Source organism: Agrobacterium sp. InxBP2, assembly GCF_026191755.1.
Taxonomy (GTDB): Bacteria; Pseudomonadota; Alphaproteobacteria; order Rhizobiales; family Rhizobiaceae; genus Agrobacterium; species Agrobacterium pusense.
In genome coordinates, this window is sequence record NZ_JAINDY010000030.1 from 1 (window position 1) to 57,671 (window position 57,671).

The 57,671-nt window shown below is 59.0% G+C and carries 51 protein-coding genes, 1 tRNA gene, 1 other RNA gene and 1 riboswitch (1 of these 54 running past the window's edge); of the genes, 26 read left to right on the forward strand and 27 right to left on the reverse strand.

Annotated features, from left to right (window positions below; genetic code table 11):
- Positions 1–48: 48 nt before the first annotated feature.
- Positions 49–125 (forward strand) — tRNA-Met (locus tag K7A42_RS15235).
- Positions 126–526: 401 nt separating this feature from the next.
- Complete coding sequence (gene recQ / locus K7A42_RS15240; RefSeq protein ID WP_282455620.1) at positions 527–2,335, forward strand: DNA helicase RecQ; 1,809 nt, start codon at positions 527–529, stop codon at positions 2,333–2,335.
- Between the two features lie 50 nt (positions 2,336–2,385).
- Here recQ and K7A42_RS15245 read toward each other — a convergent pair whose 3' ends face one another.
- Positions 2,386–3,618, reverse strand: a complete 1,233-nt coding sequence (locus tag K7A42_RS15245; RefSeq protein WP_004439004.1) for an ROK family transcriptional regulator — start codon at positions 3,616–3,618, stop codon at positions 2,386–2,388.
- A 264-nt stretch (positions 3,619–3,882) separates the two neighbouring features.
- Here K7A42_RS15245 and K7A42_RS15250 point away from each other — a divergent pair, with 264 nt between their 5' ends.
- The 8 genes from K7A42_RS15250 (at position 3,883) to nrdF (ending at position 12,070) form a co-directional block, all read left to right on the forward strand.
- Positions 3,883–4,905 carry a sugar ABC transporter substrate-binding protein gene (locus tag K7A42_RS15250; RefSeq protein WP_004439006.1) on the forward strand — a complete coding sequence of 341 codons (1,023 nt, stop codon included), beginning with the start codon at positions 3,883–3,885 and terminating at the stop codon, positions 4,903–4,905.
- Positions 4,906–5,129: 224 nt separating this feature from the next.
- Positions 5,130–6,212: an ABC transporter permease gene (locus K7A42_RS15255; protein ID WP_004439008.1), complete on the forward strand. Its 1,083-nt coding sequence runs from the start codon at positions 5,130–5,132 to the stop codon at positions 6,210–6,212.
- Complete coding sequence (locus tag K7A42_RS15260; protein WP_004439010.1) at positions 6,212–6,994, forward strand: ATP-binding cassette domain-containing protein; 783 nt, start codon at positions 6,212–6,214, stop codon at positions 6,992–6,994. The genes K7A42_RS15255 and K7A42_RS15260 overlap by 1 nt, the downstream gene beginning before the upstream one ends.
- Positions 6,991–7,620 (forward strand): nucleoside triphosphate hydrolase, encoded by a 630-nt coding sequence (locus K7A42_RS15265; RefSeq protein WP_022555336.1) that lies wholly within the window; start codon positions 6,991–6,993, stop codon positions 7,618–7,620. The genes K7A42_RS15260 and K7A42_RS15265 overlap by 4 nt, the downstream gene beginning before the upstream one ends.
- A gap of 132 nt (positions 7,621–7,752) precedes the next feature.
- A riboswitch (cobalamin riboswitch) is annotated at positions 7,753–7,977 on the forward strand.
- A gap of 296 nt (positions 7,978–8,273) precedes the next feature.
- Positions 8,274–8,495 (forward strand): glutaredoxin-like protein NrdH, encoded by a 222-nt coding sequence (nrdH, locus tag K7A42_RS15270; protein ID WP_107339850.1) that lies wholly within the window; start codon positions 8,274–8,276, stop codon positions 8,493–8,495.
- 11 nt (positions 8,496–8,506) lie between these two features.
- Complete coding sequence (gene nrdI, locus K7A42_RS15275; protein ID WP_004439016.1) at positions 8,507–8,905, forward strand: class Ib ribonucleoside-diphosphate reductase assembly flavoprotein NrdI; 399 nt, start codon at positions 8,507–8,509, stop codon at positions 8,903–8,905.
- Complete coding sequence (nrdE, locus tag K7A42_RS15280) at positions 8,893–11,079, forward strand: class 1b ribonucleoside-diphosphate reductase subunit alpha (protein WP_153776450.1); 2,187 nt, start codon at positions 8,893–8,895, stop codon at positions 11,077–11,079. The genes nrdI and nrdE overlap by 13 nt, the downstream gene beginning before the upstream one ends.
- Before the next feature lie 16 nt (positions 11,080–11,095).
- A complete protein-coding gene (nrdF, locus tag K7A42_RS15285) occupies positions 11,096–12,070 on the forward strand; it encodes a class 1b ribonucleoside-diphosphate reductase subunit beta (protein ID WP_282455506.1) in 975 nt (324 codons plus the stop codon).
- 25 nt (positions 12,071–12,095) lie between these two features.
- Here nrdF and K7A42_RS15290 read toward each other — a convergent pair whose 3' ends face one another.
- Entirely contained in the window at positions 12,096–13,208 is a 1,113-nt protein-coding gene (locus tag K7A42_RS15290) for an alpha/beta hydrolase (RefSeq protein WP_022555341.1), read from the reverse strand.
- Positions 13,209–13,360: 152 nt separating this feature from the next.
- Here K7A42_RS15290 and recF point away from each other — a divergent pair, with 152 nt between their 5' ends.
- Genes recF through K7A42_RS15305 form a run of 3 tightly spaced genes read left to right on the forward strand, consistent with a single transcriptional unit; the run spans position 13,361 to position 15,751 of the window.
- Complete coding sequence (recF, locus tag K7A42_RS15295) at positions 13,361–14,488, forward strand: DNA replication/repair protein RecF (RefSeq protein ID WP_282455507.1); 1,128 nt, start codon at positions 13,361–13,363, stop codon at positions 14,486–14,488.
- A 22-nt stretch (positions 14,489–14,510) separates the two neighbouring features.
- Entirely contained in the window at positions 14,511–15,260 is a 750-nt protein-coding gene (locus tag K7A42_RS15300) for a molybdopterin-synthase adenylyltransferase MoeB (protein ID WP_282455508.1), read from the forward strand.
- A gap of 14 nt (positions 15,261–15,274) precedes the next feature.
- Positions 15,275–15,751, forward strand: a complete 477-nt coding sequence (locus tag K7A42_RS15305; protein ID WP_282455509.1) for a GNAT family N-acetyltransferase — start codon at positions 15,275–15,277, stop codon at positions 15,749–15,751.
- 60 nt (positions 15,752–15,811) lie between these two features.
- Here K7A42_RS15305 and K7A42_RS15310 read toward each other — a convergent pair whose 3' ends face one another.
- Positions 15,812–16,816, reverse strand: a complete 1,005-nt coding sequence (locus K7A42_RS15310) for a 2-hydroxyacid dehydrogenase (RefSeq protein ID WP_004439034.1) — start codon at positions 16,814–16,816, stop codon at positions 15,812–15,814.
- Between the two features lie 180 nt (positions 16,817–16,996).
- On the opposite strand from K7A42_RS15310, the gene K7A42_RS15315 reads away from it, so the two are divergent.
- A complete protein-coding gene (locus tag K7A42_RS15315) occupies positions 16,997–17,530 on the forward strand; it encodes an SH3 domain-containing protein (protein WP_034496360.1) in 534 nt (177 codons plus the stop codon).
- Here the strand turns inward: K7A42_RS15315 and K7A42_RS15320 are convergent.
- Positions 17,523–18,515 carry an adenosine kinase gene (locus K7A42_RS15320; RefSeq protein WP_004439040.1) on the reverse strand — a complete coding sequence of 331 codons (993 nt, stop codon included), beginning with the start codon at positions 18,513–18,515 and terminating at the stop codon, positions 17,523–17,525. The two genes, K7A42_RS15315 and K7A42_RS15320, sit on opposite strands and share 8 nt — an antisense overlap.
- A gap of 464 nt (positions 18,516–18,979) precedes the next feature.
- Here K7A42_RS15320 and K7A42_RS15325 point away from each other — a divergent pair, with 464 nt between their 5' ends.
- Complete coding sequence (locus tag K7A42_RS15325) at positions 18,980–19,924, forward strand: AEC family transporter (RefSeq protein WP_004439041.1); 945 nt, start codon at positions 18,980–18,982, stop codon at positions 19,922–19,924.
- Between the two features lie 5 nt (positions 19,925–19,929).
- On the opposite strand, the gene K7A42_RS15330 is transcribed toward K7A42_RS15325, so the two are convergent.
- The 9 genes from K7A42_RS15330 to rimP form a co-directional block, all read right to left on the reverse strand.
- On the reverse strand, positions 19,930–20,946 hold the full coding sequence (locus K7A42_RS15330; RefSeq protein ID WP_282455510.1) for a class I SAM-dependent methyltransferase: 1,017 nt from the start codon (positions 20,944–20,946) through the stop codon (positions 19,930–19,932).
- A 75-nt stretch (positions 20,947–21,021) separates the two neighbouring features.
- Positions 21,022–23,169 carry a polyribonucleotide nucleotidyltransferase gene (pnp, locus tag K7A42_RS15335; RefSeq protein ID WP_006699832.1) on the reverse strand — a complete coding sequence of 716 codons (2,148 nt, stop codon included), beginning with the start codon at positions 23,167–23,169 and terminating at the stop codon, positions 21,022–21,024.
- A gap of 279 nt (positions 23,170–23,448) precedes the next feature.
- Positions 23,449–23,718: a 30S ribosomal protein S15 gene (gene rpsO, locus K7A42_RS15340; protein WP_004439050.1), complete on the reverse strand. Its 270-nt coding sequence runs from the start codon at positions 23,716–23,718 to the stop codon at positions 23,449–23,451.
- Positions 23,719–23,899: 181 nt separating this feature from the next.
- On the reverse strand, positions 23,900–24,847 hold the full coding sequence (gene truB / locus K7A42_RS15345; RefSeq protein WP_004439053.1) for a tRNA pseudouridine(55) synthase TruB: 948 nt from the start codon (positions 24,845–24,847) through the stop codon (positions 23,900–23,902).
- Positions 24,848–24,850: 3 nt separating this feature from the next.
- On the reverse strand, positions 24,851–25,267 hold the full coding sequence (rbfA, locus tag K7A42_RS15350) for a 30S ribosome-binding factor RbfA (RefSeq protein ID WP_004439055.1): 417 nt from the start codon (positions 25,265–25,267) through the stop codon (positions 24,851–24,853).
- 134 nt (positions 25,268–25,401) lie between these two features.
- Positions 25,402–28,137: a translation initiation factor IF-2 gene (infB, locus tag K7A42_RS15355; protein ID WP_004439058.1), complete on the reverse strand. Its 2,736-nt coding sequence runs from the start codon at positions 28,135–28,137 to the stop codon at positions 25,402–25,404.
- A 102-nt stretch (positions 28,138–28,239) separates the two neighbouring features.
- Positions 28,240–28,941 (reverse strand): RNA-binding protein, encoded by a 702-nt coding sequence (locus K7A42_RS15360; protein ID WP_035206477.1) that lies wholly within the window; start codon positions 28,939–28,941, stop codon positions 28,240–28,242.
- Positions 28,938–30,554, reverse strand: a complete 1,617-nt coding sequence (gene nusA / locus K7A42_RS15365; protein WP_003524306.1) for a transcription termination factor NusA — start codon at positions 30,552–30,554, stop codon at positions 28,938–28,940. Before nusA ends, K7A42_RS15360 begins: the two co-directional genes overlap by 4 nt.
- A gap of 63 nt (positions 30,555–30,617) precedes the next feature.
- Complete coding sequence (rimP, locus tag K7A42_RS15370; protein ID WP_004439068.1) at positions 30,618–31,214, reverse strand: ribosome maturation factor RimP; 597 nt, start codon at positions 31,212–31,214, stop codon at positions 30,618–30,620.
- A 287-nt stretch (positions 31,215–31,501) separates the two neighbouring features.
- Here rimP and K7A42_RS15375 point away from each other — a divergent pair, with 287 nt between their 5' ends.
- Entirely contained in the window at positions 31,502–33,130 is a 1,629-nt protein-coding gene (locus K7A42_RS15375) for an MFS transporter (RefSeq protein WP_004439071.1), read from the forward strand.
- 162 nt (positions 33,131–33,292) lie between these two features.
- Here K7A42_RS15375 and K7A42_RS15380 read toward each other — a convergent pair whose 3' ends face one another.
- A complete protein-coding gene (locus K7A42_RS15380; RefSeq protein WP_282455511.1) occupies positions 33,293–34,558 on the reverse strand; it encodes a lytic murein transglycosylase in 1,266 nt (421 codons plus the stop codon).
- Positions 34,559–34,596: 38 nt separating this feature from the next.
- Positions 34,597–35,202 (reverse strand): recombination mediator RecR, encoded by a 606-nt coding sequence (gene recR, locus K7A42_RS15385; RefSeq protein ID WP_003507177.1) that lies wholly within the window; start codon positions 35,200–35,202, stop codon positions 34,597–34,599.
- Between the two features lie 37 nt (positions 35,203–35,239).
- On the opposite strand from recR, the gene K7A42_RS15390 reads away from it, so the two are divergent.
- Positions 35,240–35,875 (forward strand): MOSC domain-containing protein, encoded by a 636-nt coding sequence (locus K7A42_RS15390; protein ID WP_072493778.1) that lies wholly within the window; start codon positions 35,240–35,242, stop codon positions 35,873–35,875.
- Positions 35,876–35,939: 64 nt separating this feature from the next.
- Here the strand turns inward: K7A42_RS15390 and K7A42_RS15395 are convergent, their stop codons facing one another.
- The 3 genes from K7A42_RS15395 to ffs all read right to left on the reverse strand — a co-directional run bounded on the left by K7A42_RS15395 (position 35,940) and on the right by ffs (position 38,337).
- Positions 35,940–36,263: a YbaB/EbfC family nucleoid-associated protein gene (locus tag K7A42_RS15395; protein WP_004439084.1), complete on the reverse strand. Its 324-nt coding sequence runs from the start codon at positions 36,261–36,263 to the stop codon at positions 35,940–35,942.
- 24 nt (positions 36,264–36,287) lie between these two features.
- Positions 36,288–38,162 carry a DNA polymerase III subunit gamma/tau gene (locus tag K7A42_RS15400; RefSeq protein ID WP_282455512.1) on the reverse strand — a complete coding sequence of 625 codons (1,875 nt, stop codon included), beginning with the start codon at positions 38,160–38,162 and terminating at the stop codon, positions 36,288–36,290.
- Between the two features lie 78 nt (positions 38,163–38,240).
- An RNA gene (gene ffs / locus K7A42_RS15405) (signal recognition particle sRNA small type) lies at positions 38,241–38,337 on the reverse strand.
- A 65-nt stretch (positions 38,338–38,402) separates the two neighbouring features.
- Between ffs and K7A42_RS15410 the strand changes: the two genes are divergently transcribed.
- Positions 38,403–38,831: an HIT domain-containing protein gene (locus K7A42_RS15410; protein ID WP_006699828.1), complete on the forward strand. Its 429-nt coding sequence runs from the start codon at positions 38,403–38,405 to the stop codon at positions 38,829–38,831.
- The gene (nudC, locus tag K7A42_RS15415; protein ID WP_077986523.1) at positions 38,831–39,793 is read left to right on the forward strand and encodes an NAD(+) diphosphatase; all 963 of its coding nucleotides are present in this window, start codon (positions 38,831–38,833) and stop codon (positions 39,791–39,793) included. Before K7A42_RS15410 ends, nudC begins: the two co-directional genes overlap by 1 nt.
- 15 nt (positions 39,794–39,808) lie before the next feature.
- Here nudC and K7A42_RS15420 read toward each other — a convergent pair whose 3' ends face one another.
- Positions 39,809–40,672, reverse strand: a complete 864-nt coding sequence (locus K7A42_RS15420) for a prephenate dehydratase (RefSeq protein WP_004439096.1) — start codon at positions 40,670–40,672, stop codon at positions 39,809–39,811.
- A gap of 11 nt (positions 40,673–40,683) precedes the next feature.
- Positions 40,684–41,439 carry a 3-deoxy-manno-octulosonate cytidylyltransferase gene (locus K7A42_RS15425; RefSeq protein WP_004439098.1) on the reverse strand — a complete coding sequence of 252 codons (756 nt, stop codon included), beginning with the start codon at positions 41,437–41,439 and terminating at the stop codon, positions 40,684–40,686.
- Between the two features lie 149 nt (positions 41,440–41,588).
- Between K7A42_RS15425 and K7A42_RS15430 the strand changes: the two genes are divergently transcribed.
- The gene (locus K7A42_RS15430) at positions 41,589–42,164 is read left to right on the forward strand and encodes a c-type cytochrome (protein ID WP_004439101.1); all 576 of its coding nucleotides are present in this window, start codon (positions 41,589–41,591) and stop codon (positions 42,162–42,164) included.
- A gap of 79 nt (positions 42,165–42,243) precedes the next feature.
- On the opposite strand, the gene K7A42_RS15435 is transcribed toward K7A42_RS15430, so the two are convergent.
- The 3 genes from K7A42_RS15435 to K7A42_RS15445 all read right to left on the reverse strand — a co-directional run bounded on the left by K7A42_RS15435 (position 42,244) and on the right by K7A42_RS15445 (position 46,173).
- Positions 42,244–42,972 (reverse strand): sugar transferase, encoded by a 729-nt coding sequence (locus K7A42_RS15435; RefSeq protein ID WP_244405434.1) that lies wholly within the window; start codon positions 42,970–42,972, stop codon positions 42,244–42,246.
- 289 nt (positions 42,973–43,261) lie between these two features.
- Entirely contained in the window at positions 43,262–45,571 is a 2,310-nt protein-coding gene (locus tag K7A42_RS15440) for a transglycosylase domain-containing protein (protein ID WP_112766020.1), read from the reverse strand.
- Between the two features lie 143 nt (positions 45,572–45,714).
- Positions 45,715–46,173 (reverse strand): YbaK/EbsC family protein, encoded by a 459-nt coding sequence (locus K7A42_RS15445; RefSeq protein WP_004439110.1) that lies wholly within the window; start codon positions 46,171–46,173, stop codon positions 45,715–45,717.
- 470 nt (positions 46,174–46,643) lie between these two features.
- Here K7A42_RS15445 and K7A42_RS15450 point away from each other — a divergent pair, with 470 nt between their 5' ends.
- Complete coding sequence (locus tag K7A42_RS15450; protein WP_003492998.1) at positions 46,644–46,853, forward strand: cold-shock protein; 210 nt, start codon at positions 46,644–46,646, stop codon at positions 46,851–46,853.
- Positions 46,854–47,239: 386 nt separating this feature from the next.
- On the opposite strand, the gene K7A42_RS15455 is transcribed toward K7A42_RS15450, so the two are convergent.
- The 4 genes from K7A42_RS15455 to K7A42_RS15470 form a co-directional block, all read right to left on the reverse strand.
- Positions 47,240–48,631, reverse strand: a complete 1,392-nt coding sequence (locus K7A42_RS15455) for a dipeptidase (protein WP_004439120.1) — start codon at positions 48,629–48,631, stop codon at positions 47,240–47,242.
- Between the two features lie 164 nt (positions 48,632–48,795).
- A complete protein-coding gene (locus tag K7A42_RS15460) occupies positions 48,796–49,230 on the reverse strand; it encodes a MarR family winged helix-turn-helix transcriptional regulator (RefSeq protein WP_004439123.1) in 435 nt (144 codons plus the stop codon).
- 318 nt (positions 49,231–49,548) lie between these two features.
- Positions 49,549–49,917: a hypothetical protein gene (locus K7A42_RS15465; RefSeq protein WP_282455513.1), complete on the reverse strand. Its 369-nt coding sequence runs from the start codon at positions 49,915–49,917 to the stop codon at positions 49,549–49,551.
- A 42-nt stretch (positions 49,918–49,959) separates the two neighbouring features.
- On the reverse strand, positions 49,960–50,343 hold the full coding sequence (locus K7A42_RS15470) for a hypothetical protein (protein ID WP_112556094.1): 384 nt from the start codon (positions 50,341–50,343) through the stop codon (positions 49,960–49,962).
- A gap of 90 nt (positions 50,344–50,433) precedes the next feature.
- On the opposite strand from K7A42_RS15470, the gene polA reads away from it, so the two are divergent.
- The 5 genes from polA to K7A42_RS15495 all read left to right on the forward strand — a co-directional run.
- Positions 50,434–53,430 (forward strand): DNA polymerase I, encoded by a 2,997-nt coding sequence (gene polA / locus K7A42_RS15475; protein ID WP_282455621.1) that lies wholly within the window; start codon positions 50,434–50,436, stop codon positions 53,428–53,430.
- Positions 53,431–53,505: 75 nt separating this feature from the next.
- A complete protein-coding gene (locus tag K7A42_RS15480) occupies positions 53,506–54,225 on the forward strand; it encodes a DUF1868 domain-containing protein (RefSeq protein ID WP_282455514.1) in 720 nt (239 codons plus the stop codon).
- Between the two features lie 192 nt (positions 54,226–54,417).
- The gene (gene rpmF, locus K7A42_RS15485; RefSeq protein ID WP_003507205.1) at positions 54,418–54,603 is read left to right on the forward strand and encodes a 50S ribosomal protein L32; all 186 of its coding nucleotides are present in this window, start codon (positions 54,418–54,420) and stop codon (positions 54,601–54,603) included.
- Between the two features lie 160 nt (positions 54,604–54,763).
- Positions 54,764–56,590, forward strand: coding sequence for a sensor histidine kinase (locus tag K7A42_RS15490; RefSeq protein ID WP_081093458.1), 1,827 nt, complete (start codon positions 54,764–54,766; stop codon positions 56,588–56,590).
- Positions 56,587–57,671 carry the 5' portion of a sigma-54-dependent transcriptional regulator gene (locus K7A42_RS15495; protein WP_004439142.1) on the forward strand. It continues 262 nt past the right edge of the window, so 1,085 of the gene's 1,347 nt are visible here — the first part of the coding sequence; the start codon lies at positions 56,587–56,589; its stop codon lies beyond the right edge, outside the window. The genes K7A42_RS15490 and K7A42_RS15495 overlap by 4 nt, the downstream gene beginning before the upstream one ends.

The window sequence follows — 57,671 nt, forward strand, 5'->3', positions numbered from 1 at the left end:
TAAAGCAACGACGTAACCGCGACATTCGGCCTTGCCGAATGCGCTGGACGCGGGGTGGAGCAGCCCGGTAGCTCGTCAGGCTCATAACCTGAAGGCCGCAGGTTCAAATCCTGCCCCCGCAACCAAAATTACGAAGAAAGCCAACACGAAAGCCCTCTCCCAAAAGAGGGCTTTCTTGCGTTTTGGGCATAGCTCTACGACAGCACAAATCCGCCCCCGAGCACGCGCGCAAGTGGATGCACCCAAACACAGTCGAACACTCCGAAAACAACCCGGCTTCACAAAGTCTCGGATGCACCCTGGCCCGAAGCCGTGCAATCTGAAGCCATACAGGAAGCCGCTCGTTCCAAGCGTCCCTCCGGGGAGGACCCGACCGGATGGCTTGTGATGTTGGCGTGCCTCAAGCGGTTTCTGTACGCCAACGCCTGACGCAGCTTCTGTCTCTGTGGCCAATTCCACATTCGGGATTGCCATGGAACCGAAACTGGCGATGATGCGCCATCCTCCAGACACAGAAGAAGAAGCCGTGAACGACGATCCGTTGCAAATCCTCAAGGCCGTTTACGGCTATGACAGCTTCCGTGGGCGACAGGCGGAAATCATTCGGCATGTCACGTCCGGAAACAACGCCTTCGTGCTGATGCCGACGGGTGGCGGAAAGTCACTGTGTTACCAGATTCCGGCGCTCGCCCGCAAAGGCATGGGGCTGATCGTCTCGCCGCTGATCGCGTTGATGGTCGATCAGGTGGCGGCGCTTCGGCAGGCCGGCGTGCGGGCCGAGGCACTCAACTCCGACCTTTCGCCAGAAGAGCGGCGTGCGCTCTGGCAGGCCATGCGCTCCGGAAATGTCGATATTCTCTATGCTGCGCCGGAAACCCTTCTCAAACCGGAGGTTCTGGAGGCACTTCAATCCATTGATCTGTCGCTGATCGCTGTCGACGAGGCTCACTGCCTTTCGCAATGGGGGCACGACTTCCGTCCGCCCTATCGCCAACTCGATCTGCTTATCGAGCGTTTTCCGAATACGCCGCGCATGGCGCTGACGGCAACAGCCGACGAACCTACCCGCGCCGAGATCCTCGGCCATCTGGATATCAAAGAGGACGATGCCTTCATCGCGGGTTTCGATCGTCCCAATATCCGCTACGCGATCATGGAAAAGGATAATCCCCGCGCTCAACTCAGACGTTTTCTGAAAGACCGGGAAGACCAAAGCGGCATCGTTTACTGCCTGTCGAAACGCAAGGTCGAGGAAACGGCCGCCTGGCTGCGCGAAGAAGGACGTGACGCACTGCCTTATCATGCAGGCATGGACAAAGCCGCGCGGGAGGAGAACCAGACCCGTTTCCAGCACGGCGAAGCCGTCATCATCGTCGCGACGGTTGCCTTCGGCATGGGCATCGACAAACCGGACGTACGTTTTGTCGTCCATATTGATCTGCCCGGCAGCATTGAAGCCTATTATCAGGAGACCGGCCGCGCAGGCCGTGATGGTCTCCCGTCCGACGTGCTCATGCTCTACGGTTATGAAGACATTGCGTTGCGTAATCGTTTCATCGAGGAATCGGACGCCGCGGATCAGCGCAAACATATGGAGCGGCAGAAGCTCGACGCGCTGCTCGGTCTTGCGGAGACGGCAAGCTGCCGCAGGCAGATATTGCTTTCCTATTTCGGCGACAGATGCGAGCCATGCGGTAATTGCGATACATGCGCGGAGCCGCCGGATCTGTTCGACGGCGCCATAGCCGCCCAAAAACTGCTTTCCTGTATTTACCGCACCGGAGAAAGATTCGGACAAGCCTATGTCATCCGCGTCCTGCTGGGCCTCGAAGACGAAAGGATTTCCCGATTCGGGCATGATCGCATAACCACTTATGGCATCGGTAAGGAGCACGACAATCGCACCTGGCGCGCCATTCTTCGCCAGCTGGTCGCGTTGCGACTGATTGATGTCGATTTGTCCGGACATGGCGGATTGTCCATTTCCGCCGACGGGAGGCAGTTCCTGCGTGAAAAACCGTCGCTGATGCTGAGAATACCATCTGCGCCCCGTGCAGCCCGGCAGCAGGCGCCGCGAAACGCCGCATCTGCCGCCCTGCCAGACGCTGACCGCGGCCTCTTCGAGGTTCTGCGCGCAAAACGCATGGAAATTGCCCGCGCACAGAACGTTCCGCCTTATGTGATTTTTCACGATAAGACGCTCATCGAGCTTGCCGCCGCAAAACCTGTCTCCGTGAAGGATATGGCGCAGATTCCAGGCGTGGGGGATACCAAACTGGAACGTTACGGTCCGGCCTTTCTTGAGGCGATCATGCAGCATGCCGCCAGCGACTGACCGGCCGACACCCAGAGGAAATCCCGTCGGAATAAGTCACATAAGCCGGGTCAACCGGTCGTGTCTTTAAATAGAACGTTCTGATCGATGAGGTAACGGGAAAACAAGGGCAGGCTGGCGCCACCGATTGCACGCGCCTGGCTGCCGACGGCGCCTTCGACGATCTCCGGCAGCGTGACGCCCTGAAGATCGTGGCGTTTGAGCGCCTCCCGGGTGGCGGCAACGATCCTTGTCCTGACCCAGTCCGGAAAGCCGCCATCAATGATGACGCTGGAAAAATCGATGATGGATGCTGCGGCGATGACAGCCTGGGCTAGGGCTGCCGCAGTTTTTCCGATCCAGCTTTCCAGCGGCTCGCCAAAATCGATCCATTCGTCGGGCGAGAACCAGAGGGGGCGCGGATCGATGCCCCTTTCGCGCAGCATGTTCTCAAGAACGAAGATGGATGCGATTTTGAGGAGCTGAACGGTATTACCATCCTCCCCCTGGACGGGCAGTGGGCCGATTGCGCCTGCGGTACCGGTCTTTCCGGAAAACAGCGCTGAATTCAGGACCACGCCGCCGCCTATGAAGGAGCCGATAAAGACGTAGAGAAAATCGGTATAGTTCTGGCCGGCGCCAAATACCAGTTCAGCACCGCAGGCGCTGGTTGCGTCATTCTGCAGGAACACCGGGTAGCTGACGTTTTCGGCAATGCCCGCCCGAATATCGACATCCCGCCACCGTTCCATCTCAATCTGCGGCGCCCCGACCTCCTGCGCCCAGTTCCAGAGTTCGAACGGGGCGGCGATACCCACACCGGCTATTTTCTGCCGTTCTGCGGGGGAAAGCTTCGATTCCAGTTCGGCCATACCCTCGATCACGAAGGGCAATATCCATTCCGGCAGCGGATAGGGGTAGGTCCTGCGAAGCTTGAGCCTGATGTGGCCGACAAAATCCATCAACACCAGATCGACGCTGCGCCGGCCGATCTTGACACCGAAGGAGAACACGGCGTCGGGATTGAGGCGCATTGGGGTCGATGGTTGGCCGACCCTGCCGCGCAGCCTTTCGCCGCGGATGAGAAGTCCGTCCTTTTCGAGTGAGCGCATGATAACCGAAACGGTCTGCGCGGAGAGACCACAAAGTCTGGCAATTTCGGCTTTTGACAACCCGCCATGGCGGCGAACGAGGGAGAGCACAAGCCGCTCGTTATAAGCGCGCACACCGATCTGGTTGGCGCCACCGCTCATATCCATGGTAGTGGGCGGCGCTTGCTGCGCCGTCTCGACAGATTGTCTCATAATGTCATCCTCCCGCCTTCCATATCTGCCGCGGCCGATACAGCTGGCTTTATGGCAATCTTGCTATCGCAACGTAAACGTCATTGGCGATATTCCTCCATGCCGGGCCTCAGAATGCCACACAGAATTAATAATTCAATCGGATTTATTTATTGACAGCCGTTTCCTTTGGTGGTTCCATCGGAGCTAACGATCATTGTTCTCGGAGGAGACGAGATCGTCGGGTAGCCGAATAGGTGCTCAAATATCCATTGGGAGGATCTCATGAAGACCACTGTTTCCGCTCTTCTGGGCGCGCTTGCGCTTGGCGTTTCTTTCGCTTCCGCCGCTTCCGCCGCCGACACATCTGTTTGCCTCATCACCAAGACCGACACCAATCCATTCTTCGTCAAGATGAAGGAAGGCGCGACTGCCAAGGCCAAGGAGCTTGGTGTGACGCTGAAATCCTACGCAGGCAAGATCGACGGCGATTCCGAAAGCCAGGTCGCAGCGATCGAGACCTGCATCGCCGATGGCGCCAAAGGTATTCTGATCACAGCATCGGATACCAAAGGCATCGTTCCGGCCGTGCAGAAGGCACGTGATGCGGGGCTTCTGGTCATTGCCCTCGACACGCCTCTGGAGCCTGTCGATGCCGCTGATTCCACCTTTGCCACCGACAATCTTCTGGCTGGCGAGCTGATCGGTAAGTGGGCCGCCGGCACGCTGGGCGACAAGGCCAAGGACGCAAAAATCGCCTTCCTCAACCTCACTCCTTCCCAGCCGACTGTGGATGTGCTGCGCAACCAGGGCTTCATGAAGGGCTTTGGCATTGATGTGAAGGACATCAACAAGATCGGTGACGAGAACGACCCGCGTATCGTCGGCCACGATGTCACCAATGGTAACGAGGAAGGCGGCCGTGCGGCGATGGAGAATTTGCTGCAGAAGGACCCGACCATCAATGTCGTCCACACCATCAACGAACCTGCGGCTGCCGGCGCTTATGAGGCGCTGAAGGCCGTCGGCCGTGAAAAGGACGTGCTGATCGTTTCCGTCGATGGTGGTTGCCCGGGCGTCAAGAACGTCGCGGAGGGCGTTATCGGCGCGACCTCGCAGCAATATCCGCTGCTGATGGCGGCGCTTGGCGTCGAAGCCGTCAAGAAGTTTGCGGACACGGGTGAAAAGCCGAAGCCGACAGCAGGCAAGAACTTTGTCGACACCGGCGTGACGCTGGTAACCGACAAGCCGGTCAAGGGCCTCGACTCGATCGATACGAAGGAAGGTCTCAACAAATGCTGGGGCTGATGCATCACCGTTGAAACCCGCGGGGGCATTCGTGCCCCCGCCCTTGGGCCAGAATGAATATCAGGCACGATCCGGGGGATCGGACAAAGGAACAAACGAGCGCGTTGCGCGCCCTTCGGGGATGACAAAGGCCGCTTCAACACTTTGAAATCTACGCATCACTCTCTTTGGAGATAGACCTCGGTGTCAGGGCGGATGCGATGGAGCGATCGGGAGGAAAATCCATGAGCGATCAGCCGGTGCGGGCTCAGCCGCATAATGAATTTGAAAAAGTGCTCTCCGGAAGTTCGACGCAGGTCGCCGCTTTCGATACGCACGACAAGAGCGCGCTGGAAAAATTCCAGCACTTTCTCCATTCCAGCCCGGCGGCAGTGCCGCTTATCGTTCTGGTGCTGTCGCTGATTATTTTCGGCCTGCTCCTTGGAGGCAAGTTTTTCTCGGCCTTCTCGCTGACCCTCATCCTGCAGCAGGTCGCGATCGTCGGCATAGTCGGCGCGGCACAGTCGCTGGTCATCCTGACGGCGGGCATCGACCTTTCGGTCGGCGCGATCATGGTTCTGTCCTCGGTCGTCATGGGGCAGTTCACTTTCCGTTACGGTCTGCCAGCGGAGCTCTCCATTCTCTGTGGTCTCGCCGTTGGCGCATTTTGCGGCTTCATAAACGGCGTTCTGGTTTCGCGCATGCGCCTGCCGCCTTTTATCGTCACGCTTGGCATGTGGCAGATCGTGCTCGCGACCAACTTCCTCTATTCCGCAAATGAGACGATCCGGGCTCAGGACATTGCCCAGCAGGCACCGATCCTGCAATTTTTCGGCGCCAATCTTCGTATAGGCAATGCGGTGTTCACTTACGGCGTCATCGCCATGGTTCTGCTTGTTGCTCTGCTCTGGTATGTCCTGAACCGCACCGCCTGGGGCCGCCATCTTTATGCCGTGGGTGACGATCCGGATGCCGCAGAGCTCGCCGGTGTCAACGTCAAACGTATGCTGACCACTGTTTACACCCTGTCAGGCCTCATCTGCGCCTTTGCCGGTTGGGCTCTCATCGGCCGCATCGGGTCGGTTTCACCGACTGCTGGCCAATTCGCCAACATCGAATCCATCACGGCGGTGGTTATCGGCGGTCTGTCACTGTTCGGTGGACGCGGCTCCATCATGGGCATGATCTTCGGCGCCCTGATCGTCGGCGTCTTTTCGCTCGGCCTCAGGCTTATCGGGACAGACCCGCAATGGACCTATCTGTTGATCGGCGTCCTCATCATCTTGGCTGTCGCAATCGACCAGTGGATCAGAAAGGTAGCAGGCTGATGACAAAAGAACCCATTCTCACAGCACGCAATCTCGTTAAGCGCTATGGCCGTGTGACCGCCCTGGATCACGCCGATTTCGATCTCTACCCGGGCGAAATCCTGGCCGTGATCGGCGACAACGGCGCCGGAAAATCCTCTCTCATCAAGGCGATTTCAGGCGCGGTTACGCCCGATGAGGGGGAAATCCGGCTGGAGGGCCAGCCTGTGCAGTTCCGTTCGCCGATTGAGGCGCGCAAGGCGGGTATTGAGACCGTCTATCAAAACCTGGCCTTGTCTCCTGCACTTTCCATAGCCGACAATATGTTTCTTGGCCGGGAAATCCGTAAGCCCGGCATACAGGGCAGCCTCTTCCGCGCGCTGGATCGTCCGGCAATGGAAAAATTCGCCCGCGAAAAACTGTCGGAACTCGGCCTGATGACGATCCAGAACATCAATCAGGCGGTGGAAACCCTCTCGGGCGGTCAGCGCCAGGGCGTCGCGGTGGCACGTGCAGCCGCCTTCGGTTCCAAGGTCGTGATCCTCGACGAACCGACTGCCGCGCTTGGGGTAAAGGAAAGCCGCCGTGTCCTGGAACTTATTCTCGACGTGCGTTCCCGCGGCCTGCCGATCGTTCTGATCTCGCATAACATGCCGCATGTTTTCGAGGTTGCCGACCGCATCCATATCCATCGGCTTGGCAAGCGCCTGTGCGTCATCAACCCGAAGGACTATTCCATGTCGGATGCCGTCGCCTTCATGACCGGTGCCAAGGAAGCACCGAAGGAAACGCTCGCCGCATGACGCTGAAGCTTGAGACGATCGTCGAAGAGGTTCTTCAGCGGGCAGAAGGCCACTCCCGTTTCATCGTCGCGATTGCCGGTCCCCCTGGGGCCGGCAAATCCACGTTGGCGGATGCTCTTTGCGACGCCTTGCGCGCACGGGGCGAAACGGCCGCCATTCTGCCCATGGACGGCTTCCATATGGACAATGGCATCCTCGAAGAGCGAGGACTGCTGCCAAGGAAGGGTGCGCCGGAAACATTCGATGTGCGTGGCTTCCTCGATATCGTCTCCGCCGTTCGCAAGGGTGGGCAGGAGGTGCTTGTCCCGGTGTTTGATCGCTCCCGTGAAATCGCCATTGCGTCTGCCCGTGCGATTGCTCCGGAAACACGCTTCATCCTCGCCGAGGGCAATTATCTGTTGCTGAACGAAGCGCCCTGGACAAACCTTTCCGGGAGCTTTGATCTCACTATCTTCGTGGGTCCGTCCGTCGCGGTGCTGGAAGAGAGGCTGCGAAACAGATGGCTGGGTTATGGTCTCGATGCAGCTCAGATCCACGCCAAGCTTTTCGCAAACGATCTTCCCAACGGGAAAAGGGTGATCGAAAACGCCCGTCCCGCCGATATCCACATCGATATCTGGGAATAGATTAACATCTTCATCTCCCACGCGGTGTGTCCGGCCCGCCGTTAAGTCATTGTTGACCATGTGTTGAATCTTTTTGATCCACAGGGCGGGGCTTTTGTGTGTCTATTTATTGACGAGAAAATTTCCTCATATACTATATGTGGTGTTCGAGGTTCTTCCGATTCGCAAGGATTGGGAGCTAAGACGGGAATTCGGTGCGTGACGCCATCGTGGTGAAGCAAGGCCGAAACTGCCCCCGCAACTGTAAGCGGCGAGCATCGTTCCGATTTGAGTCACTGGAGCTGAGCGCTCCGGGAAGGCCGGAATAGATGTTGTGACCCGCAAGTCAGGAGACCTGCCTTGAGCGCAAACGTCCACGGGCGGGGTGTCCGGAGGAAGGTGTAGACGCAGATGATTTGCGTGCGCCCTTTTCTGCCCCCCTCCAGAACAAGCTTCGGGGTGAAGTCATGCAAGTGCATATTTTTGAGTTGCTACGCTCGTCTGCGTAGGGAGTGATTTTCTGCGGCTTTCAGCAGTTCCAGGAGAACCAGTCGGAGTTCCCGAGAAAACTCCGAGAGAGCACGCCCCACCTGAATGACAAAACCACCGCCGCCCGATTGCGATTGCAATCGGCAACGCATTGCCGCGTCCAAAATAGCTTCGAAAGGGAAATTATGACCATCACCGTTTACAGCAAACCCGCCTGCGTCCAGTGCACCGCCACCTATCGCGCGCTTGACCGTATGGGCGTTCCCTATGAGATCGTCGATATTTCCGAAGATGCTGACGCTCTCGATCATGTCCGTGGTCTCGGTTACATGCAGGTTCCGGTGGTGGTTGCCGGCGAACGCCATTGGGCGGGGTTCCGGCCGGACATGATCGGCTCGATCGGCTGAGGCGGCAGGCGATGGGTCTGATCGTCTATTATTCCAGTCGTTCCGAAAACACCCATCGTTTCCTTCTGAAACTGGGGCGGCGGTTGCTTCGCCTGCCGCTCGGCGCTGAGGATGACGTGCCTCAGGTGTCGGAACCCTATGTGCTCGTCACGCCCACCTATGGCGGCGGCGGCACCAAGGGTGCCGTGCCGAAGCCGGTCATCCGGTTTTTAAACGAGCCCTCCAACCGCAATCTCATTCGCGGCGTCATCGCGGCGGGAAACACTAATTTTGGCGCAGCTTTCGCATCCGCCGGAGATATCGTCTCGCGCAAATGCGCAGTGCCGTTTCTCTATCGCTTCGAGCTTCTCGGCACTGAGGAGGATGTCGCCAACGTCAAACATGGATTGGAACGATTTTGGACACGCTGACCGCTAACGCGCTGCGCAAGGACACCAAACAGCCAACAGCCGCAAGCCAGACGCCGCTCGATGCAGGCCTGGACTACCACGCGCTGAACGCGATGTTGAACCTTTATGACGAGAACGGAAAAATCCAGCTCGACAAGGATCGTCTTGCTGCCCGTCAATATTTCCTCCAGCACGTCAACCAGAACACGGTGTTTTTCCATAACCTCAGGGAAAAGCTCGATTATCTGGTAGCGGAGGGCTACTACGAACAGGAGGTGCTGGACCAGTACTCCTTCAATTTCGTTCGTGACCTCTATGACGAGGCCTATGCCCGGAAGTTTCGCTTTCCGACCTTCCTCGGTGCGTTCAAATATTACACCTCCTACACGCTGAAGACCTTCGACGGAAAACGTTATCTGGAGCGTTACGAGGATCGCGTCTGCATGGTGGCGCTTTCCCTTGCGCGCGGTGATGAGCAGCTGGCACGCAATCTGGTCGACGAGATCATTTCCGGCCGCTTCCAGCCGGCGACCCCGACGTTCCTGAACGCGGGCAAGAAGAGCCGCGGCGAGCTGGTCTCCTGTTTCCTGCTGCGCGTGGAAGACAATATGGAAAGCATCGGCCGCTCCATCAATTCGGCGCTGCAGCTCTCCAAGCGCGGTGGCGGCGTTGCCCTTTCACTGACCAATATTCGCGAGGCTGGCGCGCCGATCAAACAGATCGAAAACCAGTCCTCCGGTGTCATACCCGTGATGAAGCTGCTGGAAGATTCGTTTTCCTATGCCAACCAGCTCGGCGCCCGCCAGGGTGCGGGTGCTGTCTATCTGCATGCCCACCATCCCGACATCATGCGTTTCCTCGATACCAAGCGTGAAAACGCCGACGAAAAAATCCGCATCAAGACCCTGTCGCTCGGCGTCGTCATCCCCGACATCACCTTCGAGCTCGCCCGTAACAACGAGGATATGTATCTGTTCTCTCCCTATGATGTGGAGCGGGTCTACGGCGTGCCCTTCACCGAAATCTCGGTGACGGAAAAATACCACGAGATGGTCGCCGACAGCCGCATCCGCAAGAAGAAGATCAAGGCGCGCGAATTCTTCCAGGTGATCGCCGAAATCCAGTTCGAGAGCGGTTATCCCTACATCATGTTTGAGGATACGGTGAACCGCGCCAATCCGATTGCCGGTCGCATCAGCATGAGCAATCTCTGCTCGGAAATCCTGCAGGTCAGCGAAGCGAGCGCGTTCAACGCCGATCTCTCCTATAGTCACATGGGCAAGGATATTTCCTGCAATCTCGGTTCATTGAATATCGCCGCGGCAATGGATTCGGCCGATTTCGGGAAGACCATTGAAACCTCCATCAGGGCACTGACGGCGGTGTCGGACATGAGCCACATCTCCTCCGTTCCGTCTGTTGAAAAGGGAAATGACGAAAGCCATGCCATCGGGCTCGGTCAGATGAACCTGCACGGTTATCTGGCGCGCGAGCGCATCTTTTATGGCTCGGAGGAAGGCATAGATTTCACCAACATCTATTTCTACACCGTGACGTATCACGCTATCCGCGCCAGCAACCGGCTGGCGGTGGAAAGAGGCCAGAGCTTCAAGGGCTTTGAAAACTCCAAATATGCCTCGGGCGAATATTTCGCCAAATATACCGACCGGGAATGGTTGCCCGCGACGGAAAAGGTCCGCGACTTGTTCGAAAAGGCCGGTATCGCCATTCCGACCCAGGAAGACTGGAAGATCTTGAAGCAGGAGGTCATGGCATCAGGCCTCTATAACCAGAACCTTCAGGCCGTGCCGCCGACAGGCTCGATCTCCTATATCAACCACTCCACATCCTCCATACATCCAATCGTTTCGAAGATCGAAATCCGTAAAGAGGGCAAGATCGGCCGAGTTTATTACCCGGCTTCTTATCTCTCGAACGACAATCTCGAATATTATCAGGATGCCTACGAGATCGGTCCTGAAAAGATCATCGACACCTATGCGGCGGCCACCCAGCATGTCGATCAGGGCCTGTCTCTGACGCTGTTCTTCCGTGATACGGCCACGACCCGCGACATCAACCGGGCACAGATTTATGCCTGGAAGAAGGGCATCAAGACCATCTACTACATCCGTTTGCGCCAGATGGCGCTGGAAGGCACGCAGGTTCAGGGCTGCGTTTCCTGCACGCTCTGATTTGAGGGAAAAGTCCATGAACATCGCCGTAAAACCCGTGTCCCGCATCCGCGCGGTCAACTGGAACCGCATCGAGGACGACAAGGACCTGGAAGTCTGGAACCGCCTGACCTCGAATTTCTGGCTGCCGGAAAAGGTGCCGCTTTCCAACGACATCCCCTCCTGGGGAACACTGAGGCCCGAGGAGCAGAAACTGACGATCCGTGTCTTCACCGGCCTGACATTGCTGGACACAATCCAGAACGGCGTCGGCGCGGTGCGCCTGATGGCAGATTCGGCAACACCGCATGAGGAGGCGGTTCTCTCCAACATTACATTCATGGAAGCGGTGCACGCCCGTTCCTATTCGTCGATCTTCTCGACGCTGTGCCTCACGCCTGACGTCGATGATGCCTATCGCTGGTCGGAGGAAAACGAGTTCCTGCAGCGCAAATCCGCGCTGATCATGCGGGAATATGACAGCGGCGATCCGCTGAAGAAAAAGATCGCCAGCGTGTTTCTGGAGAGCTTCCTGTTCTATTCCGGCTTCTATCTGCCGATGTTCTGGTCAAGCCGCGCCAAGCTTACCAACACGGCGGACCTGATCCGCCTCATCATCCGCGACGAGGCCGTGCACGGCTATTATATCGGCTACAAGTTCCAAAGGGCGGTAGACCGCCTTAATGAAAACGAAAGGCAGGAGATCAAGGATTTCGCCTTCGACCTGCTTCTTGAGCTTTACGATAACGAGGCAAAATATACCGAGGACCTCTATGACGGCGTCGGCCTGACCGAGGACGTCAAGCAGTTCCTGCACTACAACGCCAATAAGGCCCTGATGAATCTGGGTTACGAGGCACTGTTTCCCGCCGAGGCTTGCCGGGTCAATCCGGCGATCCTTTCAGCGCTCTCGCCCAATGCAGATGAGAACCACGACTTCTTCTCCGGCTCCGGCTCGTCCTACGTCATCGGCAAGGCGGTCGCGACCGAGGACGAAGACTGGGACTTTTGAAACCTTTGGGCAACCCGCAGTATTTTCACTGCGGGTTCACCACTTGGCTGGCAAGCCGGAAGGGGCTCGATACGGTCGCGCCGATGGCATCGAACACGAAAGCGCCCGCACGGCCGATGCCGTTTTGTCCATTGCCGTTGCGGCTTGCCTCCAGCTGCGGCACGAGTGACGCCAAAGCAGCATAGCGGTCGTGGTTGAGCGGGTCAGACGCCTTCAGCTTGGAAATATCCACGAACTGAACGCCCTCCTTGAGGGCGGCGTCCTGCACCTTCGGATCCGTGACGTCAAGTGCGCCGATCCGCGTGACGTCTGCGCCCAGTATGGAGGAGGCTTTCAGGGCGCGGTCGTCCTTGGAAACCAGAACGGTGAGCGGCGGGTTGAGCCGGCCAACCACCTCGATCTGTTTGCGGAAGACATCGGCATCGATGTCGGGCGCGGCAAGAACCACCTGCAGCTTGGCAATAACGTCGCTTCGCCCCTCGAAACGCAATTGGCGTAGCGCTTCCATGACCAGCCAGCCGCCCATGCTATGGCCGAAAACGACAATGTTCTTGCGTGGAGAACGGCGTGTGAGGTCTGTCAGCAGATTGGCGAGTGCGTCACGGGAGTAGGTCGCCGATTCCTTGTCGGCAACGTAGCCGGCGACATTCGCCTGCGAGGGCCAGGAAAATACCAGCGGCACACCATCCAGATTGGCATCGGCTGCCATCTGCGCTGCCCGGAAAAGCGCTTCCTGATAGCTGTAATTATAGCCATGCACGAAAAGCGCAATCTGCTTGCCGGAGCGGGTGATATCTCCGAGGTCATCGTTGAAACGAGCCTTGCTCAACATCTGCGCCTGCGTGACGACAAAATCCTTCTTCGCGTCGGGTTTGCCGGTCGACCACTCAATTTTTCCGCTCTTGTGGGTGGGTGGTATCGAAATGTCGAAGCGGGCATAATTCGGTTCGGCCGCTCTGAGCGCACTGAAGCCCTTTTTGGCCTCCTCGCTTTTTTCGCGCGTGCTTGCCACATAGGCGGTCACGATTTTGGCATCCTTCGCCCTGGTGTCGACCGCTTGCAGCACGTCCGCTCCCGGCCGTCCGGCGCAGGAGGAAAGAAGACCGAGCATGATGAAAAGAGGCAGAAGGAGACGCATGGAAGAGTTACCGGTGATAACGAACCGGCTATAAATAGCCGCCCGCTAAAAAAGTTGCCACTACTGAATAATTCGCATGGTTTCGGCGCTAGGCAATAAACATGGACAAGAGCCGCCTTGCCATCGGGGCAGCTTCGTTTTAGGCCGTAACCATGACGAACAAGGTCTCGCTTTCCCGACTGAAACTCACGGACTTCCGCAACTACGCGGTGGCGTCGCTTTCCCTGGATGACCGCCATGTGGTGCTGACCGGCGACAATGGGTCCGGCAAGACCAACCTTCTGGAGGCGGTGTCGTTTCTGTCGCCCGGACGCGGACTTCGCCGCGCGGTCCTGTCCGACGTCACGCGCGTGGGTGCGCAAGCCACCGGCTTTTCGATTTTCGCAGATGTCGATGGCATGGATGGCGAGGTCGCGATCGGCACGGGGATTGAAGGCGACGGCGAGGTGGTGTCGCGCCGGCTGCGGCTGAACGGCACGGCAGTCAAATCGGTCGATGAATTGACCGACCATCTACGTGTCCTGTGGCTCACCCCCGCCATGGACGGCCTTTTTACAGGCTCATCGTCTGACCGCCGGCGTTTCCTTGACCGACTTGTGCTATCGCTTGATCCCGCCCATGGTCGACGCGCCAGCGATTTTGACAAAGCTATGCGTGGGCGTAACAGACTGCTTTCCGAGGGCCGTTTTGATCCGGTCTGGCTGGATGGTATCGAAAAGCAGATGGCTGAACTCGGCATCTCCATGGCAGTTGCCCGTTATGAGATGCTCGGCCTGCTCCGGAGTTTGATCGAAGGGCGGACGGGCGATGCGGCCTTTCCCTCTGCGACGCTGTCGCTTTCCGGCTTTATGGATGATGGCCTGAACCGTCCCGCCGTCGATCTGGAAGACGAATATGGCTTGATGCTGCGTGAAGGTCGCTACCGGGACGCCGCCGCCGGGCGCACGCTTGATGGGCCGCACCGTGTCGATCTCTTCGTGCGGCATGCGGAAAAGGACATGGAAGCCGAACGCTGTTCGACGGGGGAGCAGAAGGCGCTGCTGGTGGGTCTGGTGCTCGCGCATGCGCAGCTGACCGCCAACATGACGGGTTATGCACCGGTTCTGCTGCTGGACGAGATTGCCGCTCATCTGGACGAGGGCAGGCGGGCGGCCCTGTTCGATCTCATCCACGCGCTGGGGGGACAGAGTTTCATGACTGGAACGGATGCGGCCATGTTCTCCGCCCTTGGCGAGCGGGCACAATTCTTCAATGTATCCCACGGGAGCATCACCGCATGAAGGCAAAGAGAGGGAGTGCGACATGGACCCGCTGAGCCCGGAAGAAATAGAACGCTACAAACGCCATATCCTGCTGCCGGAAATCGGCGGTGCAGGCCAGCAACGGCTGAAGGCCGCGCGCGTGCTGGTCATCGGGGCGGGTGGTCTTGGCGCGCCGGTGCTTCATTATCTCGCCGCCGCCGGCGTCGGCACACTCGGCATGATCGACGATGACGTCGTGTCTCTCTCCAACCTTCAGCGCCAGGTGATCCACGATAGCGGGACGATAGGCGAGCAGAAGACGGAAAGTGCCCGAAAGGCCATTGCTCGCCTCAATCCTCATGTGCGTACAATCGTGTATGAAGACCGCTTTTCGCAGGTCTGGGCGCATGATCATTTGCAATCTTTCGATCTCCTGATTGACGGATCGGACAATTTCGACACTCGATATTCCGCAGCGGACGCGGCGGAAACGGCAAAAAGGCCGCTGGTGACGGGCGCCGTTGGCCGTTTTGATGGTTCTGTGACGGTGCTGAAGCCCTATGAAACAAATGCCGAAGGCACTTTGCTGCCCGGCTATCGTGACCTGTTTCCCGAGCCGCCGCCGCAGGGGCTCATCCCGAATTGTGCGGAAACAGGGATTGTCGGCGCGCTGACCGGCGTTATCGGCACGCTGATGGCCATGGAGGCGATCAAGCTGATCACCGGTGCCGGCGAACCGCTGATTGGCCGTCTGCTCCTCTATGACGCCCTGTCGGCGCGTTTCGAAACAGTGCGATACAAGCGGCGTTAAGGGACAAAGAAAACATGATGGAAATCAAAAGAATTGGCGACGACTTCGACCGCTGGCATGAATTGCTGGCGCTTATCATGACGTCCTTCGCTTACATGGATGGCGTCATCGACCCACCATCTTCAGCCCATCGCTTGACGCCTGAAAATCTTGCCGAAAAGGCAAGGGCGGAGATTGCTTTCGTAGTTTTGGACGGGAATGACCCGCTGGGCTGCCTTTTCTGCAGGCCGGAGCTGCCATCCTGTCTTTACGTCGGTAAATTGTGCGTTTCCCCGAAAGCGCAGGGAAAGGGCATCGGTAAAATGTTGCTGGCGCAAGCCGAGGCCCTGGCCCGTGAACTGGCGCTGCCGGCGCTACGGCTGGAAACCCGGATTGAGCTTGTCGCCAATCATGCAAAGTTCGGGGCTTGGGGTTTCGTCAAGACGGCAGAAAATGCCCATGCGGGATATGATCGCACGACCTCGATCGAGATGACCAAGATCCTCGGCTGAAGCGACTTCCCTCCGGCGCGATTGACAAGAACCGGGAGGTCCGATCTTCGGGCCTCTGTTTCAGTTTCGCCCGGGCAACACCCGGTTCGGCGGGCGGTGACCATCGAACAGCGTGCGGATATTGATGATGACCTTGTCACCCATCTCGATGCGGCCTTCGATTGTCGCTGAACCCATATGTGGAAGCAGCACCACCTTGCCTTCCTTGGCAAGCTTGATGAGCTTGGGGTTCACCGCAGGCTCGTTCTCGTAGACATCCAGTCCAGCGCCGGCGATCTTGCCCTCGCGCAGGCACTGGATCATCGCTGCCTCATCGATGATGTCGCCCCGCGCGGTATTGACGATGTAGCTCGTCGGCTGCATCAGCGCGAGCCGCCGGGCGGAAATAAGGTGATAGGTCGCGGGCGTCGAGGGGCAGTTGACCGAAACGATGTCCACCCGCGCGAGCATCTGGTCGAGACTGTCCCAATAGGTCGCTTCGAGCTCCGCCTCCGTCGCCGGATTGACGCGTTTGCGGTTGTGATAGTGAATGGAAAGCCCGAAAGCCTTGGCGCGCCGTGCCACCGCGGTGCCGATGCGGCCCATCCCGACAATACCGATACGCTTGCCGGAAATGCGCCGTCCCAGCATCCAGGTTGGTGACCAGCCGAGCCACTCATCCGCGCCATTGGCAAGCACGCGTGTGCCCTCGATCATGCGGCGCGGTACGGCCAGCACCAGCGCCATGGTGATATCGGCGCTGTCCTCGGTCAGTACGTTGGGCGTGTTCGTCACGGTGATGCCCTTGCGGGCCGCGGCGTCCACATCCACATGGTCGATGCCGTTGGAGAAACTCGCGATCAGCTTCAGCTGCGGTCCAGCCTGCTCGATCATCGGGGCGGTAATGCGATCGGTGACCGTTGGCACCAGCACGTCCACCCGCTGCATGGCGGCGACCAGTTCTTCCTCGCTGCGCGGGGTGTCATCGATATTGAGTTCTGCGTCGAAAAGTTCGCGCATTCGGGTTTCGACGACATCAGGCAATTTGCGGGTGATATAGACTGTCGGTCTCTTCTTGGGGGTCATCGTTTGCCGCTGCCTTGTTCAGAAGTCATTAACCAGAAAGAGCGATAATTTCTTTCAATCAGGGCGTTTCTACCAGACCCACCGGCGAAGACAAACAAAACTCGCTGAAGCTTGAGGCATGTGGAAACGGGCCTCCTTAAATATCATCCGGTTTGCAGAAGGCGGGAAACGGAAATGGGCATGCGCAGTGTGGTTTCTATTGTTTGCATTGCATTGTCTTTGGGCCTCCTCGGTGCGGCAACCGACGCCATGGCGCAGGGCGCCGCGAAAGGCGCCAGCGGCCTGCCGCTGCCGCGTTTCGTCAGCCTGAAATCCAAACGCGTGAACATGCGCATCGGTCCGAGCACGGATTACGCCGTGTCATGGATGTATCTGAAATCCGGGATGCCGGTCGAGATCATCCAGGAATATGAAAACTGGCGGCGCATCCGTGATGCCGATGGGACGGAAGGCTGGGTCAACCAGGCCCTTCTCTCCGGTGAGCGCACGGCCGTCGCTGCCCCATGGATGCGCGGCAAGGGCAAGGAAGTCTATGTCAACATGCGTCGCGAGGCGCAGTCCGGCGCAGCCGTCGTGGCACGGCTTGAGCCGGGCGTGGTCTTCAGGATCGGCGAATGCAATGGGGACTGGTGTCGCGCCGAGGCCGGTCAGGCCTCGGGCTGGGTTTCGCAGGGCGAAATCTGGGGTGCTTACCCGGGTGAAGCCTTTAAATAAGGCCGTGCTTCTCGCCAAGCGCCTTCAGCGATGACATGGGACGAGGCCCGACCTGCTGAATGACAGCGGCAGCCGCAAGGCAGCCAAGCTTGCCGCAATCTTCGAGCGACCGGTCCTGCGTATAACCGAACAGGAAGCCGGCGGCGAAAAGATCGCCCGCACCCGTCGTGTCGACCACGTCATGCACGGGATAGGCATCCACCTTCACGCGTTCCGTGCCGCGCAGGATAACCGCGCCTTCTTCGCTCATCGTCACCGCCGCGATCTTGCAGTCGGCGGCGATCCTGGTCAGCGCAAGCTCGAAGTCGTCGGTTTCATAAAGGGAAAGCGCTTCCTGCTTGTTGGCGAAAACGATATCCACTGTGCCGGAGCGCATCAGATCGAGAAACTCCTCACGGTAACGGCCGACGCAGAAACTGTCGGAAAGCGTCATGGAAACTTCGCGGCCGTTTTCATGAGCAATGCGGGCGCATTCGCGGATCGCATCCTTGGCGCGCGGCGGATCCCACAGATAACCCTCGAAATAGGTGACCTTGGTCTGCGCCACCACGTCATCTTCCACATCCTCAGGGCCCAGATCGACGCAGGCGCCGAGATAGGTGTTCATCGAACGCTCGCCATCTTCAGTCACGAAGATCATCGAACGGGCCGTTGGCGGAAAGGTGCCTTGCGGTTTGGTTTCGAAGTAAACGCCCTGAGCGCGGATGTCGTGCTGGAAGATTTCGCCGAGCTGGTCTTCCGCCACCTTGCCGAAATAGGCAGCCTTACCGCCGAAATTCGCCACACCCGCCGCCGTATTGCCAGCGCTGCCGCCGGAGGCTTCGAGAGCCGGCCCCATCAGCGAATAAAGCAGCTCTGCCCGTTCTGCGTCTATGAGGTTCATCGCCCCTTTGGTAATGGCATTGTCGTTGAGAAAGCGGTCATCGCAGCGGGAAATGATGTCGACGATGGCATTGCCGACAGTCAGTACGTCAAATTTCGTCATTGGCCCTATCCGGTTCGCACGGGGTGTGCGTCTTTTCTCAAAGGTCTTAAACATTTCTGGCTGCAAGAAAAGCCTAAAGCGGAAATATGCGGTCCTGCGCGAAAGAAGAAAACGCGTCATTTGCCTGTAATATGGTTAAGCTATCTCTGCGACCAGAGCAGAGGTGTGTGAATGCGTACCGAAGTGGAAGACATGAGGTCTTCTGGCTCAGCCGTTATCTCCGCCACGGATGTACTGGCGGCATATAACGGACATAAAAGGCGGGGGAGACCCCGCTTTTTCTTTTAGGCAGACGTCACCATCGCATGGGCCGGACGCCCGCCCGGTAGATGTGGTGCGAAGGCTGCCCAGCCTTCCATGCCGCCATTAAAACCGGAACATGAAGCGTTTTCGCGATTCCATTCCGGCCGAAAAGGCTCTAAAGCGGAGTATCCTCCCGCAAAAGCCGCGAAAGCTTTCCCTCCATGTCTGCCGTTGCCGCGAATGTCGCCCCGATTTTCATTCTCATCCTGATCGGCTGGTTGACCGTGAGAGCTGGCCTCTTCCGGGCAGACGCAGGAGAGATCTTGAGCGACTTCGTCTTCAAGATCGCCGTGCCGACCTTGATTTTCCGTACCCTTGCGGAAGCGAATTTCCACGGTGCCTCGCCGTTCCGGCTCTGGCTCACTTATTTTGCTGGCGTGGCCGTCACCTGGACAGTCGGGCATATCGTCACCCGCCATGTGTTCAAGCAGGATGTCCGCATCGCCGTCATTGCCGGCATCTCCTCGGCCTTTGCGAACAATATCTTCATTGGCCTGCCTCTTGTCGGTCGCTCCGTGGGCGACGAAGGGCTGGTTGCCCTTTCCATCCTGCTCGCCATCCACCTGCCGGTCATGATGATCGCCGGCACGATCCTGATGGAAAATGCAACGCACAAGGCAATCGGTGGAGAAAAGCGCAGCACGGCCGCGGTCTTCAAGCAGGTTGGCAGAAATCTCGTCACCAATCCTCTTGTGATTGGCCTCGTCATAGGGCTTTCGACCAATGTTTCCGGTCTGGCGCTGACGCCTGTCCTGAAAACAGTGGTGGATCAGATCGCCTCCATGGCAGGACCCGCAGCCCTGATCTCGCTGGGCATGGCGCTGACGAAATACACCATCCGCGGCAATATGGGCATTGCCGTCACCATGACTTTTTTTAAACTGCTGCTCCTGCCAGCCTGTGTCTGGGCCATGGGCCACGTACTTGGGCTAAGCCGTGAATGGACGGCGGCGCTTGTCCTCACCTCGTCGGTGCCAACGGGCGTGAATGCCTGGCTCATCGCCAACCGTTTCGGCATCGGCCACAGCGTTGCGGCCTCAACCATCAGCATATCCACGGCGACCGGTGTCCTTTCCGTGTCGCTATGGGCCTGGCTATTGAGCTGATTTTCTTACTTCTGGGCGCTCAGAATCTTGAAGCGGGCATTTCGGCATACTTCCGTGCTGGTGCGGAATTCTGCTGCCAGCACCGGCTCATAGGGCAGGCCGCGATTGGCGACCATCAGCAACTTGCCACCGCTGCGCAACGCCCCGGCCGCGGCCTTGATGAAGGCCTGACCCAGCGCCGGCTCCGCCGCCTGTCCACTTGAATGGAAAGGCGGGTTCATGATGATGAGGTCGTATTTCTCCTTCGGCGGCTCGTTTGCCAGATCCTGCCAGAAGAAACGCGCCGTCAGGCGAGGGTTGTTTTCGAGAAGATTGGTCTTGGCGAATTCGAGCGCATTCCAATCCGCTTCGAACAGATCGATACGGGCCGTGCGCGGCGATTTTCCCGCAAGCATGATGGAGAGATAACCCCAGCCGGCACCGAAATCGGCAGCATTGCCGTCGAAATCGGTCGGCAGGCGTGATGCGAGCAGTTCCGAACCATCATCCACGCGGTCATGCGAGAACATGCCGGCAAGGGCGGTGAAGCGGCCATCCACCGTCACGGGGTTCTGAGCAAGTTTCGACACGACGGCAGAGATATCGTCCGGCCGTTTGAACCACAGGGCGACGCCGTGATATTTCGGCGTCGAGTCCACCTCGATGCCGAGCTTTGTCAGCGTCTTACGCAGCGTCAGAATACCGTCTTCCTTCGATCCGGCTGCGACGATCAGGCCGCCGGCCTTCACCCGGGAAAGCGCTTCAGCGACACGGTTTTCATTTTCGCCGCGGTGTTTGCCGCAAAGCAGCAGCGCCGCATCGTAATCTTCGCCCGAAATATCCGGAGTGACCTTTGCGCCCTGAGCTTCAAGAGCGCGATAGAGCGGCCGAAGATGCTGAACCGCGACGATCTCCGCGTCGAAACCGTCGAGCCGCGGACCCGCCTCCGCTCCCAGAAAAAGAACGCGTTCGCCGTCTTTCGGCATGGCAAGCATGTCAGAGGCAAAGGGATGGAAAAGGGTTTTTACGGCGTCACGGCTCATGGGAGCATCCTCACGGTAGAATAGAAAAAAGGCGCGGGCAAAACCCGCGCCTCGACAGGATCTGGTGGCGCGGCCTTATTCGGCAGCGGCTTCACCGTCTTCCTTCTTCTTGTCGGCAACGATTTCCTTGCCGCTTTCCTGGTCGACAACCTTCATGGACAGGCGAACCTTGCCACGCTCGTCAAAGCCCATCAGTTTGACCCAGACCTTGTCGCCTTCCTTGACGACGTCGGAGGTCTTGGCAACACGCTCGGAAGCGAGCTGCGAGATGTGGACGAGGCCGTCACGGGCGCCGAAGAAGTTGACGAAAGCGCCGAAGTCGGCGGTCTTGACAACCGTGCCTTCATAGATGGCGCCGACTTCCGGTTCTGCAACGATCGAGTGGATCCACTTGCGGGCCGCTTCGATTTCCTTGCCGGAAGAAGAAGCGATCTTGACGGTGCCGTCGTCTTCGATGTTGATCTTCGCACCGGTCTTTTCGACGATTTCGCGAATGACTTTGCCGCCGGAGCCGATGACTTCACGGATCTTGTCGACCGGGATGTTCATCACTTCGATGCGCGGCGCAAATTCGCCGAGCTGACCGCGGCTCTCGGTGATGGCGTTGGCCATTTCGCCGAGAATGTGCTTGCGGCCACCCTGTGCCTGCTCCAGAGCGATCTTCATGATCTCTTCGGTGATACCGGCGATCTTGATGTCCATCTGCAGCGAGGTGATGCCGTCAGCCGTACCTGCGACCTTGAAGTCCATGTCGCCGAGGTGGTCTTCGTCACCGAGGATGTCGGAGAGAACCGCGAAGCGGTCGCCTTCAAGGATGAGGCCCATGGCGATACCGGCAACCGGCTTGGCAAGCGGAACGCCTGCGTCCATCAGCGCCAGCGAGGTGCCGCAAACCGTTGCCATCGACGAGGAGCCGTTGGATTCGGTGATTTCGGAAACGACGCGCAGCGTGTAGGGGAACTGTTCGGCAGTCGGCAGCATCGGACGGATAGCGCGCCATGCGAGCTTGCCGTGGCCGATTTCACGACGGCCCGGGGAGCCCATGCGGCCTGTTTCACCGACCGAGTAGGGCGGGAAGTTGTAATGCAGCAGGAAGCGTTCCTTGTACATGCCGGTGAGGCTGTCGACATACTGTTCGTCTTCGCCGGTGCCGAGGGTCGCAACAACGATCGCCTGGGTTTCACCGCGGGTGAAGAGCGCCGAACCGTGCGTGCGCGGCAGAATGCCGACTTCGGAAACGATCGGGCGAACGGTCGACAGGTCGCGGCCGTCGATGCGGCTCTTGGTGTCGAGAACGTTCCAGCGAACAATCTTGGCCTGAAGGTGCTTGAAGACAGCGCCGATTTCTTCCGGCGTGTACTTGGCTTCGCCTTCTTCCGGCAGGAAGTGCGCCTTCACCTTAGCCTTGACGGCGTCGACGGCGGCGTAACGGGCGGCCTTTTCGGTGATCTTGTAAGCGTCGCGCAGTTCAGCTTCGGCGAGTGCCAGCATCTCGTTTTCGAGAGCGGAAAAATCTTCCGGTTCGAATTCGCGCGGTTCCTTGGCGGCAACCTCGGCGAGCTTGATGATCGCGTCGATAACGGGCTGGAAACCGCGGTGACCGAACATGACCGCGCCGAGCATGACGTCTTCATTCAGTTCCTTGGCTTCCGATTCCACCATCAGGACGGCGTCCTGCGTGCCGGCAACAACCAGGTCCAGAACCGACTCATCCATCTCGTCGAGATGCGGGTTCAGAACATATTCGCCGTTGATGTAGCCAACGCGCGCGCCGCCGACCGGGCCCATGAAGGGAACGCCGGAAAGCGTGAGCGCCGCGGATGTGGCGATCATGGAGAGGATGTCAGGATTGTTTTCCAGGTCGTGCTGGATAACGGTGACGACAACCTGGGTGTCGTTCTTGTAACCTTCAGGGAAGAGCGGACGGATCGGGCGGTCGATCAGGCGCGAGACCAGCGTTTCGTTTTCGCTCGGACGGCCTTCACGCTTGAAGTAACCACCGGGGATCTTGCCGGCTGCGTAGGTCTTTTCCTGATAGTTGACGGTGAGCGGGAAGAAATCCTGACCCGGCTTCGGAGACTTAGCGGAAACCACAGTCGCGAGAACCATGGTCTCGCCGTAGGTTGCGATGACGGCGCCATCAGCCTGACGGGCAACCTTGCCGGTCTCGAGCTTCAGCGGGCGGCCTGCCCATTCGATTTCCACGGAGTGTTGATTGAACATATCTTGTCCTTGGTTGTGGCTGCCAGCTCGGTCATCGTGACCGGCCGTGGCAGCGCTGTGACTCAATCACGGGCAAGACAGCGGGAGGCTTGGACGGGCAAGCATCCGGCAATCCTGCCCCATGACAGGTCTGCGGTTGAAAAAGGCGGCACCGGCCCATCCGGTTCACCCTTATCGCCCGGGGGCCACATCTGCGGCAAACGCCCGGAAAATCATGCGGCCTGAAGGGCCGGAATTAAAAACCGGCGGGCATCATTGAGAAACCCGCCGGAAACCTTATTAGCGGCGAATGCCGAGAGCACCGATCAGCTTGGTGTAACGGGCTTCGTCCTTCTTCTTGAGATAGTCGAGAAGCGAACGACGGCTCGAAACCAGGGTCAGAAGGCCACGACGCGAGTGGTTGTCCTTCTTGTGATCCTTGAAGTGACCGGTCAGGTTGTTGATCCGCTCGGTAAGGATTGCGACCTGAACTTCCGGCGAACCGGTGTCGCCTTCCTTCGTTGCATATTCCTTGATGAGGGCGGCTTTACGCTCTGCAGTAATCGACATCGGACGATCCTTTCAGTTTTAAGGAAAACGGGACGCCTAGAGCCGGGATGTCGTCCAGCTCTGGCCATGAAAAGCGAAGGCAAAGCCCAAGCTGGCGCTGCCTATAAACTATTCCGGGTGCAATGGAAAGAGGCGATTGACAGCGCTCCGCCACGCGTCAGCAAACGCGTGACGGTCCGACTCAGCCGAAAACCCTCTTCGGGCGAAACTCGCCTTCGCCGATTTCGCCAATGGCGACCAGCTTGCCATGTGCCGTAGCGTAGGCTTCCGGATGGCTGGCCGGCGCATCGCGCCCGCGCAGCAGGATAGGGTTACCCATCTTCAGCCGGTGCGCCTGGTCGTCATTGATAATAAGGCGGGGAAGGGCGGAAAGCGCTTCGGCCGTGTCGATCAGATAGGCGTCCAGCGCTTCCAGCCGCTCGTCGCGGTCTTCAACGGCTTCCAGCGCGGTGAGCGTTTCGAGCGGCACCATCATGTCTTCGCCGAATGGAGCGACCATGGTGCGGCGCAGTTCCGAGATATGGCCGAAACAGCCGAGATCGCGGCCCATGTCACGCGCAAGCGCCCGCACATAAGTGCCTTTGCCACATTCCACTTCGAAATGGGCCGTATCGGCATCCGGGCAGGCCAGCAACGTCAAGCGATGGATTTCCACCTCGCGTGCGGGAATTTCCACGGTCTCGCCGTCACGTGCCAGATCATAAGCGCGTTCACCGGCGATCTTGATAGCGGAGAATTGCGGCGGGGTCTGCATGATCACGCCGGTATAATTGGGCAGAAGATCGCGGATCGCCTGCTCGTCCGGGCGCTGATCGGAAGATTCGACCACTTCGCCTTCCAGATCGTCGGTCGTGCGCTGCTCGCCCCAGGTCACTGTGAATTCGTAGATTTTCCGGCCGTCCATGACGTAAGGCACGGTCTTGGTGGCGTCACCAAGCGCGATCGGCAACATGCCGGAGGCCAGCGGATCAAGCGTGCCCGCATGGCCTGCCTTCTGGGCATTGAACAGCCACTTGATCTTGGAGACGGCCTCGGTAGAGCCGAAATCGAGCGGCTTGTCGAGGATCAGCCAACCGGAAATCGGACGGCCCTTGGGTTTGCGGTTCTGCTGTTTGCGTGGTTTGGACATGCTTCAGTTCTGTTCGTCGTCTTTTTCGTTTGAAGGTCCAAGATCGCGCTGCACTTCGGGCGAGCGTAGAAGCGCGTCGATCTTCTGATAATTGTCGAAACTCGTATCGTCGCGGAAACGCAGTTCCGGCATGTATTTCATCTGCCGGAGCTGCGGGCCGAGGCGGCCGCGCATGAACTTGGCATGGCGGTTGAGTGCCGTGATGATATCGGTGTGGTCGGCAACGCCGAGCGGCGTCACGTAAGCGGTGGCGATCTTAAGATCGGGAGACATGCGCACTTCCGAAATGGAAATGACGGTGCTTTCGATCAGATCGTCGCGGACTTCCCCGCGCTGGAGAATCTGGGTCAGGGCGGCGCGCACCTGTTCGCCGACGCGCAGCATGCGTTGGGAAGGGGCCGATGATGTAGCTTTTGCCATGGGTTATGCCTCAAACGGAGCGAGCGCCGGTAAGCCGGCGCCCGACAGTAAAGTCCTGTTTTGCGGCGAGAACGCTCTTTGTTCTATCGCATTTCCGGACGGAAAACCGGGGGTCCACTTTTCCTGGAAATGCTTTAGAGCGTTCTCGTGATGTGTTCGACGCGGAAGCACTCAATGGTGTCGCCGGCGCGGATGTCTTCGTAGTTTTCGAAGGCCATACCGCATTCCTGACCAACAGGCACTTCGTTGACTTCGTCCTTGAAGCGCTTGAGGGTCTTGAGCTTGCCTTCGTGGATAACGACGTTGTCGCGTACCAGACGAACACCCGCACCACGTTCCACCTTGCCTTCGACGACGCGGCAACCCGCGACCTTGCCGACCTTGGTGATGTTGAACACCTCGAGGATTTCGGCATTGCCGAGGAAGGTCTCGCGACGTTCCGGCGAAAGCAGACCCGACATCGCCGCCTTCACATCATCCACCAGATCGTAGATGATGTTGTAGTAGCGGATCTCGATACCGGCGCGTTCGGAAGCCGTACGTGCCTGTGCATTGGCGCGAACGTTGAAGCCGATGATTGCGGCGTTGGAGGCCTCGGCAAGCGAGATATCCGATTCCGTGATGGCACCAGCACCCGAATGAACGATACGAGCGCGGACTTCGTCGGTGCCGAGCTTGTCGAGCGAAGCGATAATGGCTTCGACCGAACCCTGCACGTCTGCCTTGATGACCAGCGGGAATTCCTTCATTCCCGACGTCTGCAACTGGCTCATCATCTGTTCCAGCGAACCGCGCTGGCCGGTCTGACGTGCGACAGCCTTGTCGCGTGCCAGACGCTGGCGGTACTCGGAAATCTCGCGAGCACGGCTTTCGTTTTCGACAACCGCGAAACGGTCACCCGCCGACGGCGTGCCGGAAAGGCCGAGAATCTCGACCGGCATGGCCGGACCGGCTTCCTTGACATGTTCGCCCTTGTCGTTGACGAGCGCGCGCACACGGCCCCACTGATCACCGGCAACGATGATCTGGCCGGGCTTCAGCGTGCCCTTCTGAACCAGAACCGTGGCAACGGCGCCGCGGCCGCGGTCGAGCTCGGCTTCGATGACCGTACCTTCCGCCGTGCGGTTCGGGTCCGCCTTGAGGTCAAGGATTTCGGCCTGCAGCAGGATCGCTTCAAGCAGCTTGTCGAGGTTGAGCTTGTTCTTGGCCGAAACTTCGACGTCAAGAACTTCACCACCCATCGATTCCACGAAGACTTCGTGCTGCAGAAGCTGCTGGCGAACCTTTTCAGGGTTGGCCTCATGCTTGTCGATCTTGTTGATCGCAACGACGATTGGAACACCCGCCGCCTTGGCGTGGTTGATGGACTCGATCGTCTGCGGCATCACGCTGTCGTCTGCGGCAACCACCAGAACGGCGATATCCGTCGCCTGCGCACCACGGGCACGCATGGCGGTGAAGGCGGCGTGGCCGGGGGTGTCGATGAAGGTGATCTTCTGACCGTTCTTCTCGACCTGATAGGCGCCGATATGCTGGGTGATGCCACCGGCTTCGCCGGCAACAACGTTCGCCTGACGGATGGCGTCGAGAAGCGAGGTCTTGCCGTGGTCGACGTGACCCATGATCGTCACGACGGGCGGACGCGGCAGCATTTCGCCTTCGTCGTCCGCCTGGTTGAAGATGCCTTCTTCCACGTCGGATTCGGAAACGCGCTTGACTGTGTGGCCGAATTCGACCGCAATCAGTTCCGCCAGATCGGCGTCGATCACGTCACCCGGCTTCATCATCTGGCCTTCCTTCATCAGGAACTTGATGACGTCGACGGCACGTTCCGACATGCGCTGCGACAGTTCCTGAATGGTGATAGTTTCCGGCAGGATCACTTCGCGCATTACCTTTTCACGGGTCTCCTGCATCTGGCTGCGGCGGAACTTTTCCTGCCGGCGGCGCATGGATGCCATGGAGCGGCCACGTGGCGTACCGTCTTCATCCAGGTTGGACGAGGTTACGGTCAGCTTGCCACGGCGGCGTTCTTCTTCTGTCTTCAGGCGTGCAGCCGGCTTGGCCGGCGCCGGCGCTGCAACCTTGCCACGGACTGGCAGGTTACCACGGCGTGCACCGCGATCGTCCTCCTCGTCGCCGTCAGTGCGGCGACCGCGCGGAGCGGCGGTTTCGGTTGCCGGGCGGGCAGGGGCAGCGGCGGGCTGAGGACGAGCCTCGGCGCGGGGCGCCGGCTGAGCGGCAGAAACCGGCTTCTCAGCGGCCGGTTCGGATTTCGCTTCCGCGGCCGGCTGGCTTGCCGCGAGCTTTGCTGCTTCAGCCTCCTCGGCGGCGCGGCGGGCGGCCTCTTCCTTTTCCGCGGCAATGCGGCGTTCTTCTTCCACCTTGCGGCGAGCCTCTTCTTCGGCGCGCTGCTTGGCTTCAATGACGTCACGGGCCTGCGCTTCCATCAATGCGCGGCGACGGGCTTCCATTTCACCGGCGGAAAGGTCATGCAGAACATTGCCGCGCGGACGTTCCGGCTGGCGCTGCTGGGGCGCAGACGAGCCGGGACGCTGCTGCTGCGAAGGGGAAGAACCCGGACGCTGCTGCTGGTTGCTGGGCTGGTGGATGCGTGGCTGCGGAGCCTGTGGACGCGGTGCTGCTGCGGCGGGAGCCGCTGGCTTCGGAGCGGGGGCCGCAGCCGAATGTACCTGCTTCTCGTCTTCGGGACGCATGGGGCGGCGCTTGCGTGTTTCCACGACAACCGCGTTGGTGCGACCTCGACCCATATCCTGCCGCACGGTGCCCTGATTCATCCCGCCCGGCTTCAGGGTAAGAGTCTTCTTGGCAGGCGCGTTGAGTGTCTTGTCGTCGTTGTTGTCGGTCATTCCGTTCCCGTTCCTTCGGACGAGAACCGGATGACGTTCATCAGGTCTCGTCGTTCAATTGCTGCATCGGAACGCGGCGACCGTTCATATCGGGCAACCGCGTCATTGTTCTGTCCGGGCAGCGTCGCGTTCCGCATGAGCCCGACCGCCATTGCGGTACTGCTCAAGCATCGTTGCGCGCTTCACTACACCCTCACCCGCCTGCCCTGCAAGCGCGCAGGCATGGATAAAAGCATTCTGGCCCATCAACTCGTCCATTTCGGCTTCGCTAAAGAGCCGGAAGGACGGAATTTCATTGCCGGCATCGCTGCCGAGTGCCCAGGCCTTGCGGGCCTGGTCCAGTTTTCTGACGCCATCGGCCGCAGCGTCGGTCGCGTGAAACACGGCGATCGCGTTCCCGGACCGGACGGCAGCATCGACCTTCGTCGCGCCGCTGATGAACTGGCCCGCCTTGCGCGCCATGTTCATCATGCCAGCCACATGCTGCGCCATCAGACGGTCGAGAAGAGCGAGAAGCTCAGGCCCGGCCTTGACGTCACGTTTCAGAGCCCGCGCGAAGAGCTTCTTCGCGATGGCTTTCTCGATCAGGGCGCGCTCGGGTGTCACCCAGCAGCCGCGTCCCGGCAATTGGCGTTTCAGGTCCGGAACGACGTTGCCGTCCGGGCCTGCGACGAAGCGGATCAGCTCATCTGGCGATCCGCTCTGCCGTGTCACAATGCACATACGTCCATTGACGTCGCCTTTGATCCGCCCGTCATCGTCAGTCTCGGGCAGCTCGTCCGGCTCATGCGCCTGCGATGTCATTCCTGCTCGGCGGTATCCGCCTCCTCGGCAGCTTCCGCATCGGCTTCCTGTTCGGAAGCGAGCTCTTCGGCGGTGATCCAGCCTGCCAGAAGGCGAGCCTGCACCACCATGTTCTCGGCCTCGACGCGCGAAACATCGAGCTTGGAGAAGATGCCTTCGAACTTCTTCGTCTCGCCGTCCTTGCGCTCGCTCCAGCCAACGAGATCGTCCGCTGCACAGCCGGCAAAGTCTTCGATGGTCTTGATGCCGTCTTCGCCGAGCGCAACCATCATCTGCGAGGTCAGGCCGTCGATCTGGCGCAATTCGTCGGAAACGCCGAGTTCCTTGCGCTTGGCGTCCATTTCGGCTTCCAGGCGTTCCAGATATTCGCGGGCGCGGGTCTGGATTTCATCGGCGGTGTCTTCGTCGAAGCCATCGATCGAGGAGATTTCGTCGAGATCCACATAAGCCAGTTCTTCAACCTGCGCGAAGCCTTCCGAAGCCAGAACCTGGCCGACCATTTCGTCGACGTCGAGCGCTTCCATGAACAGGGCCGTACGCTCGTTGAATTCCTTCTGACGGCGCTCGGATTCTTCCTGCTCGGTCATGATGTCGATGTCCCAGCCGGTCAGCTGCGATGCCAGACGCACGTTCTGACCGCGGCGGCCGATGGCGAGCGACAGCTGCTCGTCGGGAACGACCACTTCGATACGCTCGGATTCTTCATCCAGAACGACCTTGGCGACTTCCGCCGGCTGCAGGGCGTTGACGATGAACGACGCCGGCTCCTGGCTCCACGGAATGATGTCGATCTTCTCACCCTGGAGTTCGCCGACGACGGCCTGAACGCGCGAACCGCGCATACCGACGCAGGCGCCGACCGGATCGATCGAGCTGTCGTTCGAGATGACGGCGATCTTGGCGCGTGAGCCAGGATCACGGGCAACCGATTTGATCTGGATGATGCCGTCGTAAATTTCCGGAACTTCCATGGTGAAGAGCTTCACCATGAACTGCGGATGGGTACGCGACAGGAAAATCTGCGGGCCACGCTGTTCGCGGCGAACGTCGTAGACGTAGGCGCGTACGCGATCGCCGTAGCGCATGTTTTCGCGCGGGATCATCTCGTCACGACGGATAATGCCTTCGCCACGGCCGAGATCGACGATGACGTTGCCGTATTCGACGCGCTTGACGGTGCCGTTGACGATTTCGCCGATACGGTCCTTGAACTCGTCATACTGGCGGTCACGCTCGGCCTCGCGCACCTTCTGCACGATGACCTGCTTGGCGGACTGGGCAGCGATACGGCCGAAATCCATTGGCGGCAGCGGATCGGCAATGAAGTCGCCCAGCTTGGCGTCCGGGTTGCGGTCGCGGGCAAGCTCCAGCGGGATCTGGGTCGAATAGTCCTCAGCCGCTTCGACAACTTCCAGAAGACGCTGCAGGCGGATTTCGCCGGTCTTGGAGTTGATATCAGCGCGGATGTTGGTTTCCGAACCATAGCGCGAGCGGGCGGCTTTCTGGATAGCGTCGGCCATTGCGGCAAGCACGATTTCGCGGTCGATGACCTTTTCGCGCGCCACAGCATCGGCGATCTGCAGAAGCTCAAGCCGGTTAGCACTCACTGCCATTTTTTTATCTCCGTAAGTCGCATAATTGCGGGGATCGCCCGTTTTCCGGGCTTTACGTTGGAATTAGTCTTCGTCTGCTTCGTTTTCGTCGTTCTGGTTTGCGGCAGCGGCCTTGGCCGCCTTGTCTGCCCGCAGCGCATCACGAATAAGGTCGTCCGTCAGAATGAGCTTCGCATCGGAAAGCGCAGTGAACGGAATAACGACTGTCGGCTCTTCGCCATAAGCGATCTGGTCGCGTTCCAGCTTGAAACCGTCAGCATCAACCTCAACGATCTTGCCGCGAAACCGCTTGCGGTTCTCGACCAGAATGGAGGTTTCGACCTTCACCAGATGGCCCTGCCAACGGGTGAAATCCGATTTGCGAACCATCGGCCGGTCGATGCCGGGCGAGGAAACTTCAAGATGATACGCTTTATCGACCGGATCTTCCACATCAAGAACCGGTGAAATGGCCATGGAAATGGCTTCACAGTCCTCAACGGTCATCGTGCCGTCTTCCCGTTCCGCCATCACCTGCAGCGTCATGCCGTTCTGATTGGAAAGCCGCACGCGCACCAGAACATAGCCCATACCCGTCAGAACGGGTTCGATGATCTCGGCAATACGCTGGTCGATGCCGGTTTCGGTTATAAGTCGCGGTTCGTGTGCGGTGTCTGCCATCTGGCCTTCCGGTTTTGGATTGTCGCCGGGCTTTCAGCCCTCTGTTTCCGGTTCGCCTAACGAAAAAGAGCGGAGCCTTGCGGCCCCACTCTTCATCAAGCGATCAAGAATTTCAGTGGTCATATAGACCCATCGGTGCAGGATTGCAAGGTTTTCGCGGGTAGACTCGCTTCCGCTGCGCCCTCGGCCATATTTTCACCCTTCCCGTGCGGGAAAGGCTGGCATGATTTTCGGCACTGTCTATAGTTGCCGTTTAATAAATCGCAGTTGCATCAAGTGGACAGAGCGTGCCTGACCGTAAATCGCCACTCGCGCCTTTAAGGCATTTGACTTACAGACGAATCTGGATCGCGAGCCTTGCCTCGAATTTCGGCGGATTGATCCAGGCGGTGGGCGCCGCATGGATGATGACGTCGCTCTCCAGTTCGGAAAACATGATCGCGCTGGTGCAGGCCTCCACCTCTTTGCCGATCATGCTGTTCTCGCTGATTTCAGGCGCGCTGGCCGATAGTTTCGACCGCCGCCGCATCATGATTTCGGCGCAGCTGCTGATGCTGACGGCGTCCGTGCTGCTGACGGTCTTTGCCTGGTCCGGCTGGCTCACGCCCTGGCTGCTGCTCTTCTTCACCTTTATGATCGGCTGTGGCACGGCCCTCAACAATCCGTCCTGGCAGGCCTCCGTCGGCGAAATGGTGCCGCGCGAGGATTTGCCCGCCGCCGTCACGCTGAACAGTGTCGGCTTCAATATTACCCGCAGTGTCGGCCCGGCCATCGGCGGTATCATCGTCGCCGCCGCCGGTGCGGCCGCCGCATTTTTCGTGAATGCGCTGAGCTATTTCACGCTGATCTACGCCCTGTTTCGCTGGCAGCCGCCCAAATATGCCTCGACCCTGCCGCGGGAGCAGCTTTTGGCCGCCATTTCGGCCGGCATGCGTTATGTGGCGATGTCGCCCAATATCGGCAAGGTGCTGGTGCGCGGCTTCCTTTTCGGCCTTTCAGCCAGCGCCATCCTCGCCTTGATGCCCATCGTCGCCCGCGACCTGGTGGAGGGCGGCCCGCTGACCTATGGCGTCATGCTGGGTGCCTTCGGCGTCGGCGCGATTGGCGGTGCGCTGATCAGCGCGAGATTGCGCGAGGTGCTGTCCAGCGAATGGATCGTGCGCGTCGCATTTCTAGGCTTCGCCTTCAGCGCCGGCGTAACGGCGGTGAGCACGAGCGCGATCATCACGTCACTGGTGCTGACCGTTGCCGGCGCCTGCTGGGTGCTGGCACTGTCGCTCTTCAATACCATTGTCCAGCTCTCCACCCCGCGATGGGTGGTTGGCAGGGCGCTCTCGCTTTACCAGACGCTCACCTTCGGCGGCATTGCGGTCGGCAGCTGGCTGTGGGGTGAGCTGGCGGAAGATTACGGCATTTCCTATTCGCTGCTCTGTTCCTGCGCACTGATGCTGCTCGGTGTCGTCGTCGGCCTCAAACTCGCCATGCCAGCCTTCGCCTCGCTCAATCTTGATCCGCTCAACCGTTTCGTGGAGCCGCCGCTGAGACTGGACATCAAGCCGCGCAGCGGGCCCATCGCCATTCTCATCGATTATGAAATCCATGACGAGGATCTCGGCGAATTCCTGCCGCTGATGGCCGAGCGCCGCCGCATTCGCATTCGTGACGGCGCGCGCAACTGGAACCTGATGCGGGATCTCGAAAACCCCGACATCTGGACGGAAAGCTACCACGTGCCGACCTGGGTGGAATATGTCCGCCATAATCACCGCCGCACCCAGGCAGATGCAGAGGCCTGGGACCGGCTGCTGGAGCTTCACCGCGGCAAGACGCGGCCACGGGTGCACCGGATGATCGAACGTCAGACCATCCCGCCGACCGACGATATCTTTCACAAGCCTCATACCGATCAGCATTGAGAGACGATGGATAAGTGAGTGGCGATGCCCTTCCCACTCACTCCCCGTCATCCTCTGGCCTGTCCCGAGGATCCAAACACCTATCATTAAATCAATCGGTTGCAGATGCTCGGGACAGGCCCGAGCATGACGGAGGAGAGTTTTCACACGCTGCCAGCAACGCTACTTCATCTTCGCCTTCAACGTCGCATCGGGAAAGCAGGTTGGAGCGAGCCCGTTTTTCAACTGCCAGTCCCCGAGTGAGCGGCGCGTCTTGAAACCTGCGAGGCCATCTGCCTTGCCGACATCATAGCCCTTGGCAACCAACGCCTTCTGCATTGCCAGAACATCCGAGCGCAGCATCGATCCAACATTGCCCCATTCCCCCTGGAACGGCCCCGCGCCGTGGGCGATGCGATCGGCGAGATTGCCGATGAAAAGCGCATAGAGATCGGAATTATTATATTCCTTGATGACGTAGAAATTCGGCGTCACCACAAATTCCGGCCCGTGTCGCCCAGCCGGGACCAGCATCATGCCATCGGCAGAGAGGTCATTGGCCGGGAAGGCTTTTCCGGAAATGCGCGTGATGCCCATTTTCGCCCAGTCCGCCACAGGTCGTGCGAGATCAGGCCCTTCCTGCGCGCAGGAAACATTGGCGGGGATCGAGACTTCGAAACCCCAGTCGCGATTGCGTTGCCAGCCGCGCTGAGAAAGATAGTTAGCTATGGATGCCAACGCGTCCGGCACGGAGTTCCAGATGTCACGGTGGCCGTCGCCATCAAAGTCCACGGCATATTTGAGATAGCTCGATGGCATGAACTGCGGCTGGCCGAGCGCGCCGGCCCAGGAGCCCATCATGCGAGAGGCCGCGATATCGCCACTGTCGACGATCTTCAGCGCATCGATCAGCTCGGTGCGGAACATCTCCTTGCGGGTGGACATATAGGCTTTCGTTGCCAGCACATCGACCACGGAATGCGGCAGCTTGGCTCGGCCGAAACCGGATTCACGGCCCCAGATCGCAACGACGATATCACCCGGCACACCGTATTTCGCCTCTATCCGGCGCAGCGTCGCCCGGTGGGTGGAAGCAAGCGAACGCCCGGTGGCGGCAAGACCCTGCAGCCGCTTTTCCGAGAAATAGGCGCCGGGCGAGGAAAATTCCGCCTGGCTCTGGCTCTGCTCCTTCGGCGGCTTCTGGCCGGGAATGACGAGATCGGGCAGGTTCCAGCTGATGGAGAGACCGCTGAGCGTGGCCTCAAGCGTCCTTTGCGAAATGCCGGCCTTGCGCGCTTCCGGCCAGATTTCCTTTTTCAGCCAGGCATTAAATTCGGCATCATATCGGGCTGCCGCTGCTCCTGTCGGTGCCGATTGCGCCAACGCCGTCGTTGCTGAAAAAACGGAAAGAAGGGCAGCCAGTGCCTTCGGGGCAAAACGGTTTCGCATTCGGTCTCCTCTTTGAATGACGGGGAGGGAGGGGGACTTCAGATTGTCGTTCGCGCCCGAAGCGCGGCCGTCAAAGTGCCCTCGTCGAGATAATCGAGCTCACCGCCCACCGGCACGCCATGCGCAAGCCGGGTGATCTTGATGTCGAGACCGGAGAGGCGGTCGGTGATGTAATGGGCGGTTGCCTGCCCTTCCACCGTCGCATTGACGGCGATGATGAGCTCGCGGATGCCGCCGGCGCTCACACGGTCGATCAGGCCCTTGATGTTCAGGTCCTCGGGCCCGACCCCGTCGAGCGGCGACAGCGTGCCCCCCAGCACGTGATAGGCAGTGTTCATCGCACCCGTCCGCTCCAGCGCCCAGAGATCAGACACATCTTCCACCACGATGATGACCGACTGGTCGCGCCGGTCGTCGGCGCAGACGGTGCAGGGGTCTATCGTATCGACGTTGCCGCAGCAGGAGCAAATCTTCACCTTGTCATAGGCCTCGCCCATGGCATGGCCCAGCGGCCCGAGAAGCTGTTCCTTCTTCTTGATGAGATGCAGTGCTGCCCGTCGCGCCGAGCGGGGCCCAAGTCCCGGCACTTTTGCCAGGAGCTGGATCAGTTTTTCGATTTCGGGGCCGGTGACTCGTTTTGCCATGAGCGCTTTCTACTGCATAAATCGGGAAACGGGAATCATGAAGCGCAAAGGGTTGTTCATGAAAATCAGGGCGGTGTGCCGGGGCGAGGCGAAAAGGCTGCAGGGAAAGACCACGAAGACGGGCATCTTCAAACACGCCGTGCAGGGTCCCGTCATGGTCGATGCGGAAGGCATCGTCAGTGACGCCGTCTGCAATCGCAAACATCACGGCGGGCCGGATCAGGCGATTTACGTCATGGGCTCCGCCGATCTCGACTTCTGGTCCCGCTCTCTGGGCTTTGCGGTCGAACCCGGGTTTTTTGGTGAGAACCTCGTTCTTGATGGTGTCGACAGCGCAAAACTCCACGTTGGCGACAGGTTCTCGGCAAATGACGTTGAGCTGGAAGTGACTGCCGCCCGCATTCCCTGCGCCACCCTGTCGGTTCGCATCGGCGATCCCGATTTCGCACTGCGTTTCCGTCGGGCGGGCCAACCGGGGTTCTACTGCCGGGTGCTGAAAGGCGGCATGTTGGCTGCCGGGGAGGATATCGTGTTCAAACCCTATCGAGGATTGAAGCTGCCAATACCGACCATCTTGCAGCGCTTTCGCCCCATGCAGCTCAATGCAGCCGAACGCCGGGCCTTTCTGGAAACGCCGCTGGCGAGCCGGTTTCGCGCGATGCTGGAAGCTTGAAGCCGTCATGGGACAAGGAGGGCGCCCGCTCCATGCGCTTCGCCCTCTCTTCAGATCGGTTATATCAGAACGGCAGCTTCATGCCGGGCGGCAGCGGCAGGCCGGCGGTCAGCCCAGCCATCTTTTCCTGCGCCTGCGCTTCGCCTTTTTGCTTGGCGTCCTTATGCGCTGCGACGATCAGGTCCTCAAGGATTTCCACCTCGTCTTCCTTCAACAGCGAGGGATCGATTTTCAGGCCGCGCATTTCGCCCTTGCCGTTCAGAATGACGGTTACCAGACCGCCGCCAGCACGCCCCTCGATTTCGAGCGCAGCGATTTCTTCCTGCACCTTCTCCATCTTGGCCTGCATTTCCTTGACCTTGCCCATCATGCCCATGATGTCACGCATGTGCCAATCTCCTGTTCTTTTTGTTTAAAACTCGATATCGTCGCCAGGAAGGATGTCGCCTTCGCTCGATTCGGCAACCGATGGCGGCGCGATCTCTTCAGCCTCATCCTGTGCGGCGGCGCGGATGCGCACGTCGGTAATTTTTGCGCCGGGAAACTGCGCCAGGATGGCAGCCACATCAGGGTCCTGGCGTGCATCGACGAGACGCGCGTCCCGTGCGTTGCCCTCAGCCTCGACAAGGGTCGGTTCCCCTTGCTCCTTGCTGAGGCTGATGATCCAGTGGATGCCGGTCCATTCCTTGAGCTTGACGCCAAGTTCGCCGGGCAGGGAGCCGGGGGCACCTTCCCCGAGGCGCATATCGAGCCGGCCGGGCTCCAGCCGTACCAGCCGTACGAAGTTGCGCACTTTCGCCCGCATGACGGGATCGCGGTTCTTCTGGCACAGATCGGCAATATCCTGCACGGAACTGACGGGAACTTTCGGCTCCGGCCGCTCCTCCGTTTTCGGTGCTGCGACCTGCATTTCCTGCGGGCGGCTATCTGGAATGGCGCGCAGTATGGCGGAGGTCTGTGGCGTTGCCTGGCGCTGGTTGGGAAGATCGACAGGTCGTCCCGCGGCCACGGTCTGTGCTGACGAATAGGCGCGCGCACCGCCGCCATTGCCACCGCCGGAAGGTCCGCCATTGGCGTAACCCCCGTCACCGTTCGAAAGCTCCAGCAAGCGCCGGGCAGCATCTTCGGGTGCGGGAAGATTGGCAGCGTGCGCCAGCCGGATGAGAACCATTTCGGCAGCGCCGGCCGGGCGCGAGGCATTTTCCGTTTCCGGTATGCCCTTCAGCAACATCTGCCAGATGCGCGAAAGCGCGGTGACCGCAATCGTGTCGGCAAATTCCGCACCGCGCACGCGTTCTATTTCAGAAAGCGAGGGATCTTCCGCTGCATCCGGCACATATTTCATGCGGGTCACGAGATGGGTGAAATCGGCGAGATCGTTAAGGACCACAACCGGGTTCGCGCCCGCCTCATATTGACCGTTGAATTCCGACAGAGCGGCCGCGACATCGCCTTTGACGACATGCTGGAAGAGATCGACGATGCGGGCCCGGTCGGCAAGACCGAGCATGCCGCGTACCGCTTCAGCTTCCACCCGGCCACCACCATGGGCGATTGCCTGATCGAGCAGCGACAGGCCGTCACGGGCAGACCCTTCCGCCGCGCGGGCGATCATCGAAAGCGCCTGCGGTTCGGCTTCGAAACCTTCCTTGCCGGCGATGGCGGTAAAAAGGCCGACGAGATCGGCGGCGCTGATGCGGCGCAGGTCGAAACGCTGGCATCGTGACAGAACCGTGATGGGAACCTTGCGGATTTCCGTTGTGGCGAAGATGAACTTCACATGCTCCGGCGGCTCTTCCAGCGTCTTGAGCAGGCCGTTGAAAGCCTGCGTCGACAGCATGTGCACTTCGTCGATGATATAGACCTTGTAACGCGCCGAGACAGGGCGATAACGCACCTGTTCGATGATTTCGCGAATATCGTCGATGCCGGTATGGGAGGCGGCATCCATCTCGATCACGTCGACATGGCGACCTTCCATGATCGCCTGACAATGTTCACCGGGAATGCGCAGATCGATGGTCGGCTTGTCGATGGTGTCGGTTTTGTAATTCAGCGCTCGGGCGAGAATGCGGGCCGTGGTCGTTTTGCCCACGCCGCGGACGCCGGTCAGCATATAGGCCTGCGCAATACGTCCGGTCTCGAACGCGTTTGTCAGCGTGCGGACCATCGGCTCCTGTCCGACCATCAGATCGGAAAAATCCTTCGGGCGATATTTGCGCGCCAGTACCCGATAGCCGGTCCCGACCTGGGATTCGCTTGATATGGTGGGTACGCTGTCGTTCATCGCCTCGCCAGTTTGTTTTGCCAGTTTGTCTTGGGGCGCTGAACTGGCCCGGCGAAAGCTGAGCACGTCTTTTAAAAGGTGGGAGGCTGGCACGGCGACCCGTGCCGGGCTCGTTAGGGCTGCTTCCTTCCGGACCTGACCCGGTTGGCGAGTGGCTCGTCCACCACCAACCTCCCGGGGCCACATATCGGCAATATCGACAGCAAATGCAAGCCAAGCATTCAAAAAACTGCTATCACAATGAAAACAAACATGGAGGACACCTTGGAGACATTCCAGCTGGACGAAAGACTGGCGCGCGATAGCGTGCTCGTGACGCGTTTGGGGCTATGTGAACTGCGTTTGCAAAATGACAGCCGCTGGCCATGGCTGGTGCTGGTGCCGCAGCGAGAGGGCGTCAGCGAGCTGTTCGATCTTACTCCGCTTGATCAGGCCGTTCTGACATTCGAGACCAATCTTGTCGCGTCCGCCTTGAAAGAAATTACCGCGGCCACCAAGATCAATGTGGGCGCTCTGGGAAACATCGTCCGGCAACTGCATGTCCATATTATCGCCCGCAATGAAGGCGACACCTGCTGGCCCGGCCCCATCTGGGGTCACGGGACGCCCGTGCCTTATGCCGCGGGCGAAAAGGAAACTTTGATGAAAAAAATCTCCGGCGCACTCTGATGATTTCCATGAAAATTTTTGAAACCACTGCCCCCCATCCCGAAGCAAGTCTGCTGACGGCTTTTTCCAAAAATGCCCTCGATCGTTTCGCGGAAAAGCGGACGGAGGAATGCGTTGCCGATGCCCTGAAAGTCGACGGCACTCATATTTTTGCCTTTTCGGGCAGCCGGCTTGTCCTGAAGCATGACGAGCAGGTCATCGACCCCCTGTTTTCCGCCTATGAGCTGGCCGAATTGCAGCCGGATTTCGACAATGCCGTCCTGCTTGGATATCGGGAGACCGGCGAACCGCGAATCGCCGTTCCGGTTGCCGTGGCCGAAGACCAACTGGCGAGCCACTACAAGCTCGCCGACGCCCGCACGCTTTATCGCGATCACCTGCTGGAAGAGGAATTGCTGAGCGAGGTCGCCCAGGCCGTCAGCCTCACACATTGGAACGCCGACAACCGCTTTTGCGGGAAATGCGGTGGGGCCATGGAGCTGCGAATCGGCGGCTACAAGCGCATCTGCGCCGCCTGCAGCCACACTATTTTTCCACGCACCGATCCCGTCGTCATCATGATGACGATCGATATCGAGCGCGATCTGTGCCTGCTTGGCCGCGGAGCGCATTTTGCGCCGGGCATGTATTCGTGCCTCGCCGGTTTTGTGGAACCGGGTGAGACCATCGAACAGGCTGTTCGCCGTGAAACGCACGAGGAATCCGGCGTCGAAATCGGCCGCGTCCGTTATCACGCCTCCCAGCCTTGGCCGATGCCGCATACGCTGATGATCGGCTGTTATGCCGAGGCGTTGTCTTTTGAGATCGCACGCGATGAGGTCGAGCTTGAGGATTGCCGCTGGTTCACGCGGGAAGAGGTGGCAAAGATGCTGGAGGCCCCGGCGGGCGAAGGTCTTTCTGCGCCGCCCATGGGAGCCATAGCGCATCGCCTGATGCGCGACTGGGTGGAATGGCCGAAGTAGGAGATCGCGGCAGGCTCAGCTCTGGTTGAGCTTGCCGCGCATCGCATGGCCCTTGTAGACGCCGAGAATGCGGACTTTTTCAGAGAAGAAGCGCAGCTCGTCCAGCGCATGCCGCACGGGTTCGTCATCGGGATGGCCTTCAATGTCGGCATAAAATTGCGTCGCCACGAATTTGCCGCCGAGCTGGTAGCTTTCGAGCTTCGTCATATTGATGCCGTTCGTCGCAAAGCCACCCATGGCCTTGTAGAGTGCCGCGGGAATGTTGCGGACGTTGAAAACGAAGGTCGTGACGACGATTTCTTCGCTCGACTGGCGCTTGGCCCAGTTTTCATCGCGGGACAGCACTACGAAGCGCGTGACGTTGTTTTCCGAATCCTCGACATTCTCGGCGAGAATATCGAGACCGTAAAGGCTGGCGGCAAGACGCGGCGCAAGCGCCGCCATGCTGCGGTCGCCCGTTTCGGAAACGAGCCTTGCCGATCCTGCCGTATCGCCGGCGATGACGGGTTTCCAGCCGTTGGAACGAATGATCTTGCGGCACTGGCCAAGTGCGTGGATGTGGCTGTGGACGGTGCGGATTTCGTCCTTTTTCACGCCCGGCATCACCATCAGCTGAAAGCGGATCGGCATGAAATATTCGCCGATGATATGCAGGCGCGATTCCGGCAGCAGGTGATGAATATCCGCCACGCGGCCGGCCAGAGTGTTTTCGATCGGGATCATGCCGAGATCGGCTTCGCCGTTTTCAATGGCGTTGAACGCGTCCTCGAATGTCGGACACGGCAATGGTTCCATGTTCGGAAACATGTCGCGGCAGGCCATGTCGGAGTTCGCGCCGAATTCGCCCTGAAAGGCAATGCGATTGGTGATCAAGCTCATGGGACTGTCCGTTAAAGGGTTCTGCTTGCAAGAATTTTGCGGGCTTTTTCGAGATCGTGCGGCGTATCGACACCGAGCGGCACGGAGCGGACGATCTCGGCATCAATGCGCATGCCCGCTTCGAGAGCACGCAGCTGCTCCAGCCGCTCGCGCTTTTCCAGCGGTGAGGGCGGTAGACTCACGAATGTCTCGAGCGCAGCACGGCGATACGTGTAAAGCCCGATATGATGATAAAGCGGCCCCTCGCCGTAAGGCGCGGTGGTGCGGGTGAAATAAAGCGCGCGCAGACGTGTTTCGGAAAGTGGGCTGCCCACAACTTTCACTACGTTCGGATTGGTTTTTTCTTCCTCGTCGGTGATTTCGACCGTCAGTGTCGCAATGTCGACGGCGGCGTTCTCCAGCGGGCGCAACGAGGCGCGTATAGTTTCCGCCTCGATGGTTGGAAGGTCGCCCTGAACATTGATGACATATTCCGCCTTGCCATAGGGGTCGGCCTTCTGCAGCGCTTCGAAAATGCGATCCGAACCGGATTGATGGTCGTCACGCGTCATCATCACGTCGAAACCGGCATTTTGAACCGCCGAAAATACCTGTTCGTCATCGACCGCGACGACGATTCGCTCCGCGCCGGCCTCACGTGCCCGCTGCGCAACCTGCACGATCATCGGCTTGCCACCAATGTCGGCAAGCGGCTTGCCGGGCAGGCGCGTGGAGGCCATTCGCGCCGGTATGAGGACGACAGCTTTCTCGAAATCCCGATTATTCATCCGACACCCTTCAAATCCCGCCCGAAAAGTGTCAAAACGTCACGGTGTGGGGAGCATTATTCAAGTTGCGCAGGCTGTGCAAAAGCCATAGCTTTCGAGCAATTTCAAGATGCCCGTTATATCGAGCGGATGCGAGGGAGCGCGTTTAGATGAATTCTTATGTTAATATGGGCGTTGGGGCGTTTCTGGGTACAGTATTCGTCCTGATGTCGGTGTCGATTGCGTCCGAGGGCATTTTCCATGCGCCCGCGCCCGAAAAGGAAGGTTACGCCATCGTCGCGGAAGAAAGCAGCGGCGGAACGGGCGGCGGAGAAGCGGCGGCTGCGGCCACCCCGATCGCACAGTTGCTCGCCAGCGCGGACGCCGCCAAGGGCGAAGCGGTCTTCAAGAAATGTACGAGCTGTCATACCGGAGAGAGTGGTGGTGCAAACAAGGTCGGCCCCAATCTCTTCGATGTCGTCAACCGGCCGATCGCCAGCCACGAAGGTTTCAGCTACTCCGCAGCGATGAAGGATTTCTCCAAGGGTGGAGCCGAGCACTGGGATTACGATCATCTCAACTATTTTCTCGAAGCCCCGAAAAAGCACGTTCCAGGCACGGCCATGGGCTTTGCGGGTGTGAAGAAAGAAACGGAAAGAGCAGATCTTATTGCCTATCTCCGCACGCTGTCTGCGAACCCGGCGCCGCTGCCGGATCCGGCTGCAGCTCCCGCGCCGACAAATTGAAGGTGACGACAGTTCATGAGAAAAGCCCGGCAGAGATGCCGGGCTTTTCTTTTCGCAATCTTGCCTTGCCTCTTGAAGATCAGAAGCCCTTGCCGCCCCGCAACTCGGAAATCACCGTTCCGACCATGATCCTGACATCCAGCCAGACCGAAAAGTTTTCGACATAATAAAGATCGGATACGATGCGTGCCCTTGCCTTGTCGCTGCGATCCGTTGGCCCGCGCAGGCCCCGCATCTGGGCAAGTCCCGTGATGCCTGGCCGCATCCGGTGCCGCAGGTGATAGTGCGGAACCAGCTCCTCGTAGAGACGGCCGGCCGCCAGCATGCCGATGGCATGGCAGCGCGGTCCGACCAGCGACATGTCACCCTTGAGCACATTGATGAGCTGTGGCAGCTCATCAATATTCGTGCGCCGGAGAATGGCGCCGATGCGGGTTATTCTCGGGTCATTCTTCACTGTTTGCGCCACGCCGGTGGCGTCGCACATGTCTGTTCTCATTGAGCGAAATTTATAGACGCGAATCTTCCGTCCATTCATGCCCCAGCGGACCTGCGAGAACAGGACCGGCCCGCGGCTGTCGAGTTTGACGAGCGCTGCCACCGTCAGCAGGACGGGAGCCAGTGCGACGAGGGCGATGGACGCCCCCGCAATGTCCATCGTTCTTTTGAGCGCGAACTGGCCGCGTTGTAGTGGAGATACCCGTTTCTCAAAAGTGCAGGGCTGCGTTTCCGGTGTCTCGAAAGTGATGGCCGAGGAATAGGGATCGCCGAAAAAAACGGCATGGGATGAGCCTTTAGTACCCAACATAATATAGGATCCTGAAAAACTTATTTTGATAGAAGAAATTTAATTTATATGAACGATTAATAATTCATTTACCCTAAAAAGTCATCCGAAATGTAGCCGCGTCTGGGCAAATATCAATCTAAAGTTAACGTATGCACGCAGGTGTTGCGCTTCAGGCACCGATTCGCCGCCGTGGATGGGGCGGCGGCCGGTTCGGCCACCGAAAAGCGTGAAACGAAAGGGGTGAAGGACGTGGACCTCGGTCGCTTCGTCCTTCGTTCCCGGGACTTGGCGACGATTTAAAAACCTGTCAGCGCCCCATCAGAATGTCGAGCAGGGTGGTTTGTTTCGGTCCCGACACGTCAGGCGCTTCACCGCCAATATCGGCCGGCGGCACAGGGCCGTTGCCGGCGGAATAACGGGGTTCGATATCCCGCGAAGGAATATTGGCCGGCGGCGTCAGCCCTCCCGGCTGCCCATCTGGCTGATTCGGGGTGGGTGATGCCGGCGCCGCGGGATAGGCGCGGTTATCAGTCGTTCCGCCGCCCAGCGCGTTGGAAATGATGTCGCCAATGGAGGAGGGCGCATTCTCCGGCGCCGGTTGCTGCATATCCATGAGCGGCGGCACGCCGCCTGCACCAAGACCGAAGAGGGGCGAAGGCGAAAGACCGGAATGAGCCGCGGTCATGAACTCTTTCCACGCCCTTGCAGGAAGGCCGCCGCCCGTGACCTTTTTCATGGAGGTGCCGTCGTCGTTTCCAAACCAGACGCCGGTCGTCAGATTGCTCGTATAGCCAACAAAGAGCGCATCGCGGAAAGACTGAGTGGTGCCGGATTTCCCCGCTGCCTGCCAGCCCTGCAGGCGCGCGGCCTTGCCGGTACCTTCGGTGATGACGCGCGACAGCATGCCGTTCATCGTGGCGGCAATTTCTTCGCTCAGCACCCGTGGCGGATTGTCATATTTGTTTTCATAAAGCACCTTGCCATCGGCATCGGTGATACGCTTCACGATGTGCGGCGTGGCTTTATATCCGCCATTCATGAAGGGAGCATAAGAAGCTGTCAGTTCCATCAGCGACACTTCCGAAGTGCCGAGCGCGATGGAGGCATTATTCTGCAGCTCCGATTCGATGCCCATGCGATGCGCCACCTGTGTCACCCGCTCGGGACCGACCTCCATCACCAGCTGGGCGGCGATGGTGTTCAGGGAGTTGGCCAGCGCTGTGGCCAGTGTCACTTCGCCGCGAAATTTCTTCTCATAATTTTCCGGGGTCCAGTTGCCGATACGAACAGGCCCATCGTTACGAATGGTATAGGGCGTGAGCCCGGATTCGAGGGCGGCGACGTAGACGAAGGGCTTGAATGCCGAGCCGGGTTGGCGTTTTGCCTTGGCAGCGCGGTTAAACTGGCTTTCGGCATAATCCGCACCGCCCACCACGGCCCTGATCGCGCCCGTACCATCGATGGAAACCAGTGCCGCCTGGGAGGCGCCCTGTTTTTTGCCGTCGCCCTGCAGCACGTGGGTCAGTGCCTTTTCGGCATCGCGCTCGAGATCGGGATCGATTGTCGTATCGACGACGATATCCTGCTTGACCTCGCCAACCAGGCCGCGCACCTCTTCCAGCACCATGTCGGCGGCGTAATGTTCGGCACCCGACCAGAAGCGTTTCGCTTTGGTCGGCGGCTGCGACATGGCGGTCTTGATCTCATCATCGGTAATGAAACCGACGTCGCGCATGGATTGCAGCACGACCTGCGCCCGTTCTTCCGCTGCCTGTGGGTCCCGTGCCGGCGAAAGGCGCGAGGGCGCTTTGAGAAGCCCGGCAAGCATTGCCGCTTCGCCCAGATTGACGTCGCGGGCGGACTTGTTGAAGTAGCGCCGCGAGGCCGCCTCGACGCCATAGGCGTTGGATCCGAAATAGACGCGATTGAGGTACATCGCCAGGATCTGATCCTTGGTGAACTTGTGCTCCAGCCAGAAGGACAGCAGCACTTCCTGAACCTTGCGTTCCAGGGTCCTGTCCGGCGAAAGGAAAAGGTTTTTCGCCAGCTGTTGCGTCAGTGTCGAGCCGCCCTGCACGGTTCGCCCCGTCAGCACATTCGTGACGATGGCACGTCCGAGACCAAGCGGATCGACCCCGAAATGGGAATAAAACCGCCGGTCCTCAATCGCCATCACAGCCTGTGGAATATAGGGCGACATGTCTTCCAGCGCGAGCGCCTCGCCGCCGGTCGTGCCGCGGTTTGCAAGCACGCTGCCATTCACGGAAACGATCTTCACATTCGGCGGACGTTCTGGAATGGACCAGCTGCTGGCACTCGGCATGCGCGCGCCATAATAAAGCACAAGTCCGGCAATCCCGATACCGCCCCAAATGCCCAGCACGATGCACCAATAGACGAGGGACCGGATGAAACCCGTCGCCCCCCGACCTGTGCCGCGGGCGCGCTTTTCGTTTTTCGTCTTGGGTCGGCGTGAAGCCTGTTTCGGTTTCTTCGGCGACTGTTTTGCAGTGCCGCTGATGCGCTCGCTGGCGTCAAGACGCAGATCGTCACCGGACTCGTGGAAATCCCCGAAGGAGGGTTCTACCCGTTCGCGTGATTTACCCTTGCCTGCCATCCAGCCGAAATCGCTCCTTTTGCGGGACCGCCTGTGCCTTGTCGGCCTCAGGCGTCTATGCCTGCGCGATCCTTAATCCAGGATGAAGAGTTTAAATGCGGCAATTTAAGGCGGGGTTAAGCCCAGGCCGGATCAAATCGGCGTCATTGGCAGACGTCGACCCATTCAGCTTTAGTCAGTTCGGCCATCACATGGGGAGAAATCCGCACCGCTGCATTGGTAGCGCCGGCTGCCGGAACCACTTCAAGATAATCTCTCAGCGATATGTCGCAAAACACCGGCAAAGGCGACGGCAAGCCGAAGGGGCATACGCCGCCGACAGGATGGCTGGTCACCGCAACCACCTCGTCCGCCCCCAGCATGCGCGGTTTCGTTCCGAAATGATCACGGAATTTCCTGTTGTCGAGGCGTTTCGTACCCGCGGTGACAACGAGCAGAATGGCATCGCCCGCCTTGAGGCAGATCGTTTTGGCGATCTGGTCTGGCTCGACGCCATGTGCTTCAGCGGCGAGCGCAACGGTTGCCGAACTGGCTTCCGTTTCAATGATCGTCACCTCGGGTGATTTTTCGGCAAAAAATGCTCTGACGGATTGAATAGACATGCGTATTTGTTAGGCGGTTAGAAATGGTTGTTCAAGATGTCACGCTTAAGCTATGCAATAATCGCAATGCTGCGCTGCGATAGAATGTCTGTTTTTTGAGCGGCGATGTTGTATGTTCAAAACATCGAAGCGACGCACTCCTCCTCCCAGCGTCGCCCGATTGGACTGGCAATACTCCTCCTCCCAATTGTCAGTCAGTTTCAAGAACCCGGCGCACCTCCTCCCGCGCCGGGTTTTTGCTATTTGGCGCTTCCTTTTTCGAGCCCTGGCGGACCCCTGATGCGATAGTTTCGTTCAAAGAAACTTGACTTTCAGCCCCTTCCAACCTAGGTACTTCGCCATCGATATTTGTTTGACGACCAGAGCTTCGGCGTCTTTCCAGACGCTCACGACGATCTTTTCCTTCAAATTCGACCCCAAGACCGCGCTGCTCGCAGCGCAAATACAATTGCCAACGGAAGGAAATCGTTATGGCGACTGGTACAGTAAAGTGGTTCAACGCAACCAAGGGCTACGGCTTCATTCAGCCGGACGACGGTTCGCAGGACGTTTTCGTTCACATCTCGGCTGTTGAGCGCGCAGGTCTGACCGCCCTCAACGACGGCCAGAAGCTTTCTTACGAGCTGATGCAGGACCGCCGCTCTGGCAAGATGTCCGCAGGCAACCTCGTCGCTGCCTGATACGCAACAGGCCCGAAAGGGTTTCTTGCATGAACTGAAAGGCCGGATTTTTCCGGCCTTTTTCTTTGGAAGGAAGTCCGGCGGGCGGGGTCTTGAAAACGGCGGTACGTATACCGATATAGGGTTCAACAGTGTTTCAGATGAAAACTGTCAGGGGCGTCTTAAGATGCCGCTGTTGTTGCGTTAACCAAAGATTAACCAAAACAGATGATCCTGATTGTGAAAGCAGCGTCGGAAATCGACGCGCTCTGAAACATCAGACCGTTGAACCGCTTTGACCACGGATGTACTGGCATTGACGGAAAACGGATGGAAAGGTCGGGCTTGCCCGGCCTTTTTGTTTTTGGAGTGAGCGGAGGCGCCCGACCAGTGGCGCCTCCTCTTTTTTATTTCGCGGCCAGTGCGTCGAGAATGCGGATCCAGGAGCGAATGCCCTTGTGGAAGGACTGCAGGTCGTATTTTTCATTCGGCGAATGAATGCGATCGTCCGTCAAGCCGAAACCGACGAGCAGCGAATCCATGCCGAGCATTTTCTGGAAATCGCCCACGATCGGGATAGAGCCGCCCATGCCGATCACGACGGCCGGTTTGGGCCACTCTTCCGAAAGGGCGTTCTTCGCCTTGGTCAGGACGGGTGAATCGTATGAAAGCTGGATCGCCGGCGATGCGCCATGCTCGTGGAATTCCACGGAGCAATCAGCCGGAATTTTCGAGCGTACATAGGCCCGGAAGTTTTCGCGAATGGCGGCGGGGTTCTGTTCGCCGACAAGGCGGAACGACACCTTGGCGGAAGCTTTTGCTGCAATAACGGTCTTGAAGCCATCACCGGTGTACCCGCCTATGATGCCGTTGACCTCCGCTGTCGGCCGCGCCCAGGTCTGTTCCAGCACGGAGCGGCCCTTTTCACCCGAGGGAACCGAAAGGCCCACTTCACCGAGGAAGGTTTCTGCGGTGCGGCCCAGCGTTTCCCAGGCAGCCTTGATATTGGCGGGCGTTTCTTCCACGCCGTCATAGAAGCCGTCGAGCGTCACGCGGCCGGTCTCGTCATGCAGGCCAGAGAGAATGTCGGTCAGGATGTGGATGGGATTTGCGGCGGCGCCACCGAAAAGACCCGAATGCAGATCGCGATCGGCGGCGGTGATGACGATTTCTTCGCCGACCAGACCACGCAGCGCCGCGGCAATGGCGGGCGTATCCCGGTCCCACATGCCGGTATCGCAGACCAGCGCATAATCCGCCTTCAGCTCTTCCGCATTCGCTTCGAGGAACGGCTTCAGCGAGGGCGAACCGGATTCTTCTTCACCTTCAAAAAGAATGGTGACGCGCACCGGCAGGCCGCCATTCACGGCCTTGTAGGCGCGGCAGGCCTCCACGAAGGTCATCAGCTGGCCCTTGTCATCCGCCGTACCGCGTCCTGTAATCACCTGACGGCCTGCGCCGATATCCTTGACGGCGGGTTCGAAAGGATCGTTTTCCCAGAGATCGAGCGGATCGACCGGCTGTACATCATAATGGCCGTAGAAAAGCACATGTGGGGCGTCTTCATTGGCCGCATCGTGATGCGCCACCACCATGGGGTGACCGGCTGTATCGCGAACGGAGGCGGTAAAGCCGAGCGCTGAAAGCGTTCTCACGAGCCATTCCGCCGCCTTGCGGCACTCGGCCTTGTAAGCGGGGTCCGTGGAAATCGACGGAATGCGAACGAGTTCGAACAGTCGCTCGAGGCTGGAGGTGAGATTGTCATCGGCAGTGGAAAGAATGGGGGAAACGTCTGTCATCGCTGATCCTGTCATGTCTGTCGTGACCCGGCGATAAGACGAAACTTCCGGGCATCGCGCATCGCGGGAAACAAGGGCCGGCGTGTCGTGAATCGGCAAACGCGCGGCCGTGGGAACGATAGAGCAGTTCAGGAAAACTGCGAAGCGGTTTCGAGTTGGAAGCGCTATTTTGCTTTTTTTGCGCTCTCGATGGCGCGACGCATATATTCCAGCAGAAGCTGGCGTTCAAAACGCCGGAAATCCGCAAGCAACATGTCTTCGGTGGCCTCAGAAGCGGCAATGGCATTCGCTTCCAGGTCCCTGCCGCGCTGCGTCAATTTGATGATCTGAGCGCGGCGGTCACCGGGATGCGTCTTTCGCACGATCAGCCCGTCGCGCTCCATGCGTGAGAGCGTGTTAGCAAGCGTTGCCTGTTCGACATCGATTCTGTCGAGCAACTGCCTTTGCGTCAGCCCTTCTTCATGCCAGAGCTCGATGAGAATGGGGAATTGGCCGGGAGAGAAGCCCAATGCGGCGGCTCTTTTCTGCAGCGCCATAGTGAACTCCCGCGCCATTTTGGCGGCGAGATAGATGGCCGATTCATCCCGGGAAAATCCCATTCCTCCGTCCCTCAGACAGTTTGGCCAGACGGCGCCGGCAATTCAATAGTGCGATATATATCGCACGATATGTTTTTGCCAGCCGGTAACAGGCGCAAAATAAAACCGCCATGGCCTGGAGGGGACGGCCATGGCGGTCATATTGGAGGACAAAGGCCCGGAGAGGGGGAAAGGCCTTTGTCCGGTCTGACGCGGCGGGGGACGAGCCAGCTATCAGACTACGGCGTGATCAGGCGCCGTCCTCTAAGAAATGTGTCTGCAAATGCGGCTTTTCAAGGGAAAGATGGATTACAAATCGGTAAGGTATGAGCCGGCGTTTCAAAACTCTCGCCTTCTGCGCTCCACGTAAACAATCAGCGCAAAACCCACTCCAGCAAGTCCAGCTGTTGTACATAAAAAAAAGAGTGCCTGGCGGCCGACGCCAAGCTCTGAGGGCAAAATGGCCAGAACGAGAAACGCGGTAAAAAGTGCTGCGTTGGCGACACGATAAAGGGCCGTTCCAGCGGGGCTTTGCAATGCGACGGCGGAAAAACTGCTGAGCCCTTGGATAGCCGCGCAATACATCATGGCTAGCAGCCCGTGATGAAAAATCTCCGTTGCATCACTCCCTCCAAACCAAGAGAGGAGAACAGTGGCGGCGGTCAATGAGATCCCACCTGTTAATGCTGATACTATACGGTCGCGCAAGGTAGGCTCCCTAACTCCGGGAAATTTTAAAGTGATATCTATTTAACGGTTCTCACCATGTCTGCTTCTCTGAAGCGTTCCCAAAGCAAAATTCGCGCCGCCTACGACTATGACGAACAGGCAGAAATAGAGGATCTGACCGCGCAGATCGTTGGGCAATGGATCAATGACAATTAGCAAGAATATACCGAGAACTGCCGCTTCGAGAGCATGATACTCGAGCATCGTCAAAATGCCACGGCGGTGGTCTCGTTCTCTTGGAAAAAAATGGCGCAGTCCCGTCGTCGCCAGAAGATAAAGTGGTGCAAGCAGGGACTTCTGAAAAATAGCAACCCCATCCTCACCATTGAACCACACGAAAAGACCTGTGGCAGTGGCGAATAAAAGCGCTCCAAAATAAGTTTGTAAGATAGCATTTTTCGACATCGGCTTTTCCCTAGAAATCATCAAAGATATAGCCTCGCATCCGATCTCGACGATAGACCTTTCGCCTCTGGCGCGCTATCCATGCTACCCATGAAAAAAGGCGATCATCTCTTCCTCGTTGACGGGTCCGGTTTCATTTTCCGGGCCTTCCATGCCATCCCGCCGCTGAACCGCAAGTCGGACGGGCTGCCGGTCAACGCCGTTTCCGGCTTCTGCAACATGTTGTGGAAGCTCCTGAAGGATGCGCGCAACACCGATGTCGGCGTGACGCCCACGCATTTTGCGGTAATTTTTGATTATTCGTCAAAGACATTCCGCAATGAGCTTTATGATCTCTATAAAGCCAATCGCACGGCGCCGCCGGAAGATCTGGTGCCGCAATTCGGGCTGATACGGGAGGCGACGCGCGCCTTCAACCTTCCCTGCATCGAGACGGAAGGCTTCGAGGCGGACGATATCATCGCCACCTATGCCCGGCAGGCGGAGGCCATTGGGGCCGATGTCACCATCATCTCCTCCGACAAGGATCTGATGCAGCTCGTCACTGCCAATGTCCACATGTACGATGCGATGAAGGACAAGCAGATCGGCATCCCCGATGTCATAGAGAAATGGGGCGTGGGTCCCGAAAAGATGATCGACCTGCAGGCCATGACCGGCGATTCGACCGACAATGTTCCGGGCATCCCCGGCATCGGTCCAAAGACGGCCGCGCAATTGCTGGAAGAATACGGCGATCTCGATACGCTGCTCGCCCGGGCAGGTGAGATCAAGCAGCAGAAGCGTCGGGAAAATATCATCGCCAATGCGGAACTTGCTCGTATTTCCAGACAGCTCGTGGCCCTGAGAACCGACGTGCCGCTGGATCAGCCGCTTGAAGCACTGGTGCTGGAACCTCAGAACGGCCCGAAACTCATTGCCTTCCTGAAGGCGATGGAATTCACCACGCTGACGCGGCGGGTTGCCGAAGCGACAGAGACCGATGCTTCCGCCATTGAGTCCGCCAATGTGCCGGTTCAGTGGGGCGCTGACGCCCATGGTCCTGATCTCGATGCGCCGGCCGCTCCGGCTGCGGGTGAAGCGGCTGCTGGCGTAACGGGCACTGCGGTTTCGCCCGCTATTCCGGCGCGGAAAGGTGTCGGGGAGGGCAGCGCGCCGGCTGATCTTGCCACCGCCCGCCAGACGCTTTTTGCCGCCGCCAAGATCGACACGAGCGCCTACACGACGATCAGGGATCTTGCGACGCTGGACCTCTGGGTTGCGGCGGCGCGGGAAACGGGGGTCGTCGCGTTCGATACGGAAACGACCTCGCTTGATCCGATGCAGGCGGAGTTCGTCGGGTTTTCGCTGGCAATCGCCGATAATGGCAAGGATGCCTCGGGCAGCGATATACGCGCCGCCTACATTCCCTTGACGCACAAGACTGGCTCCGGCGGCGATCTATTCAGCGATGGTATCAGGCTCGCCGAAGGCCAGGTGCCCTTTGACGAAGCACTGGTCCGTCTCAAGGACTTGCTTGAAGACGAGGCCGTGCTGAAGGTCGCGCAAAATCTCAAATATGACTATCTGCTCATGAAACGCCATGGCGTCGTCATGCAGAGTTTCGACGATACGATGCTGATCTCCTATGTGCTTGAGGCTGGCAAAGCGACGCACGGCATGGATTCGCTGTCCGAACGTTGGCTCGGCCATACGCCGATCCCCTATAAGGACGTGGCGGGATCGGGCAAGTCGAGCGTTACCTTCGATTTTGTCGACATCGACAAGGCGACGGCATATGCAGCGGAGGACGCTGACGTCACCTTGCGGCTGTGGATGGCGCTGAAGCCGCGGCTTGTTTCAGAACGGCTGACCAAGGTTTACGAGCGGCTGGAGCGTCCGCTGGTGCCTGTTCTGGCGCATATGGAGGAGCGTGGCATCACCGTCGACCGGCAAATCCTCTCACGTCTTTCCGGCGAACTCGCCCAGAAGGCGGCAGCGTTTGAAGAGGAAATCTACGAGCTGGCCGGCGAGCGTTTCAACATCGGCTCGCCAAAGCAGCTCGGCGACATCCTGTTCGGCAAGATGGGCCTGCCGGGCGGCTCCAAGACCAAGACCGGCCAATGGTCGACCTCGGCACAGGTGCTGGAGGATTTGGCGGCTGAAGGTATTGAACTGCCCCGCAAGATCGTCGACTGGCGGCAGCTGACGAAGCTGAAATCCACCTATACGGATGCTCTGCCGGGATATATCCACCCGGAGACGAAACGTGTGCATACATCCTATGCGCTGGCCTCCACCACAACAGGCCGTCTGTCGTCCTCGGAACCGAACCTTCAGAACATCCCCGTCCGCACGGCGGAAGGGCGAAAAATCCGCACGGCTTTCATCTCCACGCCCGGCCACAAGCTTCTTTCCGCCGACTACAGCCAGATCGAACTGCGCGTGCTGGCCCATGTCGCCGATATTCCGCAGCTTCGCAACGCCTTCGAAAACGGCATCGACATTCATGCCATGACGGCTTCGGAAATGTTTGGTGTGCCTGTCGAAGGCATGCCCTCGGAAGTGCGCCGCCGCGCCAAGGCCATCAATTTCGGCATTATCTACGGTATTTCGGCTTTCGGTCTCGCCAACCAGCTCGGTATCGCCCGTTCTGAAGCCGGCGAATATATCAAGAAATATTTCGAGCGTTTTCCCGGCATCCGCGACTACATGGAGGCGACAAAGGCTTTCGCCCGTGAGAACGGTTATGTCGAGACGATTTTCGGCCGCCGCGCCCATTATCCGGAAATCCGCTCGTCCAACCCTTCCGTGAAGGCCTTCAATGAGCGCGCCGCCATTAACGCCCCGATCCAGGGCTCCGCGGCGGATATAATACGGCGCGCCATGGTCCGTATCGAACCGGCGCTGGAGGCTGAAAACCTTTCCGCCCGCATGCTGTTGCAGGTGCATGACGAACTCATCTTCGAGGTCGATGAAGCGGAAATCGAGAAAACTCTGCCCGTCGTCGTCTCGGTCATGGAAAATGCGGCCATGCCGGCAATCTCCATGAAGGTGCCATTGCAGGTGGATGCCCGCGCGGCTGACAACTGGGACGAGGCGCATTGACCGGCTTTTGGCCGGTCCATGTCATGGCTGTGTCGCGTGCACGGATTAGAGGAAACCCTTCACGAGGAGTTTCCCATGCACGCCCCGCTCGTCTCGAAAGATCTCGGCTATATTTCTGCTGCCTGTCATGATCAGCCGCCGCGCCATCTCGGCAGCCGCTTTAATGAGAATGGTGAGTTTCTGCCTGAGCCGGGCAATACGGTCGTCTGCCATCTTGTTGGGGGCTCGCAGACCGAAAACGCGATCATTGCGACGCGTCAGCGCTTCCTGGATATGCCGGAGGCATCCCAGCTTGCTTTCACACCGGCTTCCAGCCTGCACATGACGGTGTTTCAGGGCATCATCGAGTTTCGGCGTGCTCTGCCCTATTGGCCGCAGACAATGCCGCTTGATACACCGATCGACACGATGACGGACTATTATCGCGACCGCCTTTCTGCTTTTCCGGCGCTGCCGGGATTCAACATGCAGGTCACCGGTTTGCGGCCGGTAGGTCTGGTCCTGACGGGAGCCACCGCCGAGGATGATCGCATTGTGGCCCTGTGGCGGGATACATTCGCCGATTTCTTCGGATATCGCCATCCTGATCATGACAGCTACGAGTTTCACATCACCCTGTCCTACATCATCAGCTGGTTCAAGCCCGAGTGCCTGCCGCGCTGGCAGGCGATGCTTGACGAGGAACTGGAAAAGCTGCGCGCCGCGGCGCCGTTTATGGAGATGCGTCCGCCGGCTTTCTGTGAATTCAGGGATATGAACCACTTCAAGGAACTCGTTGTTTTCGATAGAAGGTGAAGCATGATTGGCATTGCCTGAGGGCGGTTTGCCGCATGGTTTTTGCCGAATCGGAAAAAATGCGCGTCAGGGCTGGTCAAAGCCCGTTTGGGCATGTATAAGCGCGCCAAATTTCCGATATCGAGACATCCGACATTCGGCCTTTGGTTCTGGCCGGTTCCGTTGTTTCGCCGCTTAAGTGGAGTAACAAAAATGGCTGTACCAAAAAGAAAAACAAGCCCGTCCAAGCGTGGCATGCGCCGCTCGGCTGACGGTCTCAAGTCTGCGACCTATGTTGAAGACAAGAACTCCGGCGAACTGCGCCGTCCGCACCATATCGATCTGAAGACCGGTATGTATCGCGGCCGTCAGGTTCTGACGCCGAAGGAAAGCGCATAAGCTTTTCCGACGTGACTTTGCAAAAACCGGCCCTCGTGGCCGGTTTTTTGTTTTTAGCGAGCTATGACGGTGTCCAGCGCTCACTTGGAAAATCTCGTCACTCCTCCTACACTCGCTTCGGGAGAGCGGGTTCGATGCCTGCCGCGTGAGGGGAGTTTCGGTGAAATATCGCTGGATTTTGCTGATGATGCTCGGTCTTGGCCTCGGTTACGGTGCCGTGACAAAAGGAAGCGGCGTCATTGCAGAAAGCTATTTCGGTGAAATGTCCGAGCAGGGGCGCACGACGCTCCGGCTTGCCGTCTCCGCCCTTGGCGGGCTGTTGAACCGTTACGAGCCGCTGCCTGCCTTGATTGCAGATCATGATGACATTGAGGAGCTGGTCGCACATCCCAAGGATGAAGCCCTGCGACAGCGCGCCAATGTTTACCTCAAATCCATCAACACCCTGCTGGAATCCTCCGATATCTACATCATTACGCTGGATGGCGAGACAATCGCGGCCAGCAACTATGATGGTCCGACAAGCTTCGTCGGTGAGAATTTCAGCTACCGTCCCTATTTTCAGGATGCGGCGAAGGGCCTGCAGTCGCGGTTCTTCGCGCTCGGCACGACCTCGCACAAGCGCGGATATTATTTCTCCGCGCCTATTCTCTTCAATGCGGAAATAAAGGGCGTCATCGTCTTCAAGGTCGACATCGAAGGCATAGAGGCCTCCTTCGGCGATGGCGAAAACCGTATTCTTGTGTCGGATCCCGAAGGCATCATTTTCATGACCGGCACGCCGCAATGGCTTTACTCCGGCCTGATGCCGCTGACGCCCGAAAGACTGGCGCGTACCGAGGCCTCACGCCGTTACGCCAATGCCACACTGAAGGAACTGCCGCTGAAACACGGCAGTTTCGGCTCGCATCAGCTGATGACGATTACCCAGAACGAGGGGGACAGGGAATATATGGTCCTGTCGCAGCCGATGGCGGATGCAGGATGGACCGTCAGCGTGCTGATGGATACCGGTTCATTGCGGACACAGGTGAAGACGGCAATGATCGCGATCATCCTGTGCCTGTGTCTGGCAGCCGCGCTCATTGCGGCGATGCTGCAGAGACGGCGACGGCTGCGTGAACGGCTGACCCATCAGGCAGAAGCCCAGGCGGAGCTGGAACGGCGGGTCGAGGAACGCACTGCCGATCTGGCGCGTGTGAACCAGGAGATCGAACACGAAATTGCCGAACGCCGCCAGACGGAAAAACAATTACGCAAGATGCAGAATGATCTGGTGCAGGCGGGCAAGCTTGCGGCGCTCGGACAAATGTCGGCGGCCTTGTCGCATGAAATCAACCAGCCGCTTGCCGCAGCCAAGAATTATGCCGAAAACGCGTCGCTTCTTGTAGAGCGCGGGCGGCTGGACGAGGTCAGGGAAAACCTCAGGCGCATTTCGGGGCTCATCGATCGCATGGCCTCGATCAGCAGGCACCTCAGGAATTTCGCCCGAAAGCCGAACGAAAAAATGACTGCGGTCAGCCTGGAAACCGTGCTTCGCGACACGCTTGAAATCGTCGGTGCCCGGTTGAAGGCCGCCAATGCGGTGCTGGATGTCAATCTCGGCCCGGTGCCACTTGCGGTGAAAGCTGGTCCGGTGCGGCTGCAGCAGGTGCTCGTCAACATCATTTCCAACGCGGCGGACGCCGTGGAGGGGCGCGAGGATCGGCGCATCGCGCTCGAGGCCGTACAGCACGGCCAGACGGTTTCCGTCTTCATCCGCGACCGGGGACCAGGCGTTCCGCCGGCAATTTCGGATCGCATCTTCGATCCGTTTTTCACCACCAAGGGTGTGGGGCGTGGCCTCGGCCTCGGGCTTTCCATCTCCTATAACATCATCAAGGATTTTGGCGGCCAGTTGCGGGTGAGAAATCATGAGGAAGGGGGCGCGGAATTCGAGATCGAATTGCCCGCCGCCGCCTGGCGCATGGAGGCGGCTGCGGAATGACCATGTCGCGGGTTTTGCTGATCGATGACGAAGAGGAACTGCGCTTCTCCACTGCCCAGGCGCTGGAGCTTTCCGGTTTTGCCGTTACCATGCTGGCGAGCGCCGAACACGCGCTCGAACTCATCGGCTACAGTTTTGATGGTGTCGTGGTCAGCGACATCCGCATGCCCGGCATGGACGGCATGACACTGCTGCAGAAGGTGAGGGAGCTCGATGCGGAAATACCTGTGATTCTGATGACGGGTCACGGGGATGTTCAGCTGGCGGTCAACGCCATGCGCAATGGCGCCTATGATTTCATCGAGAAGCCGTTCACACCGCAATATCTCGCGGGCATCATCAAGCGGGCCAATGACCGGCGGGCGCTGGTGCTGGAAAATCGCCGTCTCAAGGCGGTGGCGGGCAAGCATGACGATCTCGAAACGCGCCTGCCGGGCAGAACCCAGGTGATGGTCGATCTGCGGTACCGCATTCGCGCCATCGGTGCGACGGATGCCGATACACTGATCGTCGGCGATACAGGCGCAGGCAAGGAGGTGGTTGCGCGGGCATTGCACGATATCAGCAGCAGAGCCAACCGGCCCTTTGTCGCGATCAACTGTGCGGCGCTTCCGCAGACACTGATTGAGAGCGAGTTGTTTGGTCACGAGGCCGGCGCCTTTCCGGGCGCGCTGCGCCCGCGTTATGGCAAGTTCGAACACGCGCGCGGCGGCACCATCCTGCTGGATGAAATCGGCTCTATGCCTTTCGAACTGCAGGGCCGATTGCTTCGCGTGCTGCAGGAAAGAGTGATTACCCGTCTTGGCTCGAATGAAACGGTCGAACTCGACGTGCGCTTCATTGCCACCAGCAAGGTAGATCTGGAACAGGAAGTTGCGGCTGGCCGTTTTCGCGCCGACCTTCTTTACCGCCTCAACGTCGCGACAATTCTCGTGCCGTCGCTCTCGCAGCGCAGCGCGGATATTCCGCTGCTCTTCCTCCATCTGGTACGGGAAGCTGCCGCCCGCTACGGGCGGGAGGATATGGAAGTGCCGCAGCACCTGCTCTCCGCTGTTTCGCTCAGGGAATGGCCGGGCAACGT

Coding starts and splice junctions, on each gene's coding strand:
- K7A42_RS15245 (WP_004439004.1), bottom strand. CDS start 3,618: ATGAGACAATCTGTCGAGACGGCGCAGCAAGCGCCGCCCACTACCATG.
- K7A42_RS15250 (WP_004439006.1), top strand. CDS start 3,883: ATGAAGACCACTGTTTCCGCTCTTCTGGGCGCGCTTGCGCTTGGCGTT.
- K7A42_RS15255 (WP_004439008.1), top strand. CDS start 5,130: ATGAGCGATCAGCCGGTGCGGGCTCAGCCGCATAATGAATTTGAAAAA.
- K7A42_RS15260 (WP_004439010.1), top strand. CDS start 6,212: ATGACAAAAGAACCCATTCTCACAGCACGCAATCTCGTTAAGCGCTAT.
- K7A42_RS15265 (WP_022555336.1), top strand. CDS start 6,991: ATGACGCTGAAGCTTGAGACGATCGTCGAAGAGGTTCTTCAGCGGGCA.
- nrdH (WP_107339850.1), top strand. CDS start 8,274: ATGACCATCACCGTTTACAGCAAACCCGCCTGCGTCCAGTGCACCGCC.
- nrdI (WP_004439016.1), top strand. CDS start 8,507: ATGGGTCTGATCGTCTATTATTCCAGTCGTTCCGAAAACACCCATCGT.
- nrdF (WP_282455506.1), top strand. CDS start 11,096: ATGAACATCGCCGTAAAACCCGTGTCCCGCATCCGCGCGGTCAACTGG.
- K7A42_RS15290 (WP_022555341.1), bottom strand. CDS start 13,208: ATGCGTCTCCTTCTGCCTCTTTTCATCATGCTCGGTCTTCTTTCCTCC.
- recF (WP_282455507.1), top strand. CDS start 13,361: ATGACGAACAAGGTCTCGCTTTCCCGACTGAAACTCACGGACTTCCGC.
- K7A42_RS15300 (WP_282455508.1), top strand. CDS start 14,511: ATGGACCCGCTGAGCCCGGAAGAAATAGAACGCTACAAACGCCATATC.
- K7A42_RS15305 (WP_282455509.1), top strand. CDS start 15,275: ATGATGGAAATCAAAAGAATTGGCGACGACTTCGACCGCTGGCATGAA.
- K7A42_RS15310 (WP_004439034.1), bottom strand. CDS start 16,816: ATGACCCCCAAGAAGAGACCGACAGTCTATATCACCCGCAAATTGCCT.
- K7A42_RS15315 (WP_034496360.1), top strand. CDS start 16,997: ATGCGCAGTGTGGTTTCTATTGTTTGCATTGCATTGTCTTTGGGCCTC.
- K7A42_RS15320 (WP_004439040.1), bottom strand. CDS start 18,515: ATGACGAAATTTGACGTACTGACTGTCGGCAATGCCATCGTCGACATC.
- K7A42_RS15325 (WP_004439041.1), top strand. CDS start 18,980: ATGTCTGCCGTTGCCGCGAATGTCGCCCCGATTTTCATTCTCATCCTG.
- K7A42_RS15330 (WP_282455510.1), bottom strand. CDS start 20,946: ATGAGCCGTGACGCCGTAAAAACCCTTTTCCATCCCTTTGCCTCTGAC.
- pnp (WP_006699832.1), bottom strand. CDS start 23,169: ATGTTCAATCAACACTCCGTGGAAATCGAATGGGCAGGCCGCCCGCTG.
- rpsO (WP_004439050.1), bottom strand. CDS start 23,718: ATGTCGATTACTGCAGAGCGTAAAGCCGCCCTCATCAAGGAATATGCA.
- truB (WP_004439053.1), bottom strand. CDS start 24,847: ATGTCCAAACCACGCAAACAGCAGAACCGCAAACCCAAGGGCCGTCCG.
- rbfA (WP_004439055.1), bottom strand. CDS start 25,267: ATGGCAAAAGCTACATCATCGGCCCCTTCCCAACGCATGCTGCGCGTC.
- infB (WP_004439058.1), bottom strand. CDS start 28,137: ATGACCGACAACAACGACGACAAGACACTCAACGCGCCTGCCAAGAAG.
- K7A42_RS15360 (WP_035206477.1), bottom strand. CDS start 28,941: ATGACATCGCAGGCGCATGAGCCGGACGAGCTGCCCGAGACTGACGAT.
- nusA (WP_003524306.1), bottom strand. CDS start 30,554: ATGGCAGTGAGTGCTAACCGGCTTGAGCTTCTGCAGATCGCCGATGCT.
- rimP (WP_004439068.1), bottom strand. CDS start 31,214: ATGGCAGACACCGCACACGAACCGCGACTTATAACCGAAACCGGCATC.
- K7A42_RS15380 (WP_282455511.1), bottom strand. CDS start 34,558: ATGCGAAACCGTTTTGCCCCGAAGGCACTGGCTGCCCTTCTTTCCGTT.
- recR (WP_003507177.1), bottom strand. CDS start 35,202: ATGGCAAAACGAGTCACCGGCCCCGAAATCGAAAAACTGATCCAGCTC.
- K7A42_RS15390 (WP_072493778.1), top strand. CDS start 35,240: ATGAAGCGCAAAGGGTTGTTCATGAAAATCAGGGCGGTGTGCCGGGGC.
- K7A42_RS15395 (WP_004439084.1), bottom strand. CDS start 36,263: ATGCGTGACATCATGGGCATGATGGGCAAGGTCAAGGAAATGCAGGCC.
- K7A42_RS15400 (WP_282455512.1), bottom strand. CDS start 38,162: ATGAACGACAGCGTACCCACCATATCAAGCGAATCCCAGGTCGGGACC.
- K7A42_RS15410 (WP_006699828.1), top strand. CDS start 38,403: ATGAAAACAAACATGGAGGACACCTTGGAGACATTCCAGCTGGACGAA.
- nudC (WP_077986523.1), top strand. CDS start 38,831: ATGATTTCCATGAAAATTTTTGAAACCACTGCCCCCCATCCCGAAGCA.
- K7A42_RS15420 (WP_004439096.1), bottom strand. CDS start 40,672: ATGAGCTTGATCACCAATCGCATTGCCTTTCAGGGCGAATTCGGCGCG.
- K7A42_RS15425 (WP_004439098.1), bottom strand. CDS start 41,439: ATGAATAATCGGGATTTCGAGAAAGCTGTCGTCCTCATACCGGCGCGA.
- K7A42_RS15430 (WP_004439101.1), top strand. CDS start 41,589: ATGAATTCTTATGTTAATATGGGCGTTGGGGCGTTTCTGGGTACAGTA.
- K7A42_RS15435 (WP_244405434.1), bottom strand. CDS start 42,972: ATGTTGGGTACTAAAGGCTCATCCCATGCCGTTTTTTTCGGCGATCCC.
- K7A42_RS15440 (WP_112766020.1), bottom strand. CDS start 45,571: ATGGCAGGCAAGGGTAAATCACGCGAACGGGTAGAACCCTCCTTCGGG.
- K7A42_RS15445 (WP_004439110.1), bottom strand. CDS start 46,173: ATGTCTATTCAATCCGTCAGAGCATTTTTTGCCGAAAAATCACCCGAG.
- K7A42_RS15450 (WP_003492998.1), top strand. CDS start 46,644: ATGGCGACTGGTACAGTAAAGTGGTTCAACGCAACCAAGGGCTACGGC.
- K7A42_RS15455 (WP_004439120.1), bottom strand. CDS start 48,631: ATGACAGACGTTTCCCCCATTCTTTCCACTGCCGATGACAATCTCACC.
- K7A42_RS15460 (WP_004439123.1), bottom strand. CDS start 49,230: ATGGGATTTTCCCGGGATGAATCGGCCATCTATCTCGCCGCCAAAATG.
- K7A42_RS15470 (WP_112556094.1), bottom strand. CDS start 50,343: ATGTCGAAAAATGCTATCTTACAAACTTATTTTGGAGCGCTTTTATTC.
- polA (WP_282455621.1), top strand. CDS start 50,434: ATGAAAAAAGGCGATCATCTCTTCCTCGTTGACGGGTCCGGTTTCATT.
- K7A42_RS15480 (WP_282455514.1), top strand. CDS start 53,506: ATGCACGCCCCGCTCGTCTCGAAAGATCTCGGCTATATTTCTGCTGCC.
- rpmF (WP_003507205.1), top strand. CDS start 54,418: ATGGCTGTACCAAAAAGAAAAACAAGCCCGTCCAAGCGTGGCATGCGC.